Genomic DNA, 56,261 nt, shown 5'->3' with positions numbered 1-56,261 from the left:
GACAGCTCTCTGCCGGAGGCGGCCTATGTTTAAGCCGCTCACGAAGAAGCAGGCCGAAAAGATCCTCGAGGCATACGACGCCCGGATGGAGGTTCTGGAGAACGGGGAGCCCATCCGCACCGTTTTCAACGGCCGCCGGAATCGACCCGTCAGCCTCTATCCGAGCGTCAAGTGCGATCGAATGATCGCCTCGGAGTCCTATCTCGAGCGTCGCGCGATCCGGTGGCTGGAGGTCGACAGCGATGTCGTCAGCTACATGGATCAGCCGCATACGCTGCATTTCACGTTCAATGGCAAGCAGACGCGCTACACCCCGGACTTCGGGATCAACCGCAATCGCCACACGACCTATCTTGAGGTCAAATATCGGCGCGATCTCTTCAAAATGGAGCCCGACGAGCGCAAGCGCCTGAAGCGCGCGCGCGCGATCTACCGCAGCATCGGCTCCAATCTCGAATTCTTCACTGACCTCCGGCTCAAGGTCGCGTCGACCTGGCATGAGAACGCCATCGAGCTCGAGAAAGCGCGCCGCCTCTCGCCGTCGCCCGCAGCCCTCGCTTCTTTGATCGCTCATCTCGAAACCATCAAGGAGTCCAGTCTGCAGGACTGCGCCGGCGCGATGTCCGATCCCGATCTCGGCGCCGCCCGCGTGATGGCGCTGGCGCTGCGGCGGATCGTGCGTCTCCAGCTCGACCAGCCGCTTGGATCGCAGACGATCGTCACGCTCGAAGACGGCTACCGCTTGCGCATCAAGACGTTGCGGTCGGCCTGATGGGCAGCCTTCCGACACGTCCCTCGCTTCCGGCCTCCGAACTTTTCGAGAGCTTGCGCTAATGACCGAGTTCAACCTCCGGATCACGCGCGGCGGCAGCGTGACGATCAACGAGCGCGAGTATTCCTTCTCGCGCCTGCTCGACGACGGTCGCATGGTGTTCGAAGACGCCGAAAACGGCCGCATTAAGGTCCTGAGCGACGACGACTTCGTCTCGCTCTACGCGTCCGACCGGTTGAGCGTCAAAGACTGGAAGCGGTTGCCGATTGCGCATAGCGACGTCGCGGATCGCGCGTTGGAGTCCCTTCCTCCCGAGGCGACGACCAAGGCCGAGTGGCGACACGCCTATTGCGTCGCCTTCGACGCGCGCCCGGGCCTTCTCAAGAACGAAGCCTGTCTCACCGCCTTGATCGATGAGGTCGCCGCTGAGAAAGGGCACGTCAAGAAACCCAACTGGAAAACCCTTCTGACCTGGCTCCGCGAACGCGGCGTTCCAGGCAGACGGCCTCTCAAGGCGATGCGCTCCTACGACGAGAAAAAGGGGCGGACTCGTGGAATCGACGATGCGGTCGAAGAGATCATCCAGAACGCGATCCGAAGCGTGTATCTGAACAGAGCGCTGCTGCCGGCGACAGCCGTCTATGAAGCCGCGTTCGGCGCCGTCGAAAAGCGCAACCGCGAACTGATCGAAACCGCCGACCCGTCCGACAGGACTCTGGAGCAGCTGCTGCTGCCGCACCCGGTGCGGTCGACGGTTTTCCGGCGGATCCGTGACTGCGACTATTACCGCACCATCCGTGCGAGGCACGGTTCTCGAGCCGCTGATCTCGAACTCAAGCCGCTCAGGGTCGCGCCGGAAGCGACCTATCCGCTCGAACGCGTCCTCATCGATCACACCAAGCTCGACGGATGGATGCTGTTCGACGAGACCTCGGCCCTCCCATGCGGAGGCCGGCCCTGGCTCACCATGGCGATCGACGCCTACTCCCGGTATCCGCTCGGGTTCTACATCGGCTTCGAGCCGCCGAGCGTCTACTCGGTGATGATGTGCCTTCGTCAAGCCATCGCCCCGAAGGCCGAGCTCCTTAAGCAGGCGCCGGGCCTTGAGCATGAATGGCTCGCCATGGGCACTCCGATGAAGCTGGTCGCCGACAACGCGAAGGAGGTCGTCGGCATCTCGCTCCCCAGGGCATGCGCGGAACTCGCGATCGAACTCGAGACGTCGCCGGTCAAGACCCCCAAGCACAAGGGCATCATCGAGCGCTTCTTCGGCACGATGAACAAGCGCTTCATGCACCGACTGCCGGGAACGACCTACGGCAATCCGAAGCTGCTCAGGGATCTGGAGATCAATCCGCAAAACACCATGCGGATGTCCTTCGCCAAGTTCCAGCTTCTGTTCCTGAAGTGGCTGCTCGGGGACTACTGCAAAAGCCGCCACCGCATGATCGGGACGACGCCGGAACGCCGTTGGATCGAAGGAACGGCGAAGCGGCGCATCGACATGCCCGAGCGGATTGGAGTGCTGAAGTCCATTCTCTCGCGGCACGGAACCGCGGTTCTGGATCGGAACGGTATCCGTTTTCAGAACCTCACCTTCCGCAGCGATGACACCATCCGCCGCATGTTCGCCGGGACAAAGAAGTCCCGGATCGACGTCGACTTCAGGTTCGATCCCGCCGACCTGAGCGAGATGCAGGTTTTGCTCAAGACTACGGGCGAATACCTCCCGCTCGTATGCGATCAGAAGGATTACGCCAAGGGTCTTTCGCTCTGGCAGCACAAAATCATTCAACAGCAAAACCGCGATCGGGACCGGAGATCCAAAAACTTCAGGGATCTCATGCTGACGCGGTCCGAGCTGATCGCTGAAACAGTTCAGGCGATCAAAGCCGGCGCCGCCAAGACGATCGACGCTCGCTTCCAGCGTCTGGGTGAAACCGGCAGCATCATCGTCACGACGAAGCCGGCGCGCGGCCAGCCGCGAAATGGCGCGGTGAGCACGAACCGCATGATCTCGGTCGACGTGACCGTAAACGAGGCGATGGCCCAAGCGGCTGCTGAGGAAGCGCCCGTGATCGACGAGCCGAACAAAATCTCTCGCCCGAAGAAAAATCAGGCAAACCGCAGAACGAAGGTCAAGACGGTCATCGCGACCGTCGTACAGCCGGAGCTCCCGTTGCTGACCGAAGAGCCGCAAGTGACCGAGGTCGACGACGACGACGACGCTGCGTCTCTGATGGCCTTAACCCCGATGTCCGCAAAACAGGTAACGCGTAGCAATGCTTGAAAATGTTCTCAAAGGCGCAGATTTCGATCATCTGGCCGACCTGCACGCCCAACGAATTCAGGCGGTGAAGGCGATCCGCATCAACACCGATCGCACGTCCGACCTTGTCAGCAAGATCCGGCTGTTCATGCGAAGCGCCACCGGCGGCGCCGAGTCATCCTGCGCTTCTTTGACCGCTCCGACCCGCGGCGGCAAGACGACGATCGTCAACACGTTCAGGGCGGCGTTCGAGCCAGAGGCTTCATCGACTTCCGATCAGATGCCCATCGTCTATGTGGAAGTGCCGAGCTCAGCGACCCCCAAAACCCTGGGCCGCGCGGCGCTGGAGCGGCTCAGGGACATCAATCCGGACCGCGGTGACGGCGACTACAAGCGATTGCAGATCACCAAAGGCCTGCGGAAACGCGGAACGCGCCTGCTGATCTTCGATGAAATGCAGCGCCTGGTCGAACGAGATCGCGGCAAAGTGTCTTATAAGGTCGCGGACTGGATCCAGGGCCTCATCAACGACAGCCAGGGCGAGTGCAGCTTCCTGCTGGTCGGAACGACCCGATCCAGGCGCATCTACGAAGCGAACGGCCATCTGGTCGGCCGCAACGACTTCCATTTCGAGATCCTCCCCTACAAACGCGAAAGCGAAGATCCCGAGGACTGGAAGCGCTATCGAGCGTATCTGGCCCACTTTGATCAGCAGCTTCGCGAGCATGCCGGTTTCGCCGTCAGCGACCTGCATAAATCGGATCTGGCAAGGCGTATCCATGCCGCCTCCCTCGGCTACCCCGGCGCCACTGCGAAGCTGATCCAGACAGCCGCCGTCGATTCGCTCCTCAACAGCGATGGAGAGCGCCTCGATCTCGAATCCTTCGCGACGGGGTTCGACCGCCTTTGGCGTTATTCGGAGGCGGCGAAGACGAACCCCTTCTCGGCGTCTAGGCCTCCTCTGCCCGAGCAAGTGTGGCCGGAGCCGTGGGAAGACTCCCTTGATTGATCCGTGCACCTCGAACGCGTCGTCCGCCGAAGCTCCTCAGCCCTTCATGTTCGTCATCGGCGAGCGCACAGCGCCGGACCGCGTCGTCCCTAAGCCCGGCGAAAGCCTCGTCAGCGTTCTGACGAGGCTCCTGCAGGCGTCCGGGCACGACAGCCTGACGGCTCTGTGCGGCCCGGTCGGGCTGCCATATTTCGCTGTCGCCTCGCCAGCGCGTTACGTGGATGCAGCGAAGGACTTCGCCGAACTCTGCGGCTTGCCGCTGCTGGAGATTGAGGGCCGAATGTACCTCGACGCCGGCAAGGAATCCGAAGAGCGGAACCTCCGTTCGGTCGGAGGCGTCGTCATCCGAGATCGGTTTCTATCAACGACCCGTCGGGCCATCTCACCCCAGTCTCTTCGAAAAGACCCCTATCATCGATCCGTGTGGGACATCGTTCCACTCGGCTTTTGCCCTGAGTCACTTGAGCTTCTCGTCGAAAACTGCCCGGACCCCGATTGCGGCCGCCCGCTTCGCTGGGGCGGATCTTCCATCACCCATTGCACGCAGTGCGGTTTTGATCTTCGCAACGCGCTGACAAGTCGGGTAAGCGCCGAGGATGCGACCTATCTCGTGCCGCTGGCGCATCTCCTTTCCGGCGTTCCGGCACTGGCCGAGCCAGCCCGCCTTGGGCTTCCGGAAGCTCTTGCGAAAATCGCCCCAGGCGAAATTCTCCATTTCGCTCTTATGCTCGGCCTCGCCGCGATGCCTGTTCAGTCGGGAGCGCTTCGCAAACAGATCATGCACGGTCACACCAAACAGACCGACATCGGTCTGCTCACGACCGGCATGAAGATCCTCTACGGATGGCCGCACTCCTTCGAAGCCGTCATCGACAACGTTCGGGATCAGGCCAAGCCTGTCAAAGGACGGGATCCTCTAGGCATCGAGCTGGGGATTCTCGCAGATCTAACGGATCATGAGATCACCGATCCGGCGGTGTGCGCGCTGGTTTCGGCAGCGCTCCACGATTATTACGACCGGCATCTCGATCGGTTGAAAAACACCTCGTACCCCAGCGTGCTCCTGCGGTGGGCCCGATCCACCATGTCGGCGCAGGAAGCAGCCGAGGTATTGGGCGCGACGGTGCAGCGTGTCGCTCGCCTCAAGGTTTATCCCGAGATCGTTCTCACCGGCGGCACTTCGGGAAAAGCATTGGTTTTCCAACGATCAGCGGTGGAAGCGCTGAGGCAGGAGCAGACGGAAATCGTCTCCCTCACCGAGCTCGCGCTTCAGGAGAAGATCTCCCAGAAGCTGCTCAGAAAGTTTGTCGACGCCGGCTTCCTTTTGATCGCGTCAGACCGAGCGTCCACGCTCTATCAGACGCCAGATATGCTGGTGAACCGTAAGAGGTGGCGCGAGTTGCGCGCCCGGATTGAAGCTATGCCCCGCGGGACGGCCGGGCGAGCAAGCGAACTTCGGGTCGCTTTGGCCCAGGCCGGCGGGACAGCCGAAGTGTGGATCGATGTGGTCAACCATCTTCTCAGCGGCCGGCTTCGTATCTCCGGTGTGAAGGAGGACGTCGAAGCGATCGGGAACCGATGGGAAATCGATAAGGCGGAGGTGATGGCCCTCCTCAACAGCCAGGCGGTCGACGCGGATGTCCGCCCGCTCACGGAAGCCTGCACTGACATGGGGATCAAACCGACACCGGCAAATCATCTGGCAAAGCACGGGCATATCGAGACCACCGTCGAAACGATCGGCGGCTTCAAATACCTCGTCAGCCGCGAGGCGATCGCCAATTTCAAACGCGACTACGTTCTTTCCACTGAACTTTCCGAAATATTCGCCATGACGCCTAAAGCAATTAAGGCATGGCTCAACGCGGAGGGCGTCCACGAAATTCAGTATACGAAGTGGGACATCCCACTCGTGTTCGTGCGAAGAGATGTAGAAGATACGATCTCGCGTATCTCAAAAGAGATCGCCCACGTTTCCGAGCAAGCGGCCGCTGGCAAGGTGGCATGGATCAGATATCTACAGATTCCGACCGACAGCACTGCTGCTGAGTTACAAGCGGCGGCAGATAAGACCCACTTTGAAACAAGAAAACGAAGTCTTCGTGCTATCTCGGATCTGTTATCTGGGTTAACAGTGCACGAAGTTTCCGAACGTTATAGTGTCGCAATCGCTACAATCATGAAGGTCTGGCTTCCAAATTATCGGAAGAACGGCCTCTCTGTAAATTCGACAAGAGTAACGTCTACAAAAAGCCTTTTAAGTCCCGAGCAAAGAGATGAATTTGAAGCATATGCTACGCGATTGATACACAGAATTAGAAATGGAGAACAGGGAATCACGATCGCATCGCTCACCAAAAATATTAATGACAAATTTGGAACCCGTTATCACAAGTCATCTATAAGTCGACGCCTGATCTATGCCGGGATTGATTGGCCGAAGTCAGGGAAATGACTCCGGAAATCTGAATATCTAAATAATGACGCCTCCTGAGGCCGCCCCCTATAAGGGCGAGAAGGTCTCAGGAGGTTCTTCTTTCCAACTCACCAGAAATTAACTATTTCCGACGACCCCGCTCGCGTGAACGGTGAAATATGTTGACGCTTTTCTCCGTTCACGTAGACTCAGTTTATCCGGCATAGACTCATTTATTTTGAAATTCGACAATCACACGTCGAGATTGGCGACGGTGAGAGCGTTGTCCTGGATGAACTCGCGGCGCGGCTCCACCACGTCGCCCATGAGCTTGGTGAAGATGTCGTCGGCCTCGTCGACCTCCTTCACCTTCACCTGCAGCAGCGAGCGCACGTTGATGTCGAGCGTGGTCTCCCAGAGCTGGTCCGGGTTCATCTCGCCGAGCCCCTTGTAGCGCTGCAGCGTCAGGCCCTTGCGCCCGGCGGCGAGCACGCCCTCCACCAGCGCGGAGGGGCCGTGGACCGGCGTGGCGTCGTCCTTGCGCAGCAGGTGCGGCGTCGCGCCGTAGATCGCCCGCAGGGTCTGCGCGTGCTCGTCGAGGCGGCGGGCGTCGGCGGTGGCGATCAGCGCCGCGTCGATGGTCGCCGCCTCGCGCACGCCGCGCACGGTGCGGGCGAAGGTGAAGCCCTCCTCGCTCGCGGTCCCGGTCCAGCCGCGCTCGGTCTCCTCCGCCAGCGCGTCGAGGCGGCGGGCGACGTCGTCCGCCATGCCCTGCGCTTCGTCCGGATTGTTCAGGATGTCGGCGCCGAGCGCGCCGGCGATCGCCGCCTGCTCCACCACACCGCGCCGGTAGCGGGAATGCAGGCCGCCGAGCAGCGCGCGGATCTGGCGCGCCTCGTCCACCACCGCCCGCAGGTCCACGCCCGAGCGCACCTCGCCGTCCGCGAGCTTCAGCGACACGCCGTCGAGCCCGGTCCCGATCAGATAGTCTTCGAGCGCGCGCTCGTCCTTGAGGTACTGCTCGGAACGGCCGCGCGTCACCTTGTAGAGCGGCGGCTGGGCGATGTAGATGTGCCCGCGCTCCAGCAGCTCCGGCATCTGGCGGAAGAAGAACGTCAGCAGCAGCGTGCGGATGTGGCTGCCGTCCACGTCGGCGTCCGTCATGATGATGATCTTGTGGTAGCGCAGCTTGTCGACGTTGAACTCCTCGCGCCCGATGCCGGTGCCGAGCGCGGTGATCAGCGTGCCGATCTCCTGGCTGGACAGCATCTTGTCGAAGCGCGCCCGCTCCACGTTCAGGATCTTGCCGCGCAGGGGGAGCACCGCCTGAAAGGCGCGGTCGCGGCCCTGCTTGGCGGAGCCGCCGGCGGAGTCGCCCTCGACCAGGAACAGTTCGGACTTGGCCGGATCGCGCTCCTGGCAGTCGGCGAGCTTGCCCGGCAGCGAGGCGATGTCGAGCGCGCCCTTGCGGCGGGTGAGCTCCCGCGCCTTGCGGGCGGCCTCACGCGCGGCCGCGGCCTCGGCCACCTTCTGCACGATGGTCCGGCCTTCGTTCGGGTGCTCCTCGAACCAGACGCCCAGCGCCTCGTTGACCAGGTTCTCCACCGCCGGCCGCACCTCGGACGACACCAGCTTGTCCTTGGTCTGGGACGAGAACTTGGGGTCCGGCACCTTGACGGAGAGCACGCAGGTCAGGCCCTCGCGGGCGTCGTCGCCGGTGAGCGAGACCTTCTCCTTCTTCAGCACGCCGGACGACTCGGCGTAGCCGTTCACCTGCCGCGTCAGCGCGGCGCGCAGGCCGGCGAGATGGGTGCCGCCGTCCCGCTGGGGGATGTTGTTGGTGAAGCACAGCACGTTCTCGTGGTAGCTGTCGTTCCACCACAGCGCCACCTCGACGCCGATGCCGTCCTTCTCCGCCCTGAGCACCACCGGGTTCTGGATCAGCGGCTGCTTGGCGCGGTCGAGATAGCGCACGAAGGCCTCGACGCCGCCCTCGTAGAACAGCTCCTCCCGCTTCGGCTCCACGCCGCGGGCGTCGGTCAGCACGATGCGCACGCCGGAGTTCAGGAAGGCGAGTTCGCGCAGGCGATGCTCCAGCGTGGCGTAGTCGAACTCGATCACGCCGGTGAAGGTGGCCTTGCTCTCGGCGTCGCCGGTGTGGGGCATGAAGGTCACCTCGGTGCCGCGCTTGCCCCCGGCCGCGCCGGTGACGGCGAGAGGGGCGTCCGCCACGCCGTGGGTGAAGGACATCTCGTGCGCCTTGTCGTCGCGCCAGATGCGCAGAGACAGCTTCACCGAGAGCGCGTTCACCACCGACACGCCGACGCCGTGCAGGCCGCCCGAAACCTTGTAGGAGTTCTGGTCGAACTTACCGCCGGCGTGGAGCTGGGTCATGATGACCTCCGCCGCCGAGACCCCCTCCTCCGTGTGGATGCCGACCGGAATGCCGCGGCCGTTGTCGGTCACGGTGCAGGAGCCGTCCGGGTTCAGCGTCACGGTGACGAGGTCGGCCCAGCCGGCCAGCGCCTCGTCGATGGCGTTGTCCACCACCTCGTAGACCATGTGGTGCAGGCCGGAGCCGTCGTCGGTGTCGCCGATGTACATGCCCGGCCGCTTGCGCACCGCGTCGAGCCCCTTGAGCACGCGGATGGAGTCGGCGCCGTAGTCCTCGGCGCCGCCGTTTGCGGAAGTGTCGGTCATGGTCAGGTCTCCTCGCGGTGGGCCCGGCCGCGCGAAAGACGGCGGCGGGGCCGGCGAAGGCTCAGGCGAGCGGCAGCAGCGGGCGCCCGGAATCAACCGGGCGCGGATCGCTGTTTCTAGCCAAAAACCATGGCGAAAGCGAGCTTAAGCGGCGGATTTCGCGGTCCGCGCCGACGCTTTCCACCATCTGGAAACTGAGGGCTTCGAGGCCGCCGCCTCAGCGCTCCGCCGCATCCGGCGGGCGGGGCGGATGGACCAGCGAGACCAGCGCGAAGCTGAGCACGATCAGCAGGAACCAGGCGCCGAACTTGCCGAACGACACCACGTGCCAGACCCGCTGGGTCGGGTAGAGCCAGGCGCCGGTGGCCGTGCCCACGTTCTCCGCGATCCAGATGAAGAAGGCGGTCAGCGCCGCCGCCAGCAGCAGCGGCATCCAGCGCGGCGCCGCGTCCACGGTGAAGACGATGCGCGTCCGCCGCCAGATCAGGGCGGCGCAGAGGAACAGCAGCGGCCGGGCGTCCGGCAGGTAGTGGTGGCTGAAGAAATTGACGTAGGTCGCGAGGCCGAGCGCCAGCACCCATGCGTTCGGCGGCGCGTGGACGTAGCGCAGGTCGAAGATGCGGGTGACGCGGGCCATGTAGCTGCCCACCGCCGCGTACATGAAGCCGGAGAACAGCGGCACGCCGCCGATGCGCAGCAGGCTCGGTTCGGGATAGCTCCAGGAGCCGACCTGCGTCTTGAACAGCTCCATGCCGGTTCCGACCAGATGGAACAGCAGGATGACGCGCGCCTCGCGCCAGCTCTCCAGCCGGGTCGCCAGCAGCAGAGCCTGCAGGCCAAGCGCGGCGAGGGTCAGGAAATCGTAGCGCGCCAGCGGCCAGTCGGCCTGCCAGACGAGCTTCGTGACGATCAGCAGCGCCAGCATCGCGCCGCCGAACAGCGCCGCCCAGGCCTGCTTGAAGCCGAAGATCAGGAACTCCGCCAGCCACGGATGCAGCCGCGCCAGCGCTGAGCGGGCGCGGGCGTGCGCGCCGCCGAGCCAGCCGGCGTAATGCTGGGGGTGGCCGAGCGGCGCGCCGGTCATGGGCCGTCGGCGCGACGGACGACGCCGTCCGCCACCTCAAACACCGTGGCGCGGGCGCCGACGCCGGCGAAGGCGGCCGGGTCGGCGCCGGTGAGCCAGACCTGCGCGCCGAGCGCGTCCAGCGCCGAGAACAGCGCCTCGCGCCGGGCGGGATCGAGATGGGCCGCCACCTCGTCCAGCAGCGCCACGGGAGCGCGGCCGTCGAGCCGCGTCACGAGGCGCGCATGGGCCAGCACGAGGCCGACCAGCAGCGCCTTCTGCTCGCCGGTGGAGCATTTCTCCGCCGGCATGGCCTTGGCGGCGTGGCGCACCAGAAGGTCGCTCAGATGCGGGCCCTCCAGCGTGCGCCCCGCGGCGCGGTCGCGGGGACGGGCGCGGGCGAGGCGGTCGCGATAGGCGTCCTCCACCACGGTCGCGGGCTGAAGCGCAAGCTCCGCCTCCAGCGTCCCGTCCAGCGCGGCGTCGGCTGCGGGAAACGGCGAGGCCGGATCGGCGGTCTCGGCGATGAGGCGCGCAAGATGACCGAGCGTCTCCGCCCGCGCCGCCGCCACCGCGACCGCCAGCTCCGCCAGCTCCCGCTCCACCGCGTCGAGCCAGCGGGCGTCGCGGCCCTCCTCCAGCAGGCGGTTGCGGGAGCGGAGCGCCTTTTCGAGCCCCGAGGCCCGCGCGCCGTGGCCGGGGTCCACCGCCAGCACCAGCCGGTCGAGGAACCGACGGCGGTCGCCGGCCGGGCCGCGGAACAGGCCGTCGAGGTCGGGGGTGAGCCAGACGAGGCGCAGATGGTCGGCGAAGGCGCCCGCGCCGGAGACGGGCGCGCCGTCGACGCGGCAGGCCCGGCCGCGTCCTTCGCTCCCCGGCTCGACGCCGGTGCCGAGCCGGGCGAGCCCGTCCTCGCCCGAAACCTCCGCGGCGATGGCCCAGGAGCCGTCGCCGGCGCCGGCGCGATCGACCCGCGCCAGCTCCGCCTGCGGCGCCCGGCGCAGGCCGCGGCCGGGCGCCAGCATGGAAATCGCCTCGAGAATGTTGGTCTTGCCGGCGCCGTTCGGCCCCACCAGCGCGACCGAGCCCTCGCCGCAGGCGAGATCCAGCGCAGCGTAGGAGCGGAAGCTGGTCAGGCGCAGCCGGGTGACGGCGGCGCGGCGGGGCCGGGTCATCGGGCCGGTCTCAAATGGCCTTTGGCCCTGTCCGGACCGACGAGCCCGGACAGGAGGGCGACGTTTTCGGCGCTGCCCCGATCCTCACACCCGCATCGGCATCAGCACGTAGAGCGCCGGGGCGTCGTCGCGGTCCTGAACGAGGGTGGGCGAGCCGGGATCGGCGAGGCGGATCAGCGCGGTGTCGCCGTCGAGCTGGTCGGCGATGTCGAGCAGGTAGCGGGAGTTGAAGCCGATATCGAGCGGATCGGCGTCATAATCCACCTCGATCTCCTCGGTGGCGTTGCCGCTGTCCGGGTTGGTCACGGTCAGCACCAGCTTGCGGTCGGCGAGCGAGAGCTTCACCGCCCGGCCGCGCTCGGACGAGATGGTGGAGACGCGGTCCACCGCGCTCTTGAACTCCAGGCGGTCCACGGTCAGGCGCTTGTCGTTGCCGGACGGGATGACGCGGCCGTAGTCCGGGAAGGTGCCGTCGATCAGCTTGGAGGTCAGCACCACCGGGCCGAAGGACACCCGGATCTTGGTGGGCGACAGCTCCACCTGGACCTCGCCCTCCGGGTCGTCGATCAGGCGCTGGATCTCGGCCACCGTCTTGCGGGGCACGATCACGCCCGGCATGCCGTCGGCGCCGGGAGGGGCCGGGGTCTCGACCCGGGCGAGGCGGTGACCGTCGGTGGCGACCGCCCGCAGCAGCGAGGCGCCGCCCACGTCCACGGTGTGGAAATAGATGCCGTTGAGGTAGTAGCGCGTCTCCTCGGTGGAGATCGCGAACTGGGTCTTGTCGATCAGGCGCTTGAACTCCGCCGCGCCGACCGCGAAGCGGGTGGGCAGTTCGCCCGGCGCCAGATCGGGGAAGTCGCTGTCCGGCAGGGTCTGCAGCGTGAAGCGCGAACGCCCGGCGCGGATCACCAGCGTGCCGCGCTCGCCGCCCACCTCCAGCGACACCTGCGCGCCGTCCGGCAGCTTGCGCACGATGTCGTAGAAGGTGTGGGCGGGCACGGTGGTGGCGCCGGGCTGGGCCACCTCGGCCGCCACCGTCTCCACCATCTCGATGTCGAGATCGGTCGCCTGCAGCCTGAGGCCGCCGTCGCCGGCCTTCAGCAGCACGTTCGCGAGGATCGGTATGGTGTTCCGCCGCTCCACCACACGGTGGACATGGGACAGCGCCTTGAGAAGAGCCGCCCGCTCGAGGGTCGCGCGCATGAGGGTCAGTCCCCGCTTTGACGTCATGATGGGACCGGCCGCCGCCGCAGCGCGGGCGGCGCGGACGATCCGGAAGGCATGCGGCGGCGCCGCGTAAGGACTGGCGACATTGCCCAAGGCTGCGGCGGGACGCAAGCGGGCGGACGGGTTGCGGCGACGCCCCGACGCGCTAGGTCGCTCGTCATCCACCGACAACAGCGGGCCCTGCGCCAGGATCAGGCGCGGCGGCGCGCCGAACCGGAGCCGCCCATGCCCCACATCCCCGTCGACTTCACCTTCCTCACCAATCTCGTGGTGGTCTACGGCGTCAACGTGCTGGGCGCGATCGTGCTGGCGGTGGCGGGCTTCTGGGTCGCGGGCCTGGTGGAGCGCGGACTGCACCGGGCGCTCTCGGCCTCGAAGCGCATGGACCCGACGGTGGCCTCGTTCCTGGCGAGCCTCGTCCATTACGCGATCCTGGCGGTGGTGCTGGTGGCGATCCTGCAATTGATCGGCATCCAGGCCACCAGCCTGATCGCCGTGCTGGGCGCCGCCTCGCTCGCCATCGGCCTCGCGCTGCAGGGCACGCTGTCCAACATGGCGGCGGGGGTGATGCTGCTGCTGTTCCGCCCGTTCAAGCTCGGCGACCAGATCGAGGTGGCGAACAAAAGCGGCGCGGTGCGCGACCTGAACCTGTTCTTCACCGAACTCGCGAGCGGCGACAACGTGCAGGTGCTGATCCCGAACGCGCAGGTCTGGGGCGCGGCCATGACCAACCTGTCGCGCTATCCCACGCGGCGCGTGGAGACCACGTTCAGCGCCCCCGCGGACCGGGACGCCGATCAGGCCGCGCAGGAGATCGAAGCCTATCTGGCGGCCAACCCCCACGCGCTCGTCGCGCCCGCCCCGGTGGTGACGCCCACGGGCTTCGCCGACGGCGCCTGGGAGATGAACGTGAAGGTCTGGGCCAACGCCCCGGAGGTGGCGGCGCTGAAGGCCGATCTGGTGCGCTACGCCCGCGACCGCGCCATGGCGCAGCCCCTGTCCGCGTCGTGAGGCGGGGAAGGCCCCGGATGGCGCGCTCCTGCGAGCTCCATCAGGGCTTTTAGCCCTTCCGCAAGGTTCCGCCGTCAAGACTGCCGCGCGAGCGTCATGTCCTTGAGGGCGATTCCATGTCGACAGGCCCCGCGACGGGGATCGCGGTGGTCGGCTGCGGTTACGTGGCCGACTACTACCGCCAGTGCTTTCCGCTCCATCCCGGTCTGCGGCTCGTGGGCGTGTGGGACCGGGACGCCGAGCGGCTCGGGGTCTATTCCCGCTACTGGAGCGACCGGGCCTACCGCGCGCTGGACGAGGCGCTGTCGGACCGCGAGGTCGCGATCGTCGTCAACCTCACCACGCCCGAGAGCCACGCCGAGGTGACGGCGCAGGCCATCGCCGCCGGCAAGCACGTCTATTCCGAAAAGCCGCTCGGCATGACCACCGCCGAGGCGGAGCGCATGCGCGACGCCGCGCGGGCCGCGGGCGTGCGGCTCTCCACCGCCCCCTGCAACGTGCTGGGGGAAAGCGCCCAGACCGCCTGGGCCGCGGTGCGGCGCGGCGACGTGGGCCGGGTGGCGCTCGCCTACGCCGAGCTCGACGACGGCATGATCCACCGCACCGACTACAAGAGCTGGCTCAGCGTCAGCGGGCGGCCCTGGCCGGCGCGCAACGAGTTCGAGACCGGCTGCACCTTCGAGCACGCCGGCTACGCCATCACCGTGTTCGCCGCCATGTTCGGCCCGGTGCGGCGGGTGACCTCGTTCTCGTCGCTGCTGATCCCCGACAAGCGCACGGAGCCGCCGCTGCCTCACCCGGCGCCGGATTTCTCCGTCGGCTGCCTGGAGTTCGACGGCGGCGTCGTGGCGCGGATCACCAACTCCATCGTCGCGCCCTATGATCACCGCATGCGGATCATCGGCGAGGACGGGACGCTGGAGATGAAGGAGCCGTGGGATTACGCTTCGCCCGTCCGGCTGCGGAAGTCGCAGCAGGGCCGGCTCGGGCGCATGCTGGAGCGCCGCTTCGGCGCCGGCTTCGCGGCCTCCACCCTGCCGCCGCTGCGCAAGATCGCGCTGCGTCGGGGACGCGGCCGGCCGACCATGGATTTCGCCCGCGGCGTGGCCGAACTGGCCGAGGCCGTCCGCGACGGCCGCCGCTGCCGGCTGGACGAGGACTTCGCCGTGCATGTGACGGAGGTGACCGAGATGCTGCAGCACCCGGAGCGCTTCGCGCGTCCCGCCGTCGTGCGCTCCACCTTCGCGCCGATCGCCCCCATGGACTGGGCCACATGACGGCGGCGACCGGCGGAGCGCCGCTCACCGCGCGCCTTTCCACCTGCTCGTTCAAGGGCGATTTCGAGGCCTGCCGGGCGCTGTGCGCCAGCGTGGACCGCTTCGTGGCGCCCGAGATCGAGCACTGGCTGATCGTGCCGACCCGCGACCTGCCGCTGTTCGCGCCCCTGGCCGGGCCGCGCCGCCGGGTGGCGTCCGAGGACGACTATCTGCCGCGCGGGTTCTTCCGGGCGCCCATGCCGTCGCCGCGCTGGCGCGCGCGCCTCGGCCTGCCGCGCCGCAACGTCTATCTCACGCCCTACAGCCTGCCGGTGCGCGGCTGGATCGCGCAGCAGATGATCAAGATCGCCGCCACCGCGTCGGCCGCCACCGACATCGTGGTGCATGTGGACAGCGACAACGCCTTCATCCGCCCGTTCGGGCCGGAGCGGATCATCCGCGGCGACAGGGTCCGGCTCTACCGCGATCCGAAGCCCACGGACACGCCCGGCCACCGGCTGTGGCACGCCGCCGCCGGCCGGCTGCTTGGCCTGCCGGCGAGCGACTTCTACGACGCGGAGTACATCGACGCGCTGGTGGTGTGGCGGCGCTCCTCGCTTCTCGCCATGATCGCGCGGATCGAGCAGGTCACGGGCAAGCGCTGGGACGTGGCGCTGGCGCGCACGCCGCATTTCGCGGAATACGTGCTCTACGGCGTCCATGCGGACAAGGTGACCGGGCTCGACGCCGCCGGCCTCTACGCCGACGACCGCTCGCTGTGCCATTCCCGCTGGACGGAAGGGTTCGCGGACGCGGCCGACGAGGACGCCTTCGTGGCCGCGGTGCGTCCGGAGCAGGTGTCCTGCCTGATCCAGTCCACCATCCCGCTGTCGCTGGAGCGGCGGCTCGATCTCTACCGCCGGGTGGAGGCGGAAGCCGCGCGGCAGGACCGCGGCTGAAATCGCTCCTGACGGTCCGGAGGGCCCGTCAGCGCTGGCAGCGGGCGCAGAAGAAGGTGGAGCGGCCGGTCTGGACCACGCGCTCCACCACCCCGCCGCAGCCGGGCGTGGGGCAGGGCTGGCCCTCCCGGTCGTAGACCCGGAAGGCGTGCTGGAAGTAGCCCAGCGCGCCGTCGGCGTGGGAGAAGTCCCGCAACGTGGAGCCGCCGCTCGCGATCGCCTCCCCGAGCACCGTGCGGATGTCGGCGGCGAGCCGCTCCGCCTCGGCCGCGGTCAGCGCGCCCGCCGCGCGCAGCGGCGACAGGCCGGCGCGGTGCAGCGCCTCGCACACATAGATGTTGCCGAGGCCTGCGATCAGCCGCTGGTCCAGCAGCGCGGCCTTGAGGCTGGTCTTCTTGGTCCCGAACAGCGCCTTCAGCCGCGCGCCGTCGAGCGCGTTTCCGAGCGGCTCCAGCCCCACATGGCGGAACAGCGGATGCGCCTCCAGCCCCGCGCGGGGGATCAGCGCCATGAAGCCGAAGCGGCGGGGGTCGTTGTAGGTGACCACGGCGCCGCCTTCGAGCCGGAAGGCCACGTGGTCGTGCGCCGCGGCCTTGGAGCGGGGATGATGGAACGCGCCCGGCGCGGCGGCGGCGCCTTCGTCCCTCTCCACCCGGAACGAGCCGGACATGCCGAGATGCATCACCAGCGTCTCGCCGTCGTCCAGATCGGCCAGCAGATATTTGGCGCGCCGCCCGAGCGCGGCGATGGTCCGCCCCGCGAGCCGCTCGGCGAAGCGCTCCGGGAACGGGAAGCGCAGGTCCGGCCGCCGGGCCTCGACGCTCAGGATGCGGCGGCCTTCCATGGCGGGCGCGAGGCCCCGGCGCACCGTCTCCACTTCGGGCAGTTCGGGCATGCGCGGGCGCCTCGTCGGACAGGGGCCGCCTGTCTAGCGCCCGGAGACGGCCCGCGCTAGGTTCCGCCCCGTTCAGGGCGCGCGCCGCCCCCGCAGCAGGACCGCCCATGACCCGCCCCGACGCCGAGACCGACGCCACTCACTTCGGCTATTCCGAAGTGCCGCTGTCGCGCAAGCAGGGGCTGGTGGACGACGTGTTCCACAAGGTGGCCTCCCGCTACGACCTGATGAACGACCTCATGTCCGGCGGCCTGCACCGGGCGTGGAAGTCCGCCATGGTGACGGCGCTCGGCCTGCCCCGCGGCCCGCGGAGCTTCAGGCTTCTGGACGTGGCCGGCGGCACCGGCGACATCGCCTTCCGGGCGCTGAAGCGCGGCGGGCCGGGCGTGGGCGTCACCGTGTTCGATATCAACGGCGCCATGCTGGACGTGGGCCGGGCCCGCGCCCGCGACCTGAAGCTCGACGACCGGATCGAGTTCGTGCAGGGCAACGCCGAGGAGCTGCCGTTCGAGAGCGGCGCGTTCGACGCCGTCACCATCGCCTTCGGCATCCGCAACGTGCCGCGCATCCCGCTGGCGCTGAAGGAGATGCGCCGCGTGCTGAAGCCGGGCGGCCGGGCGCTGGTGCTGGAGTTCTCCAAGGTGGACGTGCCGGGCCTCGACAAGGTCTACGACGCCTTCTCCTTCGGCGTGATCCCGCAGATCGGCAGGCTGGTGGCCGGCGACGCCGAGCCCTACCAGTATCTGGTGGAATCGATCCGCCGCTTCCCCGACGCCGAGACCTTCGCCGACATGATGCGCGAGGCCGGCTTCGACCAGGTCAGCGCCACGCCCTACACCGGCGGCGTCGCGGCGCTGCACATGGGCTTCCGGATTTGAGCGGGACGGTCCCCCGCCCATGCTGAGCGCGCCCGCCAATTTCGCCCGCCTGATCCGGGCTGGCTTCGTCATGGCGCGCGAGGGCGCGCTCCGGCTCGCCGACCCCATCGACCTGCCGCCGGCGATCCGCACCCTGCTCCGCCTCGGCCGGCTGATCGAGAAGCGCGGCGCGGCCGACGGCGGGGTGGGCCTCGCCCGCGCGCTGCAGCGGCTCGGGCCGTCCTACGTCAAGCTCGGCCAGTTCCTCGCCACCCGGCCGGACGTGGTGGGGGTGCGCACCGCGCGCGATCTCGAACGGCTGCAGGACAATGTGGACCCGTTCCCGCGGGAGATCGCGGAAGCGGCGGTGGCGGAGGCGCTGGGCGCGCCGGTTTCGGAGCTGTTCGTCAGCTTCGGCGAGCCGGTCGCCGCGGCCTCGATCGCGCAGGTGCATCCGGCGGTGGTGCGCGACGCGCTGGGCGAGCGCCGGGTGGCGGTGAAGGTGCTCAGGCCCGGCGTGCCGCGCCGCTTCGCCCGCGACCTCAAGGCCTTCTACGCCAGCGCCCGGCTGATCGAGCGCCTTGTCCCGAAGACCCGGCGGCTGAAGCCGGTCACGGTGGTGGAGACGCTCGCCCGCTCGGTCGCCATGGAGATGGACCTGCGGCTCGAAGCCGCCGCTTTGTCCGAGATCGCGGAGAACACCGCCGCCGATCCCGCCTTCCGGGTGCCGGCGGTGGACTGGGAGCGCACCGCCCGCGGCGCGCTGACCATGGAGTGGATCGACGGGGTGAAGCTCTCCGACCGGGAGGCGCTGATCGCCGCCGGCCTCGATCTGCCGGCGCTCGGCCGCCATGTGATGCAGACCTTCCTGCGCCACGCCATGCGCGACGGCTTCTTCCACGCCGACATGCACCCCGGAAACCTGTTCGTGGACCGGGCCGGCACGCTGATCGCGGTGGATTTCGGCATCACCGGCCGGCTCGGCAAGAAGGAGCGCCGCTTCCTGGCGGAGATCCTGCACGGCTTCATCGTGCGCGACTACCGCCGCATCGCGGAGGTGCATTTCGAGGCGGGCTATGTGCCCTCGGACCAGTCGCTGGACGAGTTCGCCCGCGCGCTCAGGGCCATCGGCGAGCCGATCCACTCCCGCACCGCCGACCAGATCTCCATGGCCAAGCTGCTGACGCTGCTGTTCGAGATCACCGAGCTGTTCCAGATGCAGACCCGGCCCGAGCTCCTGATGCTGCAGAAGACCATGGTGGTGGTGGAGGGCGTGGCGCGCTCGCTCGACCCCCGGCTCGACATGTGGGCCACCGCCGCCCCCGTGGTGCGGGAGTGGCTGGAGCGCAATCTGGGGCCGGTGGGGTTCGTGGAGGAGGCGTCGGGCAACGCGCGCGACCTGCTGCGCGGCCTCGCCCGCGCGCCGGACCTTCTGCTGCGGGTGGAGCGCCTCGCGACCGACATGGAGGACGCCGCCCGCCGCGGCGCGCCGCTCGCGCCCGAAAGCGTGCGGGCGATCGAGCGGGCGACGACGCGCCGTTCGCGGCGCGGCGACCTCGCGCTGTGGGCGATCGCGCTTCTGCTTGCGGCCTATCTGTTCGCATAACGGCGCGCCTGTCATGCTCCCGCGCCCGCGAACCGCTCTCCCGCACCGACAGGACAGCCCGCGTCCATGACCCAGTCCCGCATCCTGCTCGTCATCGGCGGCGGCGTCGCCGCCTACAAGGCGCTGGACCTGATCCGGCGGCTGAAGGAGCGCGGCCATTCCGTGCGCGCCATCCTCACGCCGGCGGCGGCGGAGTTCGTGACGCCGCTGTCGGTGGGGACGCTCACCGCGGAGCCGGTGTTCCAGGACCTGTTCGACCTCACCGCCGAGCAGGACGTGGGCCACATCCGCCTCGCCCGCGACGCCGATCTGGTGGTGATCGCGCCCGCCACCGCGGACCTTCTGGCCAAGATGGCGGCGGGGCTCGCCAACGACCTCGCCTCCACCGCCCTGCTCGCCACCACCGCGCCGGTCCTCGCCGCGCCCGCCATGAACCCGACCATGTGGGCGCACCCCGCGACCCGGCGCAACGTGGACTGGCTAAGAGGCCAGGGCGTCGCCTTCGTGGGGCCGGAGACCGGGCTGATGGCGGAGCGGGGCGAGAGCGGGCTCGGCCGCATGAGCGAGCCGCTCGCCATCGTCGCCGCGGTGGAAGCGGCGCTGAACCGCGACCGGCCGCAGCCGCTGAAGGGCCGGCGCGTGCTCGTGACCTCCGGCCCGACCCATGAGCCCATCGACCCGGTGCGGGTGCTCGCCAACCGCTCGTCCGGCCGGCAGGGCCACGCCCTCGCCGCCGCCGCGGCCGCCGCCGGCGCCGAAGTGACGCTGGTGTCCGGCCCGGTTTCGATCCCCGATCCCGCCGGCGTGCGCGTGGTCAAGGTGGAGAGCGCGCGGGAGATGCAGGCGGCGGTGGACGCCGCGCTGCCGGCCGACCTCGCCATCTTCGCCGCGGCGGTGGCCGACTGGCGGGTGGAGGCGGATTCCGCCCAGAAGATCAAGAAGGGCGCCGGCGGCCCGCCCACGCTCACGCTGGTGGAGAACCCGGACATCCTGGCCGGCGTCGCCCGCCGGGCGGAGGGGCGCCCGCCTCTCGTGGTCGGCTTCGCCGCCGAGACCGAAAACGTGATCGAGCACGCCCGCTCCAAGCTCGCCCGCAAGGGTTGCGACCTGATCGTCGCCAACGACGTGTCGCCGGACAGCGGCGTCATGGGCGGCGACCGCAACACGGTGGCGCTGGTGAGCGCCGAGGAGGTGGAGCGCTGGGACGCCATGAGCAAGCAGGCGGTGGCCGAGGCTCTGGTCGCCCGCTTCGCCGCGCTGCTGGGGGGAACGTCCGCATGATCGAACTGCGCATCCATCGCCTGCCCCATGCGGAGGGCCTCCCCCTCCCCCGCTATGAGACGGAGGCCGCGGCGGGGCTCGATCTCGCCGCCGCGGTGCCGGACGATGCGCCGATTCCCATCGCGCCGGGCGCGCGCGCCCTTGTCCCGACCGGGCTTGCGCTCCAGTTCCCCATGGGCTTCGAGGCCCAGGTCAGGCCGCGGTCGGGGTTGGCGCTCCGGCACGGCGTGACGGTGCTCAACGCGCCCGGGACCATCGACGCGGACTATCGCGGCGAACTGAAGGTGCTGCTCGTGAATTTCGGGCAGGAGACGTTCACCGTGACGCGCGGCGCGCGGATCGCCCAGCTGGTGATGGCTGCGGTGGCGCGCGCCACGCTCGTGGAGGCTGAGACGCTGGACGCCACGTCGCGCGGCGACGGAGGCTTCGGTTCGACTGGACGATGACGCCGGAGGCACACCCCCTATGAACCTGCTGCCGCGCCGCAGCCTTCTCGCCGTCGCCGCCGTCGTCGACATCGCGTATCACGCCCGGCCGACGCCGATCGCCGCCAAGACGCTCGCGGCGCGGCACGGCCTGCCCCCCCGGCATCTGGAGACCCTGCTGCAGGTGCTGGTGCGCTCCGGCATCCTCAAGGGCGTGCGCGGGCCCCGCGGCGGCTACGAGCTGGCGCGCGAGCGCCGCCGCATCACCATCGCCGACATCATCCGCGCCGCCATGGGCGAGGCCGACGACGTGGACCCGATCGACGGCGACGGCGCCGAGGACGACAGCTCCCGGCTGGTGACCTCGGTGGTCAAGCCGATGATCCGTTCGGCCTCGGAGAGCTTTTTGGACAAGCTGGACGAGATCAGCGTCGAGGATCTGTGCCAGGAGGCGGAGCGCCGCCACGTCTTCGGCGACAACCGTCCCGTCTATGATTTTACAATTTAATATAGTGTAATATTCGCTTTATCGACATTCTTATGTGGCTTTGCTAGCGTGACCGGGAAACGAACGGCGCCGGGCCTCCCGCCACATATGACGGCGAAGACGACCCCGGCCTCTGAGGAGACGCCACCGCCATGTCCCAGCCCGCTCTGAAACCCGAAGAAACGGCCGCGCGCGCCCCCGGCCGCGGCCGCATCTATGACAGCGTCACCGAAACCGTCGGCGACACCCCGCTGGTCCGTCTGGACCGGCTGGCCAAGCACAAGGGCGTGAAGGCCAACCTTCTCGCCAAGCTCGAGTTCTTCAACCCGATCGCCAGCGTCAAGGACCGCATCGGCGTCGCCATGATCGACGCGCTGGAGCGCGACGGCGTGCTGAAGCCCGACAGCGTGCTGATCGAGCCCACCTCCGGCAACACCGGCATCGCGCTGGCCTTCACCGCCGCCGCCCGCGGCTACCGCCTGATCCTGGTCATGCCCGAGACCATGTCGATCGAGCGCCGCAAGATGCTGGCGCTGCTGGGCGCGGAGCTGGTGCTGACCGAAGGTCCGAAAGGCATGAAGGGCGCCGTCGCCAAGGCGCAGGAGCTGGTGAAGGAGATCCCGAACGCGATCATTCCGCAGCAGTTCGAGAACCCCGCCAACCCGCAGATCCATCGCGAGACCACCGCGGAGGAGATCTGGACCGACACCGACGGCGCGGTGGATTATTTCATCTCCGGCGTCGGCACCGGCGGCACCATCACCGGCGTCGGCTCGGTGCTGAAGCAGCGCAACCCGTCCGTGCGCATCGTGGCGGTGGAGCCGGAGGATTCCCCGGTGCTCTCCGGCGGCCAGCCCGGCCCGCACAAGATTCAGGGCATCGGCGCCGGCTTCGTGCCCGGCATTCTCGATCGGGCCGTGATCGACGAGGTGGTGACGGTAGGCAACCAGACCGCGTTCGAAACCGCCCGTCTCGTGGCGCGGATCGAGGGCGTGCCGGTGGGCATCTCCTCCGGCGCCGCCATCGCCGCGGCGCTCGAGATCGCCGCCCGGCCCGAGGCCGCCGGCAAGAACATCGTCATCATCATCCCGAGCTTCGCCGAGCGCTACCTGTCCACGGCGCTGTTCGAAGGGCTCTGACCGCTCCGCGAGGGGACATTCGGTCTTCCCTCATGGCTGACGACGCCGCGTCGCGCTCCGCCCGGGCGCGACGCGTGCGGGACGGTTCATCGCCACGGATAGGACAGCGGCGCCTCGCGGAAGCCGAAGCGGTCCACGTGGCGGACCACCACGTCCTTCGCCGCCTCCAGATCGTCCGGCGAGCCGGCGTCGATGACGATGTCGAGCGCGTCCGGAGAGGCCGCGAGCCTCACCACGGCGTCGTTCAGCAGCACGATCCGGGCCTGATCGCCGTCCTTCTCCACGGTGAGCTTGTGGCTCCAGTGGCTGCAGAGTTGCGCCAGATAGCGCGCGGCGTTCACGGTCGGCGTGCGGGCGGAGGCGGTGACGGTCATGGCGTTCTCCTTCGAGCGGGGGGACGTTGAGCAGTCCGCCGGAAACGGGCCCCGCGCAAGCGCCCGGACCTTGCACAGATGCAAGACAGGACAGCATCCGTCAGAATTTGACCTGCGCGGTCGCCAGAAACGACCGGCCGGGCTCGTACAGCGGCGTGACGTTGGGAAACTCGCTGCCGTAGGAGGCGCGGCGGGCGTAGGTCTCGTCGAAGATGTTCCGCACGTCGAGCCGGAGCGTGGTCTCGTAGGGCAGCGTCAGCTTGCGCTCGATGAAGGCGTTGACGATCTGGTAGGCCGGATAGGCGCGGTACCGGCTCGGCCCCTCAGGGTCGGTGAAGGTGGCGGGATTGACCGCCGTGCGCCGATACCTGGGCGTGATCTCCACGTCGCCGCCGATGGTGACGCTCCAGTCCGCGAAGGTGTGGGCCGCCGAGACGGTGAACACGCCGCCGACCGGGGTCGCGATGTAGTTGCCGGTGTCCGTGTCGCCCGGGCGCCCGTTCAGCGTCAGGTCGATATGGGCGTAGCGGACCCGCACGAAGCCGCTCTCCCACGCATAGCCCGCGCCGAGTTCGAAGCCGCGGGTCTCAACGTCGGGCGCCCAGACGGCGCCCGGAACCGTCGGGCCGCCATAGGGGCTCTGATAGTCCAGCGCGAACTTGGCGTTGCGGGCGTTGTCGATGCGGGTCCGGAACACCGAACCGTCGAGGGTGAAGCCCCCGCGCCGCAGCGTCAGACCGGCCGAAACATTGTCCGAAACCGTGGCCCTCAGCCGGCCGCCCGGTCCGTCATAGACCCACGCGGGATTCATGATGAAGTTCTCGGCCAGCGTCACGCCGCCCCAGACGTGGGAGTAGCCGGCCTTCGCCGTCAGCAGGTCCCGGATCAGGTCGTATTCGCCTGAAACGTTGCCGCTGACGCCGGAATGGCTGATGTCCGCGCCGCGACTGTCGTTCACGCCCTCGAACCGCTGGTGGTCAAGGCGGGCGCCGAAACTGAGCCGGACCCGCTCCACGGGCTCCAGCCGCGCCTGGGCGTAGGCGCCAAGATTGGTCATTCGCTCGTTGGACGCGTCCTGCCGGTCCCGGAGCGTCGCCACGTCGTGGCGGAAGCTCACGCCGGCGGTGACCGAGCCGAGCGGCAGCGCGAAGGCGTTCTCCGCCTTGCCGTTCAGGGTGCTGGTGAGGCCCGCGCTGTCGCGGTCGTAGACGAAGCCCACGCCTTTGACGCGCACATAGGTCGGCACCTTCACCTTGGCGGCGCTGTAGGCGAGCACGAGCCTGGGGTCCAGCAAGCCGTCCGGCGCCGTCCGGCTGTAGTTCAGAACCGTGTTCTGGCGCTGGTAGCGGTAGTCGCGCACGTCGGGTTCCGGAGTCTCGCCCTCGGGCAGGGGTCGGGTCACCCTGCCGGCGTTGGCGCGAAACGGGCGGATGGCGTCGTCATAGACATGGTCGTGGCTCAGTTCGAACCGGTGGCCTTCGCCGCTTTCGTAGCCGAGCTTGGCGAGGCCGCTGACGAGGTCCGTCTCCGTGCCGCGCACCCGGTCGCCGCGCCCGTTGCGGTAGTCGCCGCCCCTGGCCCAGTTGAAGGAGCCGAGCGCCTCGAAGCCCTGCCGTTTGCCGAAGGCGGTGACGGACTGTCCGAACACCGCGCCGTTGGAGTTGAACGTGGTTTTCGAGGCCCCGCCATGGCCGTCGGCGTCGTGGCCGAGCACATCCGCCACGTCCTTGGTCTCGTAGGCGATCGCCCCCGCAAGCGCGCCAAAGCCGGCGTCGGCGGGCGCCACGCCCGGATCGACCCGCGCCTGCTTCAGAAGGCTGGGATCCACATAGGTGGTGGCGTTGTGGTGGAACACCTTGTTGTTCTGGGCGGCCCCGTCGATCGTGACCGCGACGTTGGTTTCCTCCACGCCCCGCACATAGACCTTCTGCGACAGCGGGATGGACGAGCCCACCTGCACCCCCGGCTCGCCGGCGAACAGGTCGCCCAGAGTCCGCGGGTTCTTGCGCGCGATGTCCGCCGGCGTCACCGTGAAGGCGCCGGGCGCAGCGGCGGAGACCGCCGGGCCGTGCTCGCCGGTGACGGCGATCTCGTCCAGCGCGATGGCGCCGTCGAGGGCGGGTTCGCTCCGGGCGGCCTCGCCCGGAGCGCTCAGCACCGCGGTGCGCGGGTCGGTGAACGTGGGAACATAGCCCGAGCCCTCCAGCATCCGGGCCAGAGCGTCCTCCGCCGACATCCGACCCGTGACCGCGCGGCTGTGGACCCGGAGGCGCTCAGCCCCCTGCCGCACCACCTGCACGCCGGTGGCGCGGGTGAAATCCGCCAGCGCGGACAAGAGCGGTTTCGAGGGGATGTCGAGGACGTAGGTCGCGGAGCTTCCGGCGGACGCCCCTTGAGCCTCCGCGAGGACCGGCGCGGCGACGACGGCCGTCGACACGCAGCATGCGAGCAGCGCAGCCCTCGTCGTCTGGTTCATCGGTGGCCCACATTCCCCGTCATACGCGACACGGCCATCTGTATGAACGAGCGGGCGCGGCGAACCCCGTAAAAAATCTCAGCGGTAGATGACGGTCGCGAAACCGGGGGCGATCGCCGTCTTCAGGCCCAGCGCCGAGCGCATGGCGGCGAGCACCGCCTCGGGCTCGTCGGCGCTGAACGTGCCCGACAGCCGCATCTCGGCGATGCCGGGGCCTGCGAACACCACACGGCCGGCGGTCATGCGTCCAAGCTCGTCCGCCACCAGCCGGAGCGGGGCGGCGTCCAGCACCAGCAGGCCGCGACGCCATGCGAACAAAGTGGACGGATCCGCAGCCTCCGCGGCGCCCAGCCGGCCGTCGGGCCCGATCTCGACCCGCTCGCCGGGCGCGAGCCGCACCGGCGTCTGGGCTCCGCCATGGGCCGCGGCGAGCACGACGCCATGACCGACCGCGACGCTGCCGGCCGCCACGTCCACCTCGAAGGCGGTGCCGATCGCCCGCGCGTCGAGATCGCCCGCATGGGCCGTGAAGGGTCGGGACGGATCGGGCGCCACCTCGAACCAGACCCGGCCGCGCAGCACCACCACATCGCGGGCGGCGGCGGTGAAGCGTGTGCGGATCGCGGTGTCGCCGTCGAGCTGCAGCCGGGTGCCGTCCTCAAGCAGAGTGGAGACGCGCTCGCCCGGCCGGGTGGCGTAGTCGGCGAAGGCGCGGTCGATCAACCCCACGTCGCGCCAGACCGCCACGGCGGCCAGAGACGCCATGACGGCCCCGGCGAGCCCGGCGCGGCGCAGCCAGCCGCCAAGTCCGAGAGCCGGTCGCGGCGAGGGGCGAGCGGCGGTCGCCGGCCGGGCGCGGCTCGCGCTCAGCGTCCGCGCCGGCGCGGCCAGATCGTCCCAGAGGTCGCGCGTCGCCGCCATCGCCCGCGCATGCGCGGGGTCGGCCTCGAGCCAGCGCTGAAAGGCGCGCCGGTCCTGATCGCTCGCCATTGGATCGTTGAGCCGGACGAACCAGGCCGTCGCCTCGCGCTCGGCCTTTTCGGCCGGATCGCCGTCGTCCTCGTGATACGCCATGCCGCCAGTTCGCTTCCCCGAAACGCTCCGAACTATATCGGAACGTTTCTACAAAGCGCGTCCCTCAAAAAATTTAGCCGCGACGGCGACGCCAGGCCCGGCAGAACTCGAGCGCCGAGATCATCTCCTTCTCCACGGTGGAGACCGAGACGCCGAGCGTCCGCGCGATCTGCGGATAGCTCATCTCGTCCACCCGGCTCATCAGGAACACGGTCTGGGTGCGGGACGGCAGCGATTTCAGCGCGGCGAGTAGGTCGGCGAGCTCCTGCCGGCCGGCGGTCTCCGCCTCGGGGCCGACCGCGCCGGCGACCGCCTGCTCGGGGGTGACGCGCTCGGCGTAGGCCGCGCGCACCCGCTCGGCGCGCATGGCGTCGCGCGCAAGATTCTGCGCCGTGCGCACCACGAGGCCGAGATCCGCGCGGCCGACGTCGCGGCCGCTCAGTTTCACGAACGCGTCCTGCACCACGTCCTCGGCGGCCTCGGCGCAGCCGGTGATGCGGCGCACCAGACGGCGCAGGCGGGCGCGCTCATCAAGATAAATCCGCGCCAGTTCGCCCGACCAGACGCCGTCGCGACCGGAGGCGTCAGCGCGCGCGACCACGGAGTCCGAGGCCCCGTTCAGCGCGACGTCTTGTCTGGCTTTGGCGTAACGCATTGGAATGTTTCGAAATTGCTTTCGTTCGACTGCGGACAGGAACAGAATTTAACTCAACAAGTCAATGAAGCCGCTGCAGATCGGAATTTGTATTGTTCTAAACAACGATCGTATGAAGCCGCGGATCCACCGCCTGTGCCTGATGCGCGGCTCTGGTCGACCATTGGAATCAGAGGTGGTGCAGCACCACCGGCGTCCCGTCGATCCGCTCGACCCGCAAGGGCTGGCCGAACACGACGCTCAGCGTTTCCGGCGTCAGGAGGTCGCAGGGGGCGCCGTCGGCGACCACCCTCCCCTCCCGGAGAGCGATGATCCGGTCGGCGTAGGCCGCGGCGTGGTTGATGTCGTGCAGCACCGCCACGATGGTCTTCGCTTCAGCGTCGGCGGACGCGCGCAGCCGGCGCATCAGTTCGCGGGCATGCAGCATGTCGAGGTTGTTCAGCGGCTCGTCCAGCAGCAGGACGGGCGTGTCCTGGGCGAAGGCCATGGCGATCAGCGCCCGCTGGCGCTGGCCGCCCGACAGCGTGTCCACGAAGCGATCCGCCAGCCCCATAACGTCGAAGGCGGCGAGCGCCCGCTCCACATGGGCGCGGTCCTCCGCCGTCAACCGTCCGCGGCTGTGGGGGAAGCGGCCGAAGCCCACCAGCTCCCGCACCCGGAGCCGGCTCGCCACCGCCCCGTCCTGCCGCAGGATGGCGAGGCGCTTAGCGAGCTCCCGGCCGGGGGTGGCGTCCACCGGCAGGCCGTCCACGTGGATGCGCCCCGCCTGCAGCGGCAGCAGCCGGCCGATCAGCGACAGCAGCGTCGACTTGCCGGCGCCGTTGGGGCCGATCAGCGCCGTGACGCCGCCGCGCGGAATGGCGAGCGAGACGTCGTGCAGCACGCGGTTCGGCCCATGGGCGTGGGAGACGTTCTCGACGAGGATCATCGGCGGCGGCTTTCCGCGATCAGCAGCGTGAGGAAGACGAGGCCGCCGACGAACTCCACGACCACGGCGAGCACGGAGGCGCCGCCGAGCCCATGCTGGAGCAGCGCCTGACCCCCGACCAGCACCACCACGGCGAGCAGGGCGGCCGCCGGCAGCAGCGCGGAATGGCGGCGGGTTCCCACCAGCCGCTCGGCGAGCGCCACCACCAGCAGCCCTAGGAACACCACCGGACCGACCAGCGCGGTCGAGACCGCGACCAGCACCGCGACCAGCATCAGGAGGCCCGCCACCAGGCGCCGCCAGTCGATGCCGAGCGAGACGGCGGGATCGGCCCCGAGCGCCGCCACGTCGAGCGCATGCCGCGCCCGCCAGGCGAGCGCGCAGCCCGCCGCCGTGACGAGGCCGCCGACCGCGAGCAGCTCCGGATGGACCAGATTGAAGCTGGCGAAGCCCGCCGCGCTCGCCACCGCGAAGTCGTTCGGGTCGAGCACCCGCTCCACCAGCGCCTGAAGGCTGCGCAGCAGCAGGCCGGTGACGACGCCCGCCAGCAGCATCAGCGTCATGTCGAGCCGCGCCCGCAGCATGGGCAGGAACAGCGCGAGCGCCAGCGCCGACAGCAGCGCGGTCTCGCCGATGAACTTCAGCCGCGGATCGAGCCCCGCATAGCCGAGCGCGCCGAGGGTCAGCACCAGCAGCGACTGGATGAGCGCGTAAAGCGCGTCGAGGCCCATGATGGTGGGGGTGAGGATGCGGTTGCCGGTGACCGTCTGGAACACCACCGTCGAGACCGCCACCGCGACGCCGACCACCACCAGCGCGGCGAGCCGGGTGGCGCGCAGCTCCAGCGCGAACCAGACGTTGCCGCGGATGTTCAGAGCGAGGAAGGCCGCCGCCGCGGCGAGCGCCAGCAGAGCGAGGCCGCCGCAGACCCAGAGCGCGCGCCGCTCAGCCACGGGCGCGGCGTCCGAACAGCAGCCACAGGAACAGCAGGGCGCCCACCACGCCCATCACCACCCCGACCGGAATCTCGTACGGGAAGCGGATCACCCGGCCGATGAGGTCGCAGACGAGCGTGAGGCTAGCGCCTACGAAGGCGGTCCAGGGCGCGGCGTGGCGCAGGTCGTCGCCGATCAGGCGGGTGACGAGGTTGGGCGCCACCAGCCCGACGAAGGGCACCGCGCCCACCACCACAACCGTCAACGCCGAGATCACCGAGACGATGACGAGCCCGAGCCGCATCATGGCGGCGTAGTCGAGCCCGAGCCCGGTGCTGACGTCGCGGCCGAGCGACAGGATGGTGAGCCGGTCCGCCGCCCACCAGGCCACGCCCACCATGACGGCGCTGATCCACAGCAGCTCATAGCGCCCGCGCAGCACGCCGGAGAACTCGCCCCGGGTCCAGACCGCGAAATACTGCACCAGATCCGTCTGCCACGCCACGAACAGCGCCGCGGAGCCGATGACCGAGCCGTAGATCAGGCCGAACAGCGGCACCAGATAGGGCTGGCTCGGCGGCAGCCGCTGGGCGATGGCCAGAAACACCGAGGTGCCAGCGAGAGCGGCGGCGGCGGCGCCCAGCGTCTTCACCGGCAGGGCCGCGGCCGGGAACAGGATCGTCATCAGCAGCACGCCCGCCGCGGCGCTCTGGTCGGTGCCGGCGGTGGTGGACTCCACGAAGCGGTTGCGCGACAGCGCCTGCATCACCAGCCCCGCCACCCCGAGCCCCGCGCCGGCGAGGATGGCCGCGAGGGTGCGCGGCAGGCGGCTGGCGAAGATCAGCTCCCACGCCTCAGGGTCGCGCATCAGCCGCGCCGGCGACACGTCGATGACGCCCACCAGCAGGCTGAGCGTGGCGAGCAGAACCAGCGCCGCCCCGGCGGCGAGGCCGGGACGCGAGAGGCGGGGCGCGGCGAGAGCCGTCATTCGGCGGCGGACAGCGCCTTGGCGAGCGCGGTCAGCACGCGCGTGGTCGCCTGCACGCCGCCCGAGGCGACGTAGAAGTCCGCCGGCGGCACGTAGATCACATGGCCGTTCTTCCACGCCTTGGTCCCGGCCACGATCTCGTTGTCGAGGGTCGCCCTGGCGTTCTGCTCGTTGGAGCCGATGGCGGCGGCGCGGTCCAGCACGATCAGCCAGTCCGGATCGGCCTTGGCGATGAACTCGAACGACACCGCCTCGCCATGGGGCGCGTTCTGCATCTCCTTCAGCGTGGTCGGCATGCCGAGCGCCTGATGCACCCAGCCGAAGCGGGAGCCGGAGCCGAAGGCGGAGATCTTCGGCCCGTTGGTCATGATGATCAGCGCCGCGCCCTTGCCCTCGGCGGCCTTGCGGGCGGCGGCGAGCGCCGCGTCCAGCTCGGCGGTTGCGGCCTTGGCCTCCGCCTCCTTGCCGAACAGCGTCCCGAACGCCGCGACCCGGGCGCGCACGCCGCCGATCAGATCGGTTCCGGACAGGCTCATGTCGATCGCGGGCGCGACCTTCTCCACCAGCGGCTTCTTCGGCGACGAGCGGCCGCCGACGATGACGAGGTCGGGCTCCAGCGCGTTCAGCGCCTCGAGATCGGGCTCGAACACCGTGCCCACCGGCTTCGCCTTCTTCGCGACGGCGTCGAGCGCCGAGGTGTAGAGGTTGACCGGCGTTCCGACCGGCTGCACGCCGAGCCGCTCCAGCGTGTCGATGGAGGCGATGTCGTAGGCCGCGACGCGCTTGGGCGTCGCGGCGATGGACACGGGACCGGTCGCGGTCTCGATGTCGACGGCGAAAGCCGCGCTCGTGGAGACGAGCGCGGCGAGGGCGGCGGCGATGACGCGACGCATGGGTTCTGCCGGTCCTTTATCCGTTGTCGGGCCTATAAAACCGATAACGTCCCGGCTCGCCAGTCACGAACCTGACGCCCGTTCATCCGCCCTGCGCCGCGCCGAGCGGGGCCGCCGCGGCGAGCCGGGCCTGCAGGTCCAGCCGGTCGCGGGCCAGCGTCTCCACCACGTCGTCGCCGAACCATTCGAGCGAGGCCTGAACCGCCGGATCGCCGGCGAGCTCCTCCAGCAGCGGGGCGTAGTCCAGCGCGCCGGAGAACAGCGGCGTCATGCCCTCGCGCCGGCCGTTGGCGGCGTAGACGTTGGCGGGGTCGAACACGCCGAGATCGGCGCGGCCGCGCACGTTCTTGAAGTGATGATGCCGGATCCAGGGCTTCAGCGCCCGGTGGGCCGCCACCACGTCGTCGCCGCCCTCCCAGACGTGCAGCGCGTCGAAATTGATGGCGAAGGCCGCGTGGTCCACCTCCTCGGCGAGGCGCCGGGTGGAGGCGAGACAGTCGGCGAGCGTGCGCGGGTGGGTCTCCACCGCGAGCCTCAGCCCATGGGCCTCCGCCACCTCGCAGATGGCGCGCAGGCGGTCGACGATCGCGCCGCGCTCGTCCGCGGCCACGTCGAGGCTGCCGCGGGCGCCGGCGAAGGTGCGGATCAGCGGCGCGCCCCAGCGGATGGCGTGCTCGCACAGCCGGGCCGCGCGGGCGCGCACCAGCCGCTCGTCCTCGTCGGTCGGCAGGTAGTCGCTGACCATGGGCACGCTCAAGCCTTGCGTGGCCAGCCATTCGGCGTTCAGCAGCGGGGTCTTGGCCAGATTGCGGGCGTGGACGCCCCACAGCTCGATCCCGTCGAAGCCGTTGGCCCGGGCGAAGGTCGCGATCTCCTTCAGCGACGTGAGCTGGTGACGGAAACTGATGGTGCAGATGGAAACCTTCACGCCACCGCCCTCCGGTCGTCGAGGCCGCGCGCGGCCCGCCAGTCGTTGAACACCTCGTCGAGGCGGCGCTTGATCGCCGCCTCCAGCCGCTCCAGCCGGTCGAGCTCCGCGAAGGCCGCCGCGGCCAGCGCCCGGTCGCCGGTCTCGGCGAGGCGCAGCGCCTGCAGGGGATAGGCCTTGAGCCCGAGCGCCAGCGCCTCGATCTCGTCCGCCCAGCCCAGGAAATCCGCGTTCGGCAGCTTCAGCGCCCGCCAGAAGAAGGCGAAGCCGTGCTCGTAGGCGTATTTGCGGATCGCCAGCACCGGCAGCTCCTTCAGCGCCTCGGGCAGGCCCGCGAGCGTCAGCCCGTCGCGACCGTCGAGATGGGCGTCGAGGATGTCGCGCACGGCGGCGACCAGCGGGTTGTCGCGCCGGCGGAAGGTGGCCTCGAACCAGTCCGCCACATCCGCGTCGCGGGCGGGCCGCGCCTCGTCGCCGTCGAACACGTAGCCGCCCCCGACCGTCGGCTGGCGCACCGCGTTCAGCACCTTGTGGCGGGCGATCTCGCCCTCCCAGCGGAAGTCCGGATCGCGCACCATGAAGACGTCCGGGTCCGCCGCCGTCTCCAGCATCAGGTAATGGGGGAACGGGTTCTGGTTGAACTTGTTCTCCCGCTCCGGCAGGTGGAACAGGTCCAGCATCGCCATCACCGACACGCCGTCACGGCGGGTCTCCACCAGCTCCAGCAGGCGGGCGACGTTCGCCTCCTTCGGCGCGGCGTGGTCGTACCATTCCGTGATCGTGACGCCGTAGAGCCGCTCGAACCAGCGGTGGAACGCGGCGTGGCTCAGGCCGTCCGCGTGATAGCGCAGCGCGTGGTCCTGAACCGCGAACTCCGCGTCCCAGACGCCGAAGTAGAACGCCCGGTGGTCGATCCCGCGGGCTTTGAGCGCCGCGCAGACGCAGGACACGAAGCAGTGGATCTTGAGGTCCACGTAGTCCTCGCCATGGACGCCGAGCTCGTCGGACTCATCCGGCTCCGGCGCGGCCTTGGGCGCCTCGGCGCCGTCCTGAAGCCTGAGGAACAGCCGCGCCAGATCGCCCACGGTGGCGAGATCCTGCCGCACGATCGCCTCCTCCGGCGCCGCCAGCCCGTGACGCAGCTCCAGATTGAGGAACAGGTGCAGCATGAGGATGCTGTCGAGGTAGAGGTCCTCGTTCAGCCGCGCCTCGGGGCCGAACAGCTCCAGATGCGGCCGTTCCATGTCGTCCCGCAGGGTGACGTGGATCGCCTCGACGATGGTCTCGAAGGTCATCGCGCCTCCTCCCGGATAAGAAGCTCGCCCTTTGCGAAGGCGGCGGCGATCTCCCGCCGGCTCACCTTGCCGTTGGCCTGGCGGGGCACGGCGTCGAGCTGCGCCACCTGGGCCGGCAGCTGGTGGCCGGCGAGCGCCTTGCGGCACCAGTCCAGCACGTCGCGGGGCGGCACCGCCTCGCGGGCGCTGAACACGAGGCCGACCCGCTCGCCCGCGAACCGGTCCGCGAGCCGGAAGGCCACGGCGTCGGTGACGGCGGGCAGCGTCATCACCACGTCCTCCACCTCCTGCGGATAGACGTTGAGGCCCGAGACGTTGATGGTGTCGTCGAGCCGCGCGGCGAAGCCGAGCATGCCCTCCGGCGTCATCCAGCCAAGATCGCGGGTCTCGATCCGGCGCCCCCCGGCCGTGACCACGATCTCCGCCGGCGTCTCGGGCCCCGTCCCCGCCGCGACGCTGAGATGCGGCAGCGGGCGACCCATGAATTCCGGGCTCTCAAGTTCAGGATTGACGGCGATGACGCCCGCCTCCGAGCAGCCGTACTGCTGGAACAGACGGCGGCTGCGGGCGCGGATGCGCGCGAACCACGCCTCCGGCAGCAGCGTGCCGGAGGTCATGGCGGCGTTGAGCGTCTCGCCCGCGGGCAGAAGCTGCGCCAGCGTGTGCAGCACCGCGGGCGAGGCGTAGAGCACCGGCCGCTCGGCCTCCCGCAGCGCGCGGATCAGCGCCTTGGGGTTGGAGGGATCGATAAGGACCGGCGTCCGCCCCCGCTTCAGCCCCGCCAGCAGGCCGCAGATCAGCCCGTAGGAATGGGTGGTCGGGCAGGCGACCACCGGCGTCATGTCGTTGGTGTCCGGGAAGGCGGTCACGTAAGAGGCGAGCTCGCGCTCGATCTCGTCCCACCCCCGGGCGATGCATTTGGGCGCGCCGGTGGTGCCGGAGCTCATCTGCAGCAGCACCCCGCCGCCGCGCGCGGTCTCCGGCGCAAGGGCTTCGGACGTCCCGTGGAACGCCAGCCGCGCACAGCCCGCCTGCAGCGCCAGCCGGCGGGCGGCCTCGCGCGGGGTCGCCGGATGGACCGGCAGCACGCCCGCGCCCGCCGCGCGAAGCGCGAAGAACAGGCCGAGCCAGTCGGCGGCGTCCGGCGCGCAGACCGCGACGCTTGCGCCTGCGAGCGACGCGGGATCGCCCAGCGCGCGGGCGCCCTGCGCTTCGAGGGTTTTCGGGTCGAGAAGACGGTCGTCGACGCGGATCATGACGCCTCGCTGAGGCTGGCGGCGTCCGCCGCAAGAGGGTTCGGGACGAGAAGCGCCGCGGACGGGCCGCCGAGCTTGCGCGCCAGCAGCCGTTCCACGGCCACCTCGGGCGCGTCGACGCCCAGCGCGGCGCGGCGCTCCATCAGGCCGTGGGCGGCGTCATGGGCGCGGAGCCGCGCGGCGAGGCGGCGCCAGAACTCGGCCTCGGGGAAGCCGGCCTTCGCCTCGAGCAGCGCCGAGACGTCGGTGAGGTTGAAGGCCAGCAGCGCGTCCATCACCAGCGCGCGCAGCTCCTCCAGACTGTCCATGGGGAAGTATAGGTTGAGCGGCGCGTCGGCGTAGGCCGGATCCACGGCGGCGAAGTCGGGCGCCGGGCGGGACAGGAAGCCGTCCACATACTCCACGCAGTCGTGGAAATCCCGCAGGATCACCCGCTCCGGCCAGCCGTCGCGATGCACGAGGATCATGTTCTGGCCGTGGGATTCGGTCGCGATCCCGTGCGCCGTCAGCAGCCGCCAGACGGGCACCACCGCCACATCGATCAGCCGCTCCACCCAGCGGGTGGCGCCGTGGCGGGCGAGCCAGGGCGCCACGAACGGCTCGCCGTTGGATTCCGTCGCCGCCAGCGCGTTGAACGGCGCCGCCTGCTCTCCGGGCGAAAGCGCCGCCGCCGGGCTTTCGCGCCACAGCGCGGCGAGCCGGCCGCCGAGGGGGCCGTCGCGGTCCACCACCATGCCGGCGTACTCCCGCAGGATGGTAAGCCGGCTATCGTTCGCCAGCGCCGGATCGTCGGCCACCATCTCCGCCAGCCAGTCGGACATGAGCGGCGCCGCCTCCACCGAGTGGGGCTCGATGGTGCGCAGCGCCGAGGTGGCGCCCATGTCCAGCGACAGCTTCACATTGGCGCGGGCGGGATGATCCGCGTTGGTCAGGGTGCGCACCGACTGGGTGGCGCGGTAGCGGTCGCCGGCCTCGCCCAGTTCGTGGATCGCGCCGCAGGCCACAAGCTCCGCGAAGTCGCCGGCCTTCAGCCGCGCCCACTGCCAGGGATGGGCCGGGATCAGGCCATAGGCGGCGGCGTCGAGCCCGAGCGCGGCGCGGCGGCGGGACAGCTCCCGCGCGGCCTCGAAGCCCAGTTCCCGGGCGAGGAACGCCGCCTCGTCCTCGGGCAGCGCCTGCCGCAGCCGGTCGCGGGCGACCGCGAGCCAGACCAGCCGGAACGTCGCCCCCGCCTCCGGCCCGTAAGCCGCATGGTCGGCCTCCGTGAAGCCGGTGCGGGTCTTGAAGCAGGGGTGATAGGGATGGCCCTCGTCGAGCCGGGACTCCAGCTCGGCGAAGCTCAGGCCCCGGCGCATGCGGCGGGGCAGGTTGCGGGCGTTCCAGGCGCAGAGCGCCGCGGTCTGACGCAGTTCGCCGCGCAGCGCCTCGCGCGCCGCGCCGTCGCCGGGCGCGCAATCCACCAGCTCATCCAGCGTCGCGGGCGCCCAGCCCTCGGCCCCGAGCGCCTCCACCGAGCCTTCCACGATCCGCAGGCGTCCGAAGGGCCCGCGCGCGGCGACGCAGCGCAGACGCCGGCCGCCGCCGCTCCACTCGCAGCGCCTCAGCCCGCCGCCCAGATCGCCGGGCTCCGCGCGGGCCTCCACGAGGCGCTCGTACAGCAGCGCCGCGGCGAGCTGGCGGACGACGCGCTCGTCAGACGGCGACGGCACGGTCGCCTCCGAAATCGCAGACGCCCGGGCGGCCGAACAGCGGGTTGTCGACGCGGGCGTAGACGGCCGCCTCGTCGTCGGCGTCCAGCTCGTCGATGTCGAGCAGGCGGGTGACCAGATTGGCCTTGGAGGCGATGGACGGCCGGTCCAGCGCCGCGCGGGCGAAGGCCCCGCCGACGCCCGGCGTCTCCCGCGCCAGACGCTCCAGCCGCTCCGCCAGCATGTCGAGCAGCGCGGTCTCCGCGATCAGGCCGTCGTGGCCCATGCGGTTCACCACCGAGAACGCCTGATTGACCAGCAGGTAATAGCCGAAGCGCTCGGCGATCTCGCAGTCGTCGAAATAGAGCGCGCCGATGGAGGCCGCCTCCGGGATCAGCCGGTCGAGCGCGTGGCGGTGGCTGTTGGAGAGGTAGAAGCCCTGGCTGTCCCGGTAATAGGCGGCGCGGGGCAAAAGGCCGGTCACGTCCAGCAGCGTGTTCTGCTGGTGGGCCTCCAGCGCCACGCCCAGCTGGTCGTAGAGCGCGACCGGCGGCTCGATCGCGCAGTCGAGATAGGCGCGGAACCACGCCCGGGCGGCCTCGGCCACGCGCAGTCCGCTCTGGGCCGCGTGGTCGCGCACCAGCCGTTCGAGGCGGGACCGCCCGCCCGGCAGGGGCGGCGCGGTCAGCGCCGCAACCGTCGCGACGCCCCGGTCCCGGCCGGCGACGAAAGGATTTTCACGGAAGATGGTCTCGAAGCCGCTCTCGGCGCGGCCCGGCAGATCGAGCGTGACCCAGGCGGGATCCTGAATCACACGGAAGCGGGGATGGCGCTGCAGCCAGTCGGTCTTCGCGAACAGCCGCGCCACGGCGACGCCGGCCTCCAGCTCGTGGCGCTTGTTGACGCGCACCGAATTGGTGATGCGCACCGGCAGCGAGAACTTCGGCATCCACGCCCGGTCCGCGCTCCAGAGCGTGCGCACCGACGAGGTGGCGGCGACCTCCGGACCGCCCGGCCCCAGCAGCCGGAGCGCGCCCCGGTCCCTGAGCGCGGCGACGTCGGGATCGAGCAGCAGCGCCTCCGCCTGCAGCGGGTGCATCAGCAGCGGGACCTCGCCGTCCTTCAGGCCGAGCCGGTCGAGATCGGCCCCGAGGAAGCCGCGGGCGATCTCCGGCGCGCTGACGGCGGCGGCGGAGGCGTGGCGGACCATGCCGGAAGGCGCGGCGAAAACGGTGAGGCGGAAGCGCCCGCCCTGCTCCGGCTGGTAGGCCGGGCGCTGCCACCAGGTCATGCCCTGCAGGCTCTTCGGCGTCGGGTGCAGCCAGTGGCCGAAGGCGATGGACTGCTCGGCGGCGATGAAGCTGTCGTCGTCATCGGCGCCGGCGCCGGCCGCGAGGCAGGTCGCCGCGGACTGGTAGCTGCCCAGCACCCGCGACAGCAGCTCAAGCTCGCAGCCGCGCAGGCGCTCCGCCCGCTCCGGCCCGAAGCTGCGATAGGCCTCGTGCAGCAGGGCGATGACCGCGGTCATGGGGTCGACGCGGACGAAATCCTGCCCTTCCGCGCGCCGGATGTAGGCCCGGCCGAGCCGGTGCGGCCCGCAGGCCGACAGCGCCACCGCCTCGATGCGCAGCGCGCCGTTCTGGTCGCGCAGGAGCAGCTCCAGATGATCGGCCGCCACCTCGCCCACCGGGCGATGGCGCACCAGCGCCCCGGCGTCGATCTCGCGCACATAGCAGTTGGCGACGTTCTGCAGCGCCGCCTGCTCCGCGAGCCGACGCGCCTCCGCGCCGGTCAGGCGGACATTGGAGCCGGTCCTCAGCTCCGCCTTCTTAAGGGTCGTCATGGGCTTCCCCCGCACATCCCTTTGGCGCCGCGGATGAGCGGGCCTTTGGGAGGTGAACGGGCGACCTTCGCCGACCCCGTAAAATTTCTGCGAGCCGTTGTCAGGAGGTTCGCAGGAATGTCCGTCGCTCGTCCGCGCGCAAGGGTGGCCCTTCGAGACGGCGGCCCTTAGAGAATAAAGCGGCTGAGGTCGGCGTTCTTGGCCAGATCGCCCACGTAGCGGCGCACGTAGGCGCCGTCCACCGTCACCGTCTCGCCGCCGCGGTCGGCTGCGGTGAAGCTGATCTCGTCCAGCACCCGCTCCATCACCGTCTGCAGCCGCCGGGCGCCGATGTTCTCCACCGTGGAGTTCACCTCCACCGCCACGTCGGCGAGGGCGTCGATGCCGTCGGACGTGAACTGGAGCGTCACGTTCTCGGTCGCCAGCAGCGCCACGTACTGCTTCACGAGGCTCGCCTCGGTGTCGTTCAGGATGCGGACGAAGTCCTCCCGCGTCAGCGCCGAAAGCTCGACCCGGATCGGCAGCCGGCCCTGAAGCTCCGGCAGCAGGTCGGACGGCTTCGCCACATGGAAGGCGCCGGAGGCGATGAACAGGATGTGGTCGGTCTTCACCGGCCCGTGCTTGGTGGCGACGGTGGTGCCCTCGATCAGCGGCAGCAGGTCGCGCTGCACGCCCTCGCGGGAGACGTCGCCGGCCCGGCCCTCCCGGGCGCAGATCTTGTCGATCTCGTCCAGGAACACGATGCCGGCGTTCTCCACCGTGCGGATGGCCTCGGCGACGAGGCTCTCCTGATCGAGCAGCTTGTCGCTCTCCTCGGTGATCAGCGTGGCGTAGCTGTCCTTCACGGTGACGCGGCGGGTCTTCTTCTGGCCGCCCATGCCTTTGAACATCTCGCCCAGCGAGATCATGCCCACCTGCCCCGGCATGCCGGGGATCTCCATCATCGGCGGGCCGGAGGCGGCCACCTCGATCTCGATCTCCTTGTCGTCCATGTCGCCGTCGCGCAGCTTCTTGCGGAAGCTCTCGCGGGTGGCGGGGCTCGCGGTCGCGCCCACTAGCGCGGTCAGCACCCGCTCCTCCGCCGCCATGTGGGCCTTGGCCTGAACGTCCTTGCGCCTGGCCTCGCGGGTGAGCGCGATGGCGGCCTCCAGGAGGTCGCGCACGATCTGCTCCACGTCGCGGCCCACATAGCCGACCTCGGTGAACTTGGTGGCCTCCACCTTCAGGAACGGCGCGTTGGCGAGCCTGGCGAGGCGACGGGAGATCTCGGTCTTGCCCACGCCGGTCGGCCCGATCATCAGGATGTTCTTCGGCAGCACCTCCTCCCGGAGGTGGCCTTCGAGCTGCAGCCGGCGCCAGCGGTTGCGCAGCGCGATGGCGACGGCGCGCTTGGCGTCGCGCTGGCCGACGATGTGGCGGTCGAGCTCGGAGACGATTTCGCGGGGGGAGAGGTCGGTCATCGGGAAAACGGGTCCTTGTAAGCCCGGCCCCCCGCCCTTGGCGCGGCGGGACCGTCTTGTGTTTCGTCGGAAGATCAGAGCGCCGGCGGCAGCGCCGCCCTGAGCCGCGCTGGGGCGAGCGCCATCACCGCCCGGCGCAGCGGCCGCCAGCCGGCGCCGAGCGCCACCACGAAGCCGCCCAGCAGGATGAGGGAGGCCGCGAAGCGGGTGGCGTTGTCGAGTTCGGTTTGGGCGATCAGCACGCCGATGGCGACGCCGAAATAGATCAGCCCGGACATCAGCAGCGCGCGCCGGTCCACCAGCAGGGCCACCAGCGCCAGCGCCGCCACGACGCCCAGCACCGCCGCCGCCTGCGCCACGCTCGCCTCTCCCAGATCGGCGGCGGCGAAGGAGACCAGCGCATGCACGATCAGGGGCGCGGCCAGCAGATGCAGCCAGAAGGCGTTGTCGGCGGAAAGCGTCCGCCGCTCCGGGTCCATCAGGTCGAAGCCCATGGCGGCGATGAAGCAGGCGACGCCGCAGCCGAGCGCGAGCGGCGCGACGACGCTTTCCGCAAGGCCCGGACGGAAGGCCTCCAGCCCCGCGAGCAGCACGGCGATCAGCCCGGCCGCCACCAGCAGCGCCGAGAACGGCAGCCTGAACCGCAGGCGGAACAGGACCGCCGCGACGAGCGCCGCCAGCGCCACGCCCGGCAGCGCGTAGGGCTCATCCGCCGGCGCTCCCGGCAACCACAGCAGCGGCGCGGCGACCGCCTGCGCCACATAGGCCACGAACGAAATGGCGAGCGCGATGCTCGGCAGCACCAGCCGCTGGCGGCGGGTGAAGACCTCCGCCAGCGCCCAGACCAGTCCCGCGCCGGCGAGGAAGGCGTAAGGCGTCGCCTCGTAGGGGACGACCGCCAGGATGGCGAGGCGCAGGCCGAACAGCAGCGCCACGAGGCCGACGGTCATGAACACGTCGTGGAAGCCGCGGGCGAAGCGCACCTCCTCCCGGTCCACCGTGGTCGGGCCTTCGGCGCGGACGTCGCCGCCCTCGAGAAAGGCGCGCAGCCGCTCCGCCGAGACGGCGTCGATCACGCCCGCCGCGACCGCGGCCTCGAGCCGGTCAGCCGACGGTGTCAAGGCTTTCGACCGTAAGCTTGTCGTTGGTGTAGACGCAGATCTCGGCCGCGATCTTCATGGCCTTGCGCACGATGGCTTCGGCGTCCGCGTCGGTGTCGGCGAGCGCGCGCGCGGCGGAGAGCGCGTAGTTGCCGCCCGAGCCGATGGCGGCGACGCCGTCCTCGGGCTCCAGCACGTCGCCGGTGCCGGTGATGACGAGCGCCACATGCTTGTCGGCCACCAGCATCATGGCCTCGAGCCGGCGGAGATAGCGGTCGGTGCGCCAGTCCTTGGCGAGCTCCACGGCGGCGCGCAGAAGCTGGCCGGGATACTGCTCCAGCTTCTGCTCCAGCCGCTCGAACAGGGTGAAGGCGTCGGCGGTGGCGCCGGCGAAGCCCGCGATCACCTCGCCCTTGGCGATGCGGCGCACCTTCTTGGCGGTCGCCTTAAGCACGGTCTGGCCCAGCGTGACCTGGCCGTCGCCGCCGATGACGACCTTGCCGCCCTTGCGGACCAGCACGATCGTGGTGCCGTGGAGAATGATGTCGGACATGAGCGCTCCGGAAGAGATTCCGCAGCACAGGTAATCATCCGCGCCGATCTCGAAAAGAGCCGTGCGGGCGGGCGGGGCGCCGCCCGCCCGCGGCCGGAGGGCGGCTCAGATGCTCCGGCTCGCCTCGAACAGGAACCAGGCGCGCTTTTCGGCCTGGTCGATCAGGTTCTCCAGCAGGCTGGTGGTGCCCACGTCGTCGTGCTCGTCGGCGAGCGCATGGGCCTCGCGCAGCTTCTGGACCATGGTCTGGTTGTCCTCGCGCAGCTCCGCCAGCATGTCCTGGGGCGTGACGAAGTCGGCGTCGTTGTCGGCGATGCGCTGCAGCCGGCCGATGTGGCCGATGGAGCGCAGCGTCGTGCCGCCGATCTTGCGCACGCGCTCCCCGATGTCGTCGGTGGAGGCGAGGATTTCCGCCGACTGGTCGTCGAACAGCAGATGGTAGTCGCGGAAGTGCGGGCCGCTCACGTGCCAGTGGAAGTTCTTGGTCTTGAGATAGAGCGCGAACGTGTCCGCCAGCACGGCGTTGAGCGCGCCCTCGATGTCGCGCGTGGCGTTGGAGCCGATGTCGGTCGGGGTGGCGAGGGCCGCCTTGCGGCGGGCCTTGGCTTCGGGAGACGGCTTCTTGGCCATGGCGGCCTGTCCTTTTCTGGAAGCGGCGAACGAACGTCTTGCGCCTTCCCAAGTAGAGCGCGCCCGGAAGCTGTCGACATGCGTCGCGCGCATCGCTCCGCCCCGATCGCGCCGGAATCGTTAAGGGCCGTTGGCCTTCGCCCCGCGCCCGTGCTATCGACCGCTCGTTTCCATGACAGCCCCGCGACAGGCTTCGCGACCGGAGATGATGATGCGCCGCGCCGAGGTGACCCGGACGACCGCGGAGACCGACATTTCGCTCGCCCTCGACCTCGACGGCACGGGCGCGAGCCGGATCTCCACCGGCGTCGGCTTCTTCGACCACATGCTGGAGCTGCTCTCCCGCCACGCCATGATCGACCTGGACGTGACGGCCAACGGCGACGTGCATGTGGACTTCCACCACACGGTGGAGGACGTAGGGATCGCGCTCGGCCAGGCCGTGCGCCGGGCGCTGGGCGACATGAAGGGCCTGACCCGCTACGCGGACGTGCATATGCCCATGGACGAGACCCTGACCCGCGTCGCGATCGACGTCTCGGGCCGGCCGTTCCTGGTGTGGCGCACCGCGTTTCCCGCGCCGAAGGTGGGCGAGTTCGACACCGAGCTGGTGCGCGAGTTCTTCCAGGCCTTCGCCACCCACGCCGCCGTGACCTTGCATGTGGAGACGCTCTACGGCGCCAACGCGCATCACATCGCCGAAAGCTGCTTCAAGGGCCTCGCCCGCGCGCTGAAGCTGGCGCTCGCGCTCGACCCCCGCGCCGGCGACCGTCTGCCCTCCACCAAGGGCCGCATCGGCGACTGATCCTTCGACCTTACCCCCCGAGGTCCGTTTCATCTTGAACACCTGGCTCATCTACCAGCCCGCCGGCGACGAACGCTCGCTCGATCGCGCGGAAGGCTTCGTCACCTTCCGGGAGGGCTTCCACAAGATCGCCTTCCTCGCGCCCGTGATCTGGCTCATCTGGCGCCGCTGCTGGCTGGCGCTGGCTCTCTACGTGGCCGCCGAGATCGCGCTGGTCGCTCTCGCCGGGGCGCTCGGCATGGACGGCGGCCGCGCCATCCTGCTCATGCTGCTGCCGAACCTCGCCGTGGGCTTCGAGGCGGCGTGGCTGCGCGCCCGCTCGCTGGAGCGCCGCGGCTACCGCCACGCGGGCTCCGTGCTCGCCCGCTCCCGCGAGGAGGCCGAAGTGCGCTTCTTCACCGAATGGGCGGCGGAGGCCGAGCCCCCCGCGCCCCGCGCCGCGAGCCCCGCGCGCCCCTCCACGTCGCCCGCCGTGCTGGGCTTCTTCCCCGAGGCGGCGCGGTGACGATCGCCATCGTCGACTACGGCGCGGGCAACCTGCGCTCGGTGGAGAAGGCGCTGATCCGGGCCGGCGGCGCGGACGTGATCGTCACCGCCGACGCCGACCGCATCGCGAAGGCGGATCGGGTGGTTCTGCCCGGCGACGGCGCCTTTCCCGACTGCCGCCGGGCGCTCGACAGCGCCTCCGGCCTCGGCGAGGCGCTGAACGAGGCGGTGCTGGACCGTGGCCGGCCGTTCCTCGGCATCTGCATCGGCATGCAGCTTCTGGCGACCACCGGCGAGGAGCACGAGCCGACCGCCGGGCTGAACTGGATTCCCGGCCGCGTCCTCCGCATCGAGCCCGGCGACGCCCGGCTCAAAGTGCCGCACATGGGCTGGAACACCCTGATCCGCCGACGCGCCCATCCGCTGACCGACGATCTGCCCGTGGGCCCCGACGGCCTGCACGCCTATTTCCTGCACGCCTTCCACCTGAAGCCGGACGACGCCGGCGACGTGGCGCTCTCCGCCGACTACGGCGGCGACGTCACCGCGCTGGTGGCCCGCGGCAACGTGGCGGGGGCGCAGTTCCATCCCGAGAAGAGCCAGACGCTCGGGCTTTCCCTGCTCGCGAGCTTCCTCAGGTGGCGTCCATGATCCTCTATCCCGCCATCGACCTGAAGGGCGGCGCGGTGGTGCGCCTGAAAGAGGGCGACATGGACCGCGCCACGGTCTATGGCGACGATCCCGGCGCGCAGGCCCGCGCCTTCGCGGAAGCCGGCTTCGGCTGGATCCATGTGGTGGACCTGGACGGCGCCTTCGCCGGCGCCAGCGTCAACGCCGAGGCGGTGGACGCCATCCTCGACCAGGCCGACGTGCCGGTGCAGCTCGGCGGCGGCATCCGCGACATGGCGGGCGTGGAATCCTGGCTCGGACGCGGCGTCTCCCGCGTCATCCTCGGCACCGCCGCGGTGCGCGATCCGGACTTCGTCCGGGCGGCGGCCAGGGCCCATCCGGGCCAGGTCGCGGTCGGCGTCGACGCCCGCGGCGGCCGGGTCGCGGTCGAAGGCTGGGCCGAGGTCTCCGACATGACCGTGCTCGACCTCTCCCGCCGGTTCGAGGACGCCGGCGTCGCCGCCATCATCTACACCGACATCGCCCGCGACGGCCTGCTGAAAGGCCTGAACCTCGAATCCACCCGCGAGCTGGCGGAGGCGGTCTCGATCCCGGTGATCGCCTCCGGCGGGCTCGCGGACATCGGGGACGTGCGCCGGCTGCTGGAGCCGGAGAACGCCTCCATCGCCGGCGCCATCACCGGCCGGGCGCTCTACGACGGCCGTCTCGACGCGAAAGAGGCGCTTGCGCTGGTGGGGGGCTCGCGCAGCGCGCGGTAAACCGCTAGCGTCGCTCCGACCCGACGGACGGCGCAGCTCCTTGGACCGCACGTCGGCGCGCTTAGAGCCCCTCATCGCATGACCCCTGAGCCTGACACGGCGCCCCCGGACCGCGACGCCCGCTTCATCCGCAGCGTGCTCGCGGCGTCCGAGGACTGCATCAAGATCCTCGACCTCGACGGCGCCCTGGTCTTCATGAGCGAAGGCGGCCAGAAGGTGATGGAGGTCGACGACTTCGAGCCCCTGCGCGGCTGCCATTGGCCGGACCTGTGGACCGCCGCCGGGCATGTCCACGCCGCTGCGGCCGTCGCCGCGGCGCGGGACGGCCGCAGCTACCGGTTCCAGGAGATGGCGAACACGGCCCGCGGCAACCCGCGCCACTGGGACGTGCAGGTGACGCCGATCTTCGGACCGGACGGGCGCCCGGAGTCCATCCTCTCCGTGTCCCGCGACGTCACCGCGCTGAAGGAGAGCGAGGAGCGCCACAAGCTGCTCGCGGCCGAACTCAACCACCGCATCAAGAACATGCTGGCGCTCACCCAGTCGGTGATGGCCCAGACCCTGCGCGCCGGCGGGGCGGCGCTCGCGCCCTACCGGGAGCGGATCGACGAGCGGCTGGTGGCGCTGTCGCGGGCGCAGGACATGCTGTTCTCCGCCGCCTCCTCCGAAGCGCAGCTCGACGCGCTGGCCCGCAGCGTGCTGAAGCCCCATGACCTCGACACCCGCATCGTGATCGACGGCCCGCCGGTCCGGCTGCGCGACCGGGCGGCCACCGCCATGACGCTCGCCATCCACGAGCTCGGCTCCAACGCCGCGAAATACGGCGCGCTGTCGCGCGCGGAGGGCCGCGTCCGGCTGTCCTGGCGCTGCGGGGACGACCGGTTCCGCATGGAGTGGCGCGAGACCGGCGGACCCGAAGTCGCTCCGCCGACCCGACGGGGCTTCGGCTCGCAGCTGATCGAGAAGACGCTGTCCGGCCAGCTCAACGGCCGCGCGGTGGTGGCGTATCGCCCCGAAGGCGTGGTGGTGTCGCTGGACGCTCCGCTCGACGCCTTGCTCGCGACGGAGTGACTAATTCCATGACAGGGCTGTCATGACCGCGCCGATCCGCCTATAGGACGGAAACCGGGGCTTTACGGCCTCGACCTGTGTTTTCGCGAGCCGCCGGCCTCCCATGCTGAAGATCCGCGTCATTCCCTGCCTCGACGTCAAGGACGGCCGCGTCGTCAAGGGCGTCCAGTTCGTCGACCTGCGCGACGCCGGCGATCCGGTGGAGGCCGCGATCGCCTATGACGCCGCCGGCGCCGACGAGCTCTGCTTCCTCGACATCACCGCGAGCCACGAGGAGCGGGCCATCCTGCTCGACGTGGTGGCCCGCACCGCCGAGAACTGCTTCATGCCGGTGACGGTGGGCGGCGGCGTGCGCTCGGTGGAGGACGTGCGGGCGCTGATGCTGGCGGGGGCGGACAAGGTGTCCATCATGTCCGCCGCCGTGAACGACCGCTCGGTGGTGGCCCGCGCCGCCGACAAGTTCGGCGCCCAGGCGATCGTGGTGGCGGTGGACGCCAAGCGCGTGTCCCAGCCGGGCGAAGCCGACCGCTGGGAGGTGTTCACCCATGGCGGCCGCCGGCCGACCGGGCTCGACGCCGTGGCCTATGCGGCGGAGGTGGCGCGGCTCGGCGCGGGCGAGATCCTGCTCACCTCCATGGACAAGGACGGCGCCAAGGACGGCTACGATCTCGCGCTGACCCGCGCGGTCGCGGACGCGGTGCCGGTGCCGGTGGTGGCCTCGGGGGGCGTCGGCACGCCGGCCCACATGGTGGACGGCGTGGTGAAGGGCGGCGCCAGCGCCGTGCTCGCGGCCTCGATCTTCCATTTCGGCGAGTTCACCATCGGCGAGGCCAAGGCGGCCATGGCCGAGGCGGGCCTGCCCGTGCGGCTCGATCCCGCCGCCTGACGTCCGAACGCGGAAGGAGCGCCCCATGAGCGGCTTCACCCTCGACGACCTCGCCGCCATCGTGGCCGCGCGCGCGGACGCGACCGCCGAGACCTCCTACACCCGCTCGCTGATCGAGGCCGGCCCGGCGCGGGTCGCCAAGAAGCTCGGCGAGGAGGGCGTGGAGGCCGCGCTCGCCACCGCCTCCGGCGCTAGGGCCGAGCTCGTCGCCGAGGCCGCCGACGTGCTCTACCACCTCATGGTGGCGCTGCGCGTGCGGGACGTGCCGCTCGCCGACGTGATGGCGGAGCTCGAACGCCGGACCGCCCAGTCCGGCCTGCAGGAAAAAGCGGCGCGGACACGCTGATGGACGATCGCCCGCGGACGCCGCCCCTTTCGCCCTACGCCACCTTCACCCGCGAAAGCTGGGCCACGCTCCGCGCCGACACGCCCCTGACGCTCGATCAGGCGGACCTCGAACGCCTCGGCTCGCTCAACGACCCGATCGACATGAGCGAGGTGGAGCAGATCTACCTGCCGATCTCGCGCCTGCTCGCCTTCTACGTCACCGCGCGCCAGCAGCTGTTCCGCGCCACCCAGCGCTTCCTCGGGCACAGCGAGCACCGCGTGCCGTTCGTGATCGCGGTGGCGGGCTCGGTCGCGGTCGGCAAGTCCACCACCGCCCGCGTGCTGCGCGCCCTGCTCGCCCGCTGGCCGGCGACGCCGAAGGTGGACCTCGTCACCACCGACGGCTTCCTGCTGCCGAACGCGGCGCTCGCCCGCGAGGGGCTGATGGCTCGCAAGGGCTTTCCCGAGAGCTACGACGTGCAGGGGCTGCTGCGCTTCATCTCCGACATCAAGGCCGGCAAGCGCGGCGTGCGCGCGCCCGTCTACAGCCACCTCGTCTACGACGTGGTGCGGGGCGAGCACGTCACCATCGACCAGCCGGACATCGTGATCCTGGAAGGGCTGAACGTGCTGCAGACCGGCGACCGGCCCCGCAACGGCCGGGTGCAGCCCTTCGTCTCCGACTTCATCGACTTCGGCATCTATCTGGACGCCGACGAGCCGCTGCTGCACCGCTGGTACGTGGAGCGCTTCATGCGGCTGAGGGAAACCGCCTTCCGCGACCCCCAGTCCTACTTCCGCAAGTTCGCGCAGGTCTCCAAGCAGGAGGCGCTGGAGACCGCGGAGACGCTGTGGTCCGACATCAACCTGCCGAACCTGCGGGAGAACATCCGCCCCACCCGCGCCCGCGCCGACCTGATCCTGCGCAAGGGCAGGAGCCACCGCATCGAGGAGGTGCGGCTCCGGAAGATCTGAGCGGGCGCGTCGGGCGCTGGAAGGCCCCGCTCAGGCCGGGAAGTTGACCACGATGCGCGTGCCCGGATGGGTCGGGTCGCGCTCCATCTGGGAGCGGATGGCCGAGGCCATGGTGCGCACGATCTTCTTGCCGAGGCCGGTTCCGGTGGGCGCCGCGTCCTCGGCGAAGCCCACGCCGTCGTCCTCGACCGCGAGCGACAGCAGCGCGCCCTTCTGCGCGAGGCGGATGCGCACCTCGCCCTCGACGCCGGGAGCGTAGGCGTATTTGAAGGCGTTGGTCACAAGCTCGGTGACGATCACGCCGAGCGAGACCGCGCAGTCGGTGGCGACCTTGACCGGCTCGGCCCGCACGATCACCCGGTGCGGGCGCTCCGCGGTGCTGAGCGAGCTCTGCAGCTCCTCCGCGAGCCCGCGCAGATAGTCGTCCATGACCACGTTGCGCACGTCGTCGGTGGTGTAGAGGCGGCGGTGGATCTGGGCGATGGCCACGATCCGGGCCTCGGTCTCCCGCAGCATGTCCCGCGCCGGACCGTCCGGCAGCGCGCCCGCCTGCAGATGCACGAAGGCGGAGACGAGCTGCAGGCTGTTGCCGACGCGGTGGTTCACCTCGCGCAGCAGCGTCTCGGCGCGGTCGCGGGCCTCCACCACCGCGCGCTCCGCGGCTTCCTTCTGCCGCCGCATCTCCACATGCTGGATCGCCTGGGCGACGGCGGCGCGCAGCAGCGCCAGGAACTCGCCGCCCACGTCCTTGATGACGTAGTCGATCGCGCCCGCCTTCAGGGCGGCGATGGCGATGCGGCCCTCGTCCGAGCCGGTGACGTAGACCACCGGCGGCGCGTCCGGCAGCGCCTCGATCGCCGGCAGGATGTCGAGCCCGGTCTCGCCGGCGAGATAATGGTCGAGCGCGATGGCGCCGAAGCGGCGCGCGCCGAGCTGGTCGAGCGCCTCCGCGCAGGTCGCCACGGCCGTCACCTCGTAGCCCACGCGCGCGAGGTCCTTCGCCACCAGCCGGCGCAGACCCTCGTCGTCGTCGATGTAGAGGATGGCGCGCGGCGCGGCGTCCGGCGCGGACGGAGAGCTCATGCGTCGGGAACCTGCATGACCGAGATGAACAGGCCGAGCTGGCGGATGGCGGTGGCGAAGGTGTCGTAGTCCACGGGCTTGGTGATGTAGACGTTGCAGCCGAGATCGTAGCAGCGCTGGATCTCCACCTTGTCGTCGGTGGTGGTGAGCACCACGACCGGCGCCCGCTTCAGCCGCTCATGCTTCTTGATCACGCCGAGAATGTCGATTCCGGTCATGTCCGGAAGGTTGAGGTCGAGCAGGATCAGCAGCGGCCCCGCGGCCGAGGCCTCGGACGACTGCAGGAAGGCGAGCGCGGAGGTGCCGTCCACGAAATGGCGGATCTCGTTGTTCACCCCGGCGCGCCGGACGTTCTTCTCGATCAGGCGCGCATGGCCGCCGTCGTCCTCGATCATCACGATCACGACGGGGCGCTGGTTGTTCGGCATGGTCATGAGGCCTCGGTCTGCTGCGGCCGGTAGACCGCCGGAAAGGTGACGATGAAGGTGGAGCCGCGTCCCGGCTCCGAGTCGAGGCGGATGGTTCCCCCGAGACGCCGCACGCTCGCCCGCACGAAGGCGAGGCCGAGCCCTTCGCCCGGCTGGTCCTGCGCGCCGGCGCGGCGGAACAGTTCGAACACGCGCTCATGGTCCTTGGCGTCGATGCCGCGGCCGTTGTCCTCGATCGCGTACTCCACCTGCGGCCCGACGCGCCGGCCGCGCACGGTGATGACGCCGGGGCGCGACCGGTCGAGATACTTCACCGCGTTCTCGATCAGGTTCTGGAACACCTGCTCGAACGACATACGGTCGGTCACGAGGGGCGGCAGGCCGGGCTCGGCGGAGATGCGGGCGCCGGTGGCCTCGGTCTGCTGGTGCAGCGTGCGGGCGATGGCCACCACCACCTCGTCCACCTTCACCATCTCGGGCGTGATGACGCGGCGGCCCTCCCGCGACAGGCGCAGGATGGCGTTGATCAGCCGGTCCATCTTGGCGGTGGAGGTGCGGATGAAGCCAATCGCCTCCGGCAGGTCCTCGTCCACCGCGAGCTTCGCGTCCCCGGAGACCAGCTCCGGCGCCTTCTCCGCGACCTGATCGATCTGCTCCTTCAGCGTCTTGCGCGCCGCGTCGAGCTCGGAGGTGAAGCCCATCACGTTGACGAGCGGCGCCCGCAGGTCATGGCTGACGATGTAGGCGAAACGCTGGATCTCCTCGTTGGCGCTGACCAGCTCCGCGGTGCGGTCGGCGACCGCCTGCTCGAGCCCCGCATTGGCGTCGGCGAGCTCCGCATGGGCCTCCCTGATCGTCCGCGCCTGCCGGCGCACCAGGATCTGCGCCACAAGGGCGAGCGCCGCCGCGAGCAGCAGACCGATCGTCACCACCACGAGCTGAAGCCGGCCCAGCCACTCCGAATAGGCGAAGTTCTCCTGGAACCGCTGCGTCTCGACGCCGACCATCTTGTCGGTCAGGGTCCGCAGCGTCACCATGGCTTCGCGCCCGCTGTCGCTCCGCACCACCTCCAGCGCCTCGTCCCAGCGCCCGGCGCGGCTGAGTTCGACGGTGCGCGCCAGCTCCGCGAGCTTGGTATCGAGGGCTTTGATCAGTTGTTCGGCGTTTTCCCGCTGGCTCTCGGTCGCCGCCCGGGCGCGAAGCGACGAGGCGCGCGCGTCCCGCATCGGCGTCGCCGCCTCGTACGGCGAGAGGTAGCTCTCCCGGCGGGTCAGCAGATAGCCGCGCTGCCCGGTCTCGGCGTCCTGGGCGATGTCGAGAATGCGCCGGACGTCCGAGCGGAACTCGAGCGTGTCCGCGATCTGCCGGTTGAACGACGCGTTGCGCTGGGCGATCCATACGGACGAGCCGCCCACCACCGCGAGGGCGCCGAAGCCCAGCGCCAGCAGCAGAACCTCGTTCCGCCCGACCCGTTTTCCGTTGCGCGCCTCAGCCATCGCCGCTCCAGCCGCCCCGGAGACGCCGGGCGAGACCACCACAACCCGCCGCCGAAAATCCGGCATACGGGATTCCACCTTCACGCCTTGGTCATGACGCGGACCACGCTGTGCGTCCAGAGCGAAAACCATCGCGCGCGGGCATCGCGCGATGAAACCGGGGGACGGACCTACTGCGCGATGGTCAGACCGGCGGCGCCGGCGCGATCCAGCGCCTTGCGGCGGCCGTCCACCGCCGCCCAGTTGAACCGCATCCGCACCCGCCCGTTGGCGAGTCGGCGCGCTCCCCTGACCGCGCCGACGCCCGCCGGCTGTCCGAAGGTCGCGACCGGGACCGAGCCGGTGACGGGAAAGCCGCGGGCGGCGAGGATGGCGCGCACCCGCACGCAATAGGCCACGGAACGGTGGGAGTAGCGGGTCTCGCCATGGCCGGCGCGGTACTTCATCACGGCGCCGCAGATGTCCTGCCCCGTGAGTCGCCACGCCTCGGCCAGATAGCGCACGCCGTAGCCCACATTGGTTCCCGGATCGAACAGGCCGGGAAGCGCGCCACGGTAGCCGAGCATGCGCGCGGTGGACGGCAGCACCTGCATCAGCCCGATCTCGCCGACGCCGCCCACCGCTTTCGGGTTGAAGCCGCTTTCGACCTCGGCGACCGCCTCGGCGAGCTCCGCCGGCACGCCATGTTCGGCCGCCGCCGCCACGATCAGGCGACGGATGGCCGCCTCGTCGGGCGCAGCGGGCGCAAGCGTCTCGGTGGGCGCAGGAGCGTCGGCCGCGGTCGCCGGCTCCGCCCGGACGGCGGGAGCGCCGGACACCGTAAGCCACAGGGAGCAGGCGAGGAACAGGATGTGACGCATCGCGGATCGGCTGCTGGGCGCCCGTCCGGACGCGGGAACGGCGGGGCGAAGCTCGCCCGCCGCTCCAGTCTAGCGCCCCGGTCAGGCGATGTCGAAGTCGCCTCGCGACAGGGTGGAGACGCCGTCCAGATAGGCGATGAAGCGCTCGCCGCCCGAGCCATAGCCGTCGGCGTCGTAGTAGAGGCCGTGATTGGTGGTGTCGAACAGGAAGCTGGCGTTTCGCGACACGGGGTCCGCGCCGGGACCGACCACCAGGTCGAAGTCCTCCGTCAGGTTGGCGAAGCCGTCGGCCGCGAACTGCAGCAGGTCGACGCCGCGGGTGAAGTCCAGCACCCGGTCGCCGCCTTCGGCGGCGGAGTACCAGCGGAAGGCGTCCACCCCGGAGCCGCCGGTGAGCTGGTCCCGGCCGCTGCCGCCGATCAGCACGTCGGCGCCCTCGTCGCCGAACAGTCTGTCGTTGCCGGAGCCGCCTTCCAGCCGGTCGTTGCCCGCGCCGCCGCCGATGTAATCGTTGTCCGCGCCGCCGAGCAGGCGGTCGTTGCCGGACCCGCCCTCGATGCGGTCCGCGCCGAAGCCGGCGTCGATGGTGTCGTTCCCGGCTTCGCCGTAGAGCTTGTCCGACCCGTCGCCGCCATAGATGCGGTCGTTGCCGAGATCGCCGTAGATCGTGTCGCGGCCGGTCCCGCCGCTCAGCGAGTCGTTGCCCGAACCGCCGTCGATGATGTCGTCGCCCGCGTCGCCGCGGATGACGTCGTCGCCGCCGTAGCCTGCGAGCTTGTCGTCGGCGAGGCCGCCGGTGATCGAGTCCCGCCCGCGCAGCAGATCGGCGACGAACAGGTCCGGCCGGCCGTCGATCACCACCGTGTCGTAATAATCCTCGAGAGAATAGGACAGGTTGTCGTAGCGCGCGACCAGATCGCCGCTCGGATCATACAGGAAAATGTCGGTGATCAAGCCGTCGACAGGCGTGTTGGACGACGTGTAGGCGAAGTCGCGGCCCGCCAGCGACAGCCGGTAGCCGTCGTCGCTCACCAGCGATGTCCGCGTGGACGTTCCGTAATCGAAGGCGGCGTCCGGATCGAACATGTTCACGAGCCGAAGCCCGTCCACGATGTCGTCGCTGAGCGTTACCTTGGCCATCGGCGCTCCTCGTGCCAGCTGTGGCGCGCGCGGATGTCCGCGACGCGCCGCCCCTCACGCGAAGAGTGCGGATGATTCCTGATGAGCGCGTGACAGAATTGCGGCCGGCGCGGCCTCACAGGTTAAAGGCGCGAGGACGACCGCGCTCAGGCGCGCGCCAGAAGCCGGCCCAGAAGCCCTCGGCCCCGGGGCGCCTTCGCCGCGCGCGCGTCGAGCGCGGCCCGCAGCGCGCGGATTTCGGCCCGGAGCGCCGCGGCGCAGGGCGTGAACCAGTCGATCGCCTCGTCGTTGAGATCGTTCAGCGCCCAGCGCGCCGCCGCGTCGCCAAGCGGCGGGCGCTTGGCGCCGGGCGCCAGCTTGTGGCCGAGATTGCCGCGCTCCGTCCGCTCCCGGAACTCCGCCTGCGACCGCGCGCCGAAATAGGCGAGCGCCGCCGGGCTGTGGACGATCCGGGCGCTGCGGCTTTTGCTCTCCCGGCCGTCCGGCCGAACGTCGGTCGCAAAGGGCGAGCCGTCCGCATGCGCGTACTGCCCGCGGGTGTAGGCCAGATGCACGCCGGGCCGGCTGTAGAGGCTGCGGCGCACGAGCGACTTCACGTCGCGGTTGGCGTCGTGGCCCGCGGGCGCGCCCCGCCGGAAGCGCTCGGTCACGGGCGCGTCCACATAGGCGAGCTGTCCGGACGATCCGAACCCGCGCCGGTTCAGGGCCACGACGCCGACGGCCGGATCGAACCGGGACGCGAAGGCGTCCAGCGACAGGCCGTTCTCAAGGTGCAGGAATTCGTCGAGGTCGCAGAACAGCACCCATTCGGCGCGGCTCTCGGCCACGCCGCGCCGGTAGGCCTCGATCGTGGGCGCGTGCTTGACGCAGTCGGCGTCGCGCACGACGCCCGCGCGGATCGCGCCGATCTCGGCCAGCCCGCCGAGCAGCGCCTCGGCGCCGTCGGTGCTTTCGTTGTCGTAGATCAGGATTTCCGCCGCCCCGAGGCGCCGGTGATGCGCCACCCATTCCAGCACGTAGCGCGTCTCGTTCCGGACGATCGCGACGATCGCCACCTTCTCGCCCGCAGGCGCCGCACCCGTCATCGCAAAGCCCCCCTCGACTCCGTCCAGCCCATTCCGAACGCGCGCCCTCCAGCGCCCGCGCCGCCCCCGTCCTGTCGTCCTCCCACGCCTTCCGCCGGCTCTCTTGGTCGGAGCCTCGCGCGAAAACGCATGCCGTTCGCCCGGCGAGCCGTAAAAATCCGCCAAGCGGCGACAGAGTACGGCGCCGTTAGCCTTTCACCAAAGACTTCATGGCAGCCTCTCGGAACGATCCCGCGCCCGGACGAGCCGCCATGACCGCCCTCAACGACGCCCGCCATCACGCCGCGGCCTTCCGCTTCGACCGCTGGACCGTGGTGACGGCGGTCGCCCTCGGCCTCGCGGCGCTGCTGCTGGCGGCGCTGGCCTTCCGCATCCTGCAGGACCACGGCGGCACCAACTCCTACGCCCTGCTCGCCGACGCCTTCCTGCACGGCCGCTTCGACAGCCCGCGCTGCTTCGACGCCGACTGCGCGGCGTTCGAGGGCCGCACCTATGTGATCTTCCCGCCGGTCCCCGCGCTGGTGGCGACGCCGCTGGTGGCGCTGGCGGGGCCGGACGCGCCGGGCTTCCTGGTGCTGGGCGCGCTGCTGTTCGCCATCACCGGCCTGACGTGGAACGCCATCGCGGTCCGCCTCGGGCTCTCCGCCGAAGCGCGGCTCTGGGCCGCGCTCGCTTTCCTGTTCGGCACGCCGGCGATCTTCGTGGCCCTGCGCTCGGACGGCGTGTGGTTCTTCGCCCAGTCGGTGGGGCTGACGCTCGTCAGCATCGCGCTGCTGGCGAGCCTCGAACGGCGGCTGTGGCTGGCGGGCGCGCTGCTCGGCCTCGCCTTCCTGTCCCGGCAGATGGCGCTGCTGCTGGCGCCCTTCGCCTTCGCGCTGTCGCGCCCGAAGGACGCGAAGCTGATCGCCTTCGACCGCGAGACCATCGCGGACGCGCTCAAGATCGCGGCGCCGATCCTGATCGCGATCGCGGCCTACTGCCTCTACAACTGGCTGCGCTTCGGCGCGCCGCTGGAGACCGGCTACAAGTTCATCGGCGATTTCCCGAAGCCGGAAGACCGCAACTTCATCACCAACCGCATCCTCGACATCGGCCTGTTCGCCAAGGACTATCTGGTCTTCAACGTGGCCTACATGTTCCTGCAGGGCTTCCACATCGAGTTCGGCGGGCCCTACATGACCGAGATGCTGCGCATGGACGGCAGCGGCACCTCGATCCTCGCCGCAAGCCCCTTCGTGCTCTACGCCTTCTACGCCCGCGCCGACGCCAAGCTGCTCATCGGCCTGCTGGTGGCCGGGGTCATCTGCGGCGTGACGCTGTTCTACCACTCCAACGGCTTCTCCCAGCAGAACGTGCAGCGCTACGCGCTGGACTGGCTGCCGGTGATCTGGCTGCTGCTGCTGGCGGGCGCCTTCACCGGCGCGCCGGACAAGATCGCCGAGCGGCTGAAGCCGTTCAAGCTGCTGACCACCTACGCCATCGGCCTCAACGTCGCCGCCTTCGCGGTCGCCGCCGCCACCAAGGCCCACGCCGGATAACGCTCCGCCGCTCGCCCCGCCGTGACCGGCGGCGGGGCGGACAAGCTGCGCCGCCGCTCCATGTACTGGCCGGAACCGCCGCGCCAGAACGGAGCCCGCCCATGCGTCCCGCCCTTTGCCTCAGCTTCGCCGCCCTGTCGGCTCTCGCCCTGTTCGCGCCGGCCGCCACGGCCGCCGGGCGCGAGCCGCTGTGGGAGGTTTCCGGATTGAAGGAGCCGGAGTCCGTGCTGCCGCACGCCGAGGCCGGCGTGCTCTACGTCTCGCAGGTGGTCGGCGACTTCCGCGCCAAGGACGGCGTCGGCTTCATCGCCAAGGTGTCGGCGGACGGAAAGATGATCGACGCCGAATGGATCAAGGGCCTGAACGCGCCCAAGGGTCTGGCGCGGGTCGGGGGCACGCTCTACGTCGCCGACATCGACGAGCTGGTGGCGATCGACCTTGAGAAGGGCGAGATCGCCGCCCGGCACAAGGCCGAAGGCGCGGTGTTCCTGAACGACGCGGTCGCGGGCCCCGACGGCCGCGTCTTCGTGTCCGACACCGCCACCAACACCATCTGGGCGCTCAAGGACGGCCGCTTCGCGCCCTGGCTGACCGACGAGGGACTGCAGGGGCCGAACGGCCTGATCGTGGAGAACGGCCGTCTGGTGGTCGCCGCCATCGGCCGGTTGCCCAAGGACGGCGACGGCGGCGCGCCGGCCCATCTGGTCGCGGTGGATCTCGGCGCGAAGACCGTGGGCGCCCTCGGCGACGGCCGCCCCGTGGGCTTCCTCGACGGGCTGGCGGCGCTCGGCGGCGGAGCCTATCTCGCCAGCGACTACGGCCGCGGGCCGGTCTACCGCATCACCGCCGACGGCGCGTTCGCGATCGTGGCGAGCTTCTCCGCCGGCACCGCCGACCTCGCCTACGACGCGGAGAAGGGCGTCGCCTACGTCCCCCAGTCGCGTGAGGGCAAGCTGACCGCGCTCCGCCTGCCCTGACCGCCTTCAGGCGGAGGGTGCGAAGCGCGCCGCCACCGCGCCGGGATGGCCGTCCGGGAGCCGCCCGTCCTGCAGGAACCCGAGCGCCAGAGG

The 56,261-nt window shown here is 70.1% G+C and carries 53 protein-coding genes (2 of these 53 running past the window's edge); 24 read left to right on the top strand and 29 right to left on the bottom strand.

Annotation, left to right across the window (positions count from 1 at the left end; all coding sequences use genetic code 11):
- From PKE85_RS14415 to PKE85_RS14395, 5 genes are all read left to right on the top strand, one after another.
- A protein-coding gene (locus tag PKE85_RS14415) for a hypothetical protein (RefSeq protein WP_271205463.1) crosses the window boundary here: on the top strand, positions 1-33 show its 3' portion. The gene continues 492 nt to the left of window position 1, outside the view; only the last 33 of its 525 coding nucleotides appear in the window; its start codon lies off the left edge, out of view; its stop codon occupies positions 31-33.
- Positions 26-772, top strand: coding sequence for a TnsA endonuclease N-terminal domain-containing protein (locus PKE85_RS14410; RefSeq protein WP_271205462.1), 747 nt, complete (start codon positions 26-28; stop codon positions 770-772). The genes PKE85_RS14415 and PKE85_RS14410 overlap by 8 nt, the downstream gene beginning before the upstream one ends.
- A 61-nt stretch (positions 773-833) precedes the next feature.
- A complete protein-coding gene (locus PKE85_RS14405; RefSeq protein WP_271205461.1) occupies positions 834-3,062 on the top strand; it encodes a Mu transposase C-terminal domain-containing protein in 2,229 nt (742 codons plus the stop codon).
- Positions 3,055-4,050: a TniB family NTP-binding protein gene (locus tag PKE85_RS14400; protein WP_271205460.1), complete on the top strand. Its 996-nt coding sequence runs from the start codon at positions 3,055-3,057 to the stop codon at positions 4,048-4,050. The genes PKE85_RS14405 and PKE85_RS14400 overlap by 8 nt, the downstream gene beginning before the upstream one ends.
- A gap of 46 nt (positions 4,051-4,096) precedes the next feature.
- A complete protein-coding gene (locus tag PKE85_RS14395; protein WP_271205459.1) occupies positions 4,097-6,505 on the top strand; it encodes a TniQ family protein in 2,409 nt (802 codons plus the stop codon).
- A 213-nt stretch (positions 6,506-6,718) separates the two neighbouring features.
- Here PKE85_RS14395 and gyrB read toward each other — a convergent pair whose 3' ends face one another.
- The 4 genes from gyrB to dnaN form a co-directional block, all read right to left on the bottom strand.
- The gene (gyrB, locus tag PKE85_RS14390) at positions 6,719-9,166 is read right to left on the bottom strand and encodes a DNA topoisomerase (ATP-hydrolyzing) subunit B (protein WP_271205458.1); all 2,448 of its coding nucleotides are present in this window, start codon (positions 9,164-9,166) and stop codon (positions 6,719-6,721) included.
- Between the two features lie 217 nt (positions 9,167-9,383).
- On the bottom strand, positions 9,384-10,250 hold the full coding sequence (locus PKE85_RS14385; RefSeq protein WP_271205457.1) for a DUF817 domain-containing protein: 867 nt from the start codon (positions 10,248-10,250) through the stop codon (positions 9,384-9,386).
- Complete coding sequence (recF, locus tag PKE85_RS14380) at positions 10,247-11,404, bottom strand: DNA replication/repair protein RecF (RefSeq protein ID WP_271205456.1); 1,158 nt, start codon at positions 11,402-11,404, stop codon at positions 10,247-10,249. Before recF ends, PKE85_RS14385 begins: the two co-directional genes overlap by 4 nt.
- Positions 11,405-11,488: 84 nt before the next feature.
- Positions 11,489-12,607 (bottom strand): DNA polymerase III subunit beta, encoded by a 1,119-nt coding sequence (gene dnaN / locus PKE85_RS14375; RefSeq protein WP_271205455.1) that lies wholly within the window; start codon positions 12,605-12,607, stop codon positions 11,489-11,491.
- A 249-nt stretch (positions 12,608-12,856) separates the two neighbouring features.
- On the opposite strand from dnaN, the gene PKE85_RS14370 reads away from it, so the two are divergent.
- The 3 genes from PKE85_RS14370 to PKE85_RS14360 all read left to right on the top strand — a co-directional run bounded on the left by PKE85_RS14370 (position 12,857) and on the right by PKE85_RS14360 (position 15,857).
- Entirely contained in the window at positions 12,857-13,642 is a 786-nt protein-coding gene (locus PKE85_RS14370; protein WP_271205454.1) for a mechanosensitive ion channel family protein, read from the top strand.
- A 116-nt stretch (positions 13,643-13,758) separates the two neighbouring features.
- Entirely contained in the window at positions 13,759-14,919 is a 1,161-nt protein-coding gene (locus tag PKE85_RS14365) for a Gfo/Idh/MocA family protein (protein ID WP_271205453.1), read from the top strand.
- The gene (locus PKE85_RS14360; RefSeq protein ID WP_271205452.1) at positions 14,916-15,857 is read left to right on the top strand and encodes a DUF6492 family protein; all 942 of its coding nucleotides are present in this window, start codon (positions 14,916-14,918) and stop codon (positions 15,855-15,857) included. The genes PKE85_RS14365 and PKE85_RS14360 overlap by 4 nt, the downstream gene beginning before the upstream one ends.
- Before the next feature lie 28 nt (positions 15,858-15,885).
- Here PKE85_RS14360 and mutM read toward each other — a convergent pair whose 3' ends face one another.
- On the bottom strand, positions 15,886-16,752 hold the full coding sequence (gene mutM, locus PKE85_RS14355) for a bifunctional DNA-formamidopyrimidine glycosylase/DNA-(apurinic or apyrimidinic site) lyase (RefSeq protein ID WP_271205451.1): 867 nt from the start codon (positions 16,750-16,752) through the stop codon (positions 15,886-15,888).
- 107 nt (positions 16,753-16,859) lie between these two features.
- On the opposite strand from mutM, the gene ubiE reads away from it, so the two are divergent.
- From ubiE to cysK, 6 genes are all read left to right on the top strand, one after another.
- A complete protein-coding gene (gene ubiE / locus PKE85_RS14350) occupies positions 16,860-17,630 on the top strand; it encodes a bifunctional demethylmenaquinone methyltransferase/2-methoxy-6-polyprenyl-1,4-benzoquinol methylase UbiE (protein ID WP_271205450.1) in 771 nt (256 codons plus the stop codon).
- Between the two features lie 19 nt (positions 17,631-17,649).
- The gene (ubiB, locus tag PKE85_RS14345; protein ID WP_271205449.1) at positions 17,650-19,215 is read left to right on the top strand and encodes a 2-polyprenylphenol 6-hydroxylase; all 1,566 of its coding nucleotides are present in this window, start codon (positions 17,650-17,652) and stop codon (positions 19,213-19,215) included.
- Positions 19,216-19,281: 66 nt separating this feature from the next.
- Positions 19,282-20,496 (top strand): bifunctional phosphopantothenoylcysteine decarboxylase/phosphopantothenate--cysteine ligase CoaBC, encoded by a 1,215-nt coding sequence (gene coaBC, locus PKE85_RS14340; RefSeq protein WP_271205448.1) that lies wholly within the window; start codon positions 19,282-19,284, stop codon positions 20,494-20,496.
- Positions 20,493-20,942 (top strand): dUTP diphosphatase, encoded by a 450-nt coding sequence (gene dut / locus PKE85_RS14335; RefSeq protein ID WP_271205447.1) that lies wholly within the window; start codon positions 20,493-20,495, stop codon positions 20,940-20,942. Before coaBC ends, dut begins: the two co-directional genes overlap by 4 nt.
- Positions 20,943-20,961: 19 nt before the next feature.
- On the top strand, positions 20,962-21,429 hold the full coding sequence (locus tag PKE85_RS14330) for an RrF2 family transcriptional regulator (protein ID WP_271205446.1): 468 nt from the start codon (positions 20,962-20,964) through the stop codon (positions 21,427-21,429).
- 131 nt (positions 21,430-21,560) lie between these two features.
- A complete protein-coding gene (gene cysK, locus PKE85_RS14325) occupies positions 21,561-22,547 on the top strand; it encodes a cysteine synthase A (protein WP_271205445.1) in 987 nt (328 codons plus the stop codon).
- Positions 22,548-22,633: 86 nt separating this feature from the next.
- Here the strand turns inward: cysK and PKE85_RS14320 are convergent, their stop codons facing one another.
- From PKE85_RS14320 to PKE85_RS14240, 17 genes are all read right to left on the bottom strand, one after another.
- A complete protein-coding gene (locus tag PKE85_RS14320; RefSeq protein ID WP_271205444.1) occupies positions 22,634-22,921 on the bottom strand; it encodes a DUF2218 domain-containing protein in 288 nt (95 codons plus the stop codon).
- Positions 22,922-23,021: 100 nt separating this feature from the next.
- On the bottom strand, positions 23,022-25,397 hold the full coding sequence (locus PKE85_RS14315) for a TonB-dependent receptor (RefSeq protein ID WP_271205443.1): 2,376 nt from the start codon (positions 25,395-25,397) through the stop codon (positions 23,022-23,024).
- Positions 25,398-25,475: 78 nt separating this feature from the next.
- Positions 25,476-26,471, bottom strand: coding sequence for a FecR family protein (locus tag PKE85_RS14310; RefSeq protein ID WP_271205442.1), 996 nt, complete (start codon positions 26,469-26,471; stop codon positions 25,476-25,478).
- 73 nt (positions 26,472-26,544) lie between these two features.
- Positions 26,545-27,072, bottom strand: coding sequence for an RNA polymerase sigma factor (locus PKE85_RS14305; protein WP_271205441.1), 528 nt, complete (start codon positions 27,070-27,072; stop codon positions 26,545-26,547).
- 223 nt (positions 27,073-27,295) lie between these two features.
- Positions 27,296-28,054: an iron ABC transporter ATP-binding protein gene (locus PKE85_RS14300; RefSeq protein WP_271205440.1), complete on the bottom strand. Its 759-nt coding sequence runs from the start codon at positions 28,052-28,054 to the stop codon at positions 27,296-27,298.
- Positions 28,051-29,007 (bottom strand): iron chelate uptake ABC transporter family permease subunit, encoded by a 957-nt coding sequence (locus PKE85_RS14295; RefSeq protein WP_271205439.1) that lies wholly within the window; start codon positions 29,005-29,007, stop codon positions 28,051-28,053. The genes PKE85_RS14300 and PKE85_RS14295 overlap by 4 nt, the downstream gene beginning before the upstream one ends.
- Positions 29,000-29,977 (bottom strand): ABC transporter permease, encoded by a 978-nt coding sequence (locus PKE85_RS14290; RefSeq protein WP_271205438.1) that lies wholly within the window; start codon positions 29,975-29,977, stop codon positions 29,000-29,002. Before PKE85_RS14290 ends, PKE85_RS14295 begins: the two co-directional genes overlap by 8 nt.
- Positions 29,974-30,870: a siderophore ABC transporter substrate-binding protein gene (locus tag PKE85_RS14285; protein ID WP_271205437.1), complete on the bottom strand. Its 897-nt coding sequence runs from the start codon at positions 30,868-30,870 to the stop codon at positions 29,974-29,976. The genes PKE85_RS14290 and PKE85_RS14285 overlap by 4 nt, the downstream gene beginning before the upstream one ends.
- Before the next feature lie 82 nt (positions 30,871-30,952).
- Positions 30,953-31,798 (bottom strand): sugar phosphate isomerase/epimerase family protein, encoded by an 846-nt coding sequence (locus tag PKE85_RS14280; RefSeq protein ID WP_271205436.1) that lies wholly within the window; start codon positions 31,796-31,798, stop codon positions 30,953-30,955.
- Complete coding sequence (locus PKE85_RS14275; RefSeq protein ID WP_271205434.1) at positions 31,795-33,093, bottom strand: DUF6005 family protein; 1,299 nt, start codon at positions 33,091-33,093, stop codon at positions 31,795-31,797. The genes PKE85_RS14280 and PKE85_RS14275 overlap by 4 nt, the downstream gene beginning before the upstream one ends.
- Positions 33,090-34,349 carry an AMP-binding protein gene (locus PKE85_RS14270; RefSeq protein ID WP_271205433.1) on the bottom strand — a complete coding sequence of 420 codons (1,260 nt, stop codon included), beginning with the start codon at positions 34,347-34,349 and terminating at the stop codon, positions 33,090-33,092. The genes PKE85_RS14275 and PKE85_RS14270 overlap by 4 nt, the downstream gene beginning before the upstream one ends.
- Positions 34,346-36,058 carry an IucA/IucC family protein gene (locus PKE85_RS14265; protein ID WP_271205432.1) on the bottom strand — a complete coding sequence of 571 codons (1,713 nt, stop codon included), beginning with the start codon at positions 36,056-36,058 and terminating at the stop codon, positions 34,346-34,348. Before PKE85_RS14265 ends, PKE85_RS14270 begins: the two co-directional genes overlap by 4 nt.
- Positions 36,042-37,880, bottom strand: a complete 1,839-nt coding sequence (locus tag PKE85_RS14260) for an IucA/IucC family protein (protein WP_271205431.1) — start codon at positions 37,878-37,880, stop codon at positions 36,042-36,044. Before PKE85_RS14260 ends, PKE85_RS14265 begins: the two co-directional genes overlap by 17 nt.
- Positions 37,881-38,047: 167 nt before the next feature.
- Positions 38,048-39,340, bottom strand: a complete 1,293-nt coding sequence (gene hslU / locus PKE85_RS14255) for an ATP-dependent protease ATPase subunit HslU (RefSeq protein ID WP_271205430.1) — start codon at positions 39,338-39,340, stop codon at positions 38,048-38,050.
- Between the two features lie 74 nt (positions 39,341-39,414).
- Entirely contained in the window at positions 39,415-40,461 is a 1,047-nt protein-coding gene (locus PKE85_RS14250) for a hypothetical protein (RefSeq protein ID WP_271205429.1), read from the bottom strand.
- Positions 40,445-40,993 (bottom strand): ATP-dependent protease subunit HslV, encoded by a 549-nt coding sequence (gene hslV, locus PKE85_RS14245; protein WP_271205428.1) that lies wholly within the window; start codon positions 40,991-40,993, stop codon positions 40,445-40,447. Before hslV ends, PKE85_RS14250 begins: the two co-directional genes overlap by 17 nt.
- A 105-nt stretch (positions 40,994-41,098) precedes the next feature.
- The gene (locus PKE85_RS14240) at positions 41,099-41,623 is read right to left on the bottom strand and encodes a Dps family protein (protein WP_271205427.1); all 525 of its coding nucleotides are present in this window, start codon (positions 41,621-41,623) and stop codon (positions 41,099-41,101) included.
- 211 nt (positions 41,624-41,834) lie between these two features.
- Between PKE85_RS14240 and hisB the strand changes: the two genes are divergently transcribed.
- The 8 genes from hisB to coaA all read left to right on the top strand — a co-directional run bounded on the left by hisB (position 41,835) and on the right by coaA (position 47,561).
- Complete coding sequence (gene hisB, locus PKE85_RS14235) at positions 41,835-42,428, top strand: imidazoleglycerol-phosphate dehydratase HisB (protein WP_271205426.1); 594 nt, start codon at positions 41,835-41,837, stop codon at positions 42,426-42,428.
- A gap of 34 nt (positions 42,429-42,462) precedes the next feature.
- The gene (locus PKE85_RS14230) at positions 42,463-42,933 is read left to right on the top strand and encodes a DUF2628 domain-containing protein (protein ID WP_271205425.1); all 471 of its coding nucleotides are present in this window, start codon (positions 42,463-42,465) and stop codon (positions 42,931-42,933) included.
- A complete protein-coding gene (gene hisH / locus PKE85_RS14225; protein ID WP_271205424.1) occupies positions 42,930-43,565 on the top strand; it encodes an imidazole glycerol phosphate synthase subunit HisH in 636 nt (211 codons plus the stop codon). The genes PKE85_RS14230 and hisH overlap by 4 nt, the downstream gene beginning before the upstream one ends.
- Positions 43,562-44,302 carry a 1-(5-phosphoribosyl)-5-[(5-phosphoribosylamino)methylideneamino]imidazole-4-carboxamide isomerase gene (gene hisA / locus PKE85_RS14220; RefSeq protein ID WP_271205423.1) on the top strand — a complete coding sequence of 247 codons (741 nt, stop codon included), beginning with the start codon at positions 43,562-43,564 and terminating at the stop codon, positions 44,300-44,302. Before hisH ends, hisA begins: the two co-directional genes overlap by 4 nt.
- A 78-nt stretch (positions 44,303-44,380) precedes the next feature.
- On the top strand, positions 44,381-45,373 hold the full coding sequence (locus tag PKE85_RS14215; protein WP_271205422.1) for an HWE histidine kinase domain-containing protein: 993 nt from the start codon (positions 44,381-44,383) through the stop codon (positions 45,371-45,373).
- A gap of 103 nt (positions 45,374-45,476) precedes the next feature.
- Positions 45,477-46,259 (top strand): imidazole glycerol phosphate synthase subunit HisF, encoded by a 783-nt coding sequence (gene hisF, locus PKE85_RS14210; RefSeq protein WP_271205421.1) that lies wholly within the window; start codon positions 45,477-45,479, stop codon positions 46,257-46,259.
- Between the two features lie 25 nt (positions 46,260-46,284).
- Positions 46,285-46,605: a phosphoribosyl-ATP diphosphatase gene (locus tag PKE85_RS14205; protein WP_271205420.1), complete on the top strand. Its 321-nt coding sequence runs from the start codon at positions 46,285-46,287 to the stop codon at positions 46,603-46,605.
- Entirely contained in the window at positions 46,605-47,561 is a 957-nt protein-coding gene (coaA, locus tag PKE85_RS14200; protein WP_271205419.1) for a type I pantothenate kinase, read from the top strand. Before PKE85_RS14205 ends, coaA begins: the two co-directional genes overlap by 1 nt.
- A 30-nt stretch (positions 47,562-47,591) precedes the next feature.
- Here coaA and PKE85_RS14195 read toward each other — a convergent pair whose 3' ends face one another.
- The 6 genes from PKE85_RS14195 to PKE85_RS14170 form a co-directional block, all read right to left on the bottom strand.
- Positions 47,592-48,644, bottom strand: a complete 1,053-nt coding sequence (locus PKE85_RS14195; protein ID WP_271205418.1) for a sensor histidine kinase — start codon at positions 48,642-48,644, stop codon at positions 47,592-47,594.
- On the bottom strand, positions 48,641-49,072 hold the full coding sequence (locus tag PKE85_RS14190; RefSeq protein WP_428981377.1) for a response regulator: 432 nt from the start codon (positions 49,070-49,072) through the stop codon (positions 48,641-48,643). The genes PKE85_RS14195 and PKE85_RS14190 overlap by 4 nt, the downstream gene beginning before the upstream one ends.
- A gap of 2 nt (positions 49,073-49,074) precedes the next feature.
- Positions 49,075-50,568, bottom strand: coding sequence for a sensor histidine kinase (locus PKE85_RS14185; protein WP_271205416.1), 1,494 nt, complete (start codon positions 50,566-50,568; stop codon positions 49,075-49,077).
- 170 nt (positions 50,569-50,738) lie between these two features.
- Positions 50,739-51,428: a lytic transglycosylase domain-containing protein gene (locus PKE85_RS14180; protein ID WP_271205415.1), complete on the bottom strand. Its 690-nt coding sequence runs from the start codon at positions 51,426-51,428 to the stop codon at positions 50,739-50,741.
- A gap of 81 nt (positions 51,429-51,509) precedes the next feature.
- A complete protein-coding gene (locus PKE85_RS14175; RefSeq protein ID WP_271205414.1) occupies positions 51,510-52,568 on the bottom strand; it encodes a calcium-binding protein in 1,059 nt (352 codons plus the stop codon).
- A 146-nt stretch (positions 52,569-52,714) separates the two neighbouring features.
- Positions 52,715-53,653, bottom strand: a complete 939-nt coding sequence (locus PKE85_RS14170) for a glycosyltransferase family 2 protein (protein WP_271205413.1) — start codon at positions 53,651-53,653, stop codon at positions 52,715-52,717.
- Positions 53,654-53,904: 251 nt separating this feature from the next.
- Between PKE85_RS14170 and PKE85_RS14165 the strand changes: the two genes are divergently transcribed.
- Positions 53,905-55,191, top strand: a complete 1,287-nt coding sequence (locus PKE85_RS14165; protein ID WP_271205412.1) for a hypothetical protein — start codon at positions 53,905-53,907, stop codon at positions 55,189-55,191.
- A gap of 101 nt (positions 55,192-55,292) precedes the next feature.
- Positions 55,293-56,168 carry an SMP-30/gluconolactonase/LRE family protein gene (locus tag PKE85_RS14160; RefSeq protein WP_271205411.1) on the top strand — a complete coding sequence of 292 codons (876 nt, stop codon included), beginning with the start codon at positions 55,293-55,295 and terminating at the stop codon, positions 56,166-56,168.
- A 6-nt stretch (positions 56,169-56,174) separates the two neighbouring features.
- On the opposite strand, the gene PKE85_RS14155 is transcribed toward PKE85_RS14160, so the two are convergent.
- Positions 56,175-56,261: the final stretch of an alpha/beta hydrolase family protein gene (locus PKE85_RS14155; protein WP_271205410.1), read on the bottom strand. The gene runs 816 nt beyond the window's last position; the window shows 87 of its 903 coding nt (coding positions 817-903); the start codon falls outside the window, past its right edge; its stop codon occupies positions 56,175-56,177.

The organism is Methylopila jiangsuensis (genome assembly GCF_027922305.1).
Taxonomy (GTDB): Bacteria; Pseudomonadota; Alphaproteobacteria; order Rhizobiales; family Methylopilaceae; genus Methylopila; species Methylopila jiangsuensis.
Note: the sequence above shows the minus strand (reverse complement) of the source record. Positions and strands in the feature narration are given on the sequence as shown.

Coding starts and splice junctions, on each gene's coding strand:
- PKE85_RS14410 (WP_271205462.1), top strand. CDS start 26: ATGTTTAAGCCGCTCACGAAGAAGCAGGCCGAAAAGATCCTCGAGGCA.
- PKE85_RS14405 (WP_271205461.1), top strand. CDS start 834: ATGACCGAGTTCAACCTCCGGATCACGCGCGGCGGCAGCGTGACGATC.
- PKE85_RS14400 (WP_271205460.1), top strand. CDS start 3,055: ATGCTTGAAAATGTTCTCAAAGGCGCAGATTTCGATCATCTGGCCGAC.
- PKE85_RS14395 (WP_271205459.1), top strand. CDS start 4,097: ATGTTCGTCATCGGCGAGCGCACAGCGCCGGACCGCGTCGTCCCTAAG.
- gyrB (WP_271205458.1), bottom strand. CDS start 9,166: ATGACCGACACTTCCGCAAACGGCGGCGCCGAGGACTACGGCGCCGAC.
- PKE85_RS14385 (WP_271205457.1), bottom strand. CDS start 10,250: ATGACCGGCGCGCCGCTCGGCCACCCCCAGCATTACGCCGGCTGGCTC.
- recF (WP_271205456.1), bottom strand. CDS start 11,404: ATGACCCGGCCCCGCCGCGCCGCCGTCACCCGGCTGCGCCTGACCAGC.
- dnaN (WP_271205455.1), bottom strand. CDS start 12,607: ATGCGCGCGACCCTCGAGCGGGCGGCTCTTCTCAAGGCGCTGTCCCAT.
- PKE85_RS14370 (WP_271205454.1), top strand. CDS start 12,857: ATGCCCCACATCCCCGTCGACTTCACCTTCCTCACCAATCTCGTGGTG.
- PKE85_RS14365 (WP_271205453.1), top strand. CDS start 13,759: ATGTCGACAGGCCCCGCGACGGGGATCGCGGTGGTCGGCTGCGGTTAC.
- PKE85_RS14360 (WP_271205452.1), top strand. CDS start 14,916: ATGACGGCGGCGACCGGCGGAGCGCCGCTCACCGCGCGCCTTTCCACC.
- mutM (WP_271205451.1), bottom strand. CDS start 16,752: ATGCCCGAACTGCCCGAAGTGGAGACGGTGCGCCGGGGCCTCGCGCCC.
- ubiE (WP_271205450.1), top strand. CDS start 16,860: ATGACCCGCCCCGACGCCGAGACCGACGCCACTCACTTCGGCTATTCC.
- ubiB (WP_271205449.1), top strand. CDS start 17,650: ATGCTGAGCGCGCCCGCCAATTTCGCCCGCCTGATCCGGGCTGGCTTC.
- coaBC (WP_271205448.1), top strand. CDS start 19,282: ATGACCCAGTCCCGCATCCTGCTCGTCATCGGCGGCGGCGTCGCCGCC.
- dut (WP_271205447.1), top strand. CDS start 20,493: ATGATCGAACTGCGCATCCATCGCCTGCCCCATGCGGAGGGCCTCCCC.
- PKE85_RS14330 (WP_271205446.1), top strand. CDS start 20,962: ATGAACCTGCTGCCGCGCCGCAGCCTTCTCGCCGTCGCCGCCGTCGTC.
- cysK (WP_271205445.1), top strand. CDS start 21,561: ATGTCCCAGCCCGCTCTGAAACCCGAAGAAACGGCCGCGCGCGCCCCC.
- PKE85_RS14320 (WP_271205444.1), bottom strand. CDS start 22,921: ATGACCGTCACCGCCTCCGCCCGCACGCCGACCGTGAACGCCGCGCGC.
- PKE85_RS14315 (WP_271205443.1), bottom strand. CDS start 25,397: ATGAACCAGACGACGAGGGCTGCGCTGCTCGCATGCTGCGTGTCGACG.
- PKE85_RS14310 (WP_271205442.1), bottom strand. CDS start 26,471: ATGGCGTATCACGAGGACGACGGCGATCCGGCCGAAAAGGCCGAGCGC.
- PKE85_RS14300 (WP_271205440.1), bottom strand. CDS start 28,054: ATGATCCTCGTCGAGAACGTCTCCCACGCCCATGGGCCGAACCGCGTG.
- PKE85_RS14290 (WP_271205438.1), bottom strand. CDS start 29,977: ATGACGGCTCTCGCCGCGCCCCGCCTCTCGCGTCCCGGCCTCGCCGCC.
- PKE85_RS14285 (WP_271205437.1), bottom strand. CDS start 30,870: ATGCGTCGCGTCATCGCCGCCGCCCTCGCCGCGCTCGTCTCCACGAGC.
- PKE85_RS14275 (WP_271205434.1), bottom strand. CDS start 33,093: ATGACCTTCGAGACCATCGTCGAGGCGATCCACGTCACCCTGCGGGAC.
- PKE85_RS14270 (WP_271205433.1), bottom strand. CDS start 34,349: ATGATCCGCGTCGACGACCGTCTTCTCGACCCGAAAACCCTCGAAGCG.
- PKE85_RS14260 (WP_271205431.1), bottom strand. CDS start 37,880: ATGACGACCCTTAAGAAGGCGGAGCTGAGGACCGGCTCCAATGTCCGC.
- hslU (WP_271205430.1), bottom strand. CDS start 39,340: ATGACCGACCTCTCCCCCCGCGAAATCGTCTCCGAGCTCGACCGCCAC.
- hslV (WP_271205428.1), bottom strand. CDS start 40,993: ATGTCCGACATCATTCTCCACGGCACCACGATCGTGCTGGTCCGCAAG.
- PKE85_RS14240 (WP_271205427.1), bottom strand. CDS start 41,623: ATGGCCAAGAAGCCGTCTCCCGAAGCCAAGGCCCGCCGCAAGGCGGCC.
- hisB (WP_271205426.1), top strand. CDS start 41,835: ATGCGCCGCGCCGAGGTGACCCGGACGACCGCGGAGACCGACATTTCG.
- hisA (WP_271205423.1), top strand. CDS start 43,562: ATGATCCTCTATCCCGCCATCGACCTGAAGGGCGGCGCGGTGGTGCGC.
- PKE85_RS14215 (WP_271205422.1), top strand. CDS start 44,381: ATGACCCCTGAGCCTGACACGGCGCCCCCGGACCGCGACGCCCGCTTC.
- hisF (WP_271205421.1), top strand. CDS start 45,477: ATGCTGAAGATCCGCGTCATTCCCTGCCTCGACGTCAAGGACGGCCGC.
- PKE85_RS14205 (WP_271205420.1), top strand. CDS start 46,285: ATGAGCGGCTTCACCCTCGACGACCTCGCCGCCATCGTGGCCGCGCGC.
- coaA (WP_271205419.1), top strand. CDS start 46,605: ATGGACGATCGCCCGCGGACGCCGCCCCTTTCGCCCTACGCCACCTTC.
- PKE85_RS14195 (WP_271205418.1), bottom strand. CDS start 48,644: ATGAGCTCTCCGTCCGCGCCGGACGCCGCGCCGCGCGCCATCCTCTAC.
- PKE85_RS14190 (WP_428981377.1), bottom strand. CDS start 49,072: ATGCCGAACAACCAGCGCCCCGTCGTGATCGTGATGATCGAGGACGAC.
- PKE85_RS14185 (WP_271205416.1), bottom strand. CDS start 50,568: ATGGCTGAGGCGCGCAACGGAAAACGGGTCGGGCGGAACGAGGTTCTG.
- PKE85_RS14180 (WP_271205415.1), bottom strand. CDS start 51,428: ATGCGTCACATCCTGTTCCTCGCCTGCTCCCTGTGGCTTACGGTGTCC.
- PKE85_RS14175 (WP_271205414.1), bottom strand. CDS start 52,568: ATGGCCAAGGTAACGCTCAGCGACGACATCGTGGACGGGCTTCGGCTC.
- PKE85_RS14170 (WP_271205413.1), bottom strand. CDS start 53,653: ATGACGGGTGCGGCGCCTGCGGGCGAGAAGGTGGCGATCGTCGCGATC.
- PKE85_RS14165 (WP_271205412.1), top strand. CDS start 53,905: ATGACCGCCCTCAACGACGCCCGCCATCACGCCGCGGCCTTCCGCTTC.
- PKE85_RS14160 (WP_271205411.1), top strand. CDS start 55,293: ATGCGTCCCGCCCTTTGCCTCAGCTTCGCCGCCCTGTCGGCTCTCGCC.